Origin of the sequence: Actinoplanes sp. G11-F43, assembly GCF_050589265.1 — a bacterium.
Classification (GTDB): Bacteria; Actinomycetota; Actinomycetes; order Mycobacteriales; family Micromonosporaceae; genus Actinoplanes.
In genome coordinates, this window is record NZ_JBNZCE010000022.1 from 1 (window position 1) to 57,671 (window position 57,671).

At 71.6% G+C, this 57,671-nt stretch carries 45 protein-coding genes and 2 pseudogenes (1 of these 47 running past the window's edge); 25 read left to right on the plus strand and 22 right to left on the minus strand.

Translation table 11 applies throughout. The features are described 5' to 3' along the window. Positions 1 to 246: 246 nt before the first annotated feature. Positions 247 to 465 (minus strand): annotated as a pseudogene (locus ACQ0O7_RS25325) (GntR family transcriptional regulator); the annotation flags it as partial. Between the two features lie 124 nt (positions 466 to 589). Here ACQ0O7_RS25325 and ACQ0O7_RS25330 point away from each other — a divergent pair. Continuing rightward, positions 590 to 973, plus strand: coding sequence for a helix-turn-helix domain-containing protein (locus tag ACQ0O7_RS25330; protein ID WP_430784952.1), 384 nt, complete (start codon positions 590 to 592; stop codon positions 971 to 973). Beyond that, entirely contained in the window at positions 970 to 1,173 is a 204-nt protein-coding gene (locus ACQ0O7_RS25335) for a hypothetical protein (RefSeq protein WP_430784954.1), read from the plus strand. The genes ACQ0O7_RS25330 and ACQ0O7_RS25335 overlap by 4 nt, the downstream gene beginning before the upstream one ends. Here ACQ0O7_RS25335 and ACQ0O7_RS25340 read toward each other — a convergent pair. The 4 genes and pseudogenes from ACQ0O7_RS25340 to ACQ0O7_RS25355 form a co-directional block, all read right to left on the minus strand. Further along, positions 1,168 to 1,305 (minus strand): annotated as a pseudogene (locus ACQ0O7_RS25340) (IS5/IS1182 family transposase); the annotation flags it as partial. The gene ACQ0O7_RS25335 and the pseudogene ACQ0O7_RS25340 sit on opposite strands and share 6 nt — an antisense overlap. A 132-nt stretch (positions 1,306 to 1,437) precedes the next feature. Further along, positions 1,438 to 1,791 (minus strand): hypothetical protein, encoded by a 354-nt coding sequence (locus ACQ0O7_RS25345; RefSeq protein WP_430784956.1) that lies wholly within the window; start codon positions 1,789 to 1,791, stop codon positions 1,438 to 1,440. After that, positions 1,788 to 2,261 (minus strand): hypothetical protein, encoded by a 474-nt coding sequence (locus ACQ0O7_RS25350; protein WP_430784958.1) that lies wholly within the window; start codon positions 2,259 to 2,261, stop codon positions 1,788 to 1,790. Before ACQ0O7_RS25350 ends, ACQ0O7_RS25345 begins: the two co-directional genes overlap by 4 nt. A gap of 282 nt (positions 2,262 to 2,543) precedes the next feature. Continuing rightward, positions 2,544 to 3,791: an NYN domain-containing protein gene (locus ACQ0O7_RS25355; RefSeq protein ID WP_430784960.1), complete on the minus strand. Its 1,248-nt coding sequence runs from the start codon at positions 3,789 to 3,791 to the stop codon at positions 2,544 to 2,546. 98 nt (positions 3,792 to 3,889) lie between these two features. On the opposite strand from ACQ0O7_RS25355, the gene ACQ0O7_RS25360 reads away from it, so the two are divergent. Further along, a complete protein-coding gene (locus ACQ0O7_RS25360) occupies positions 3,890 to 4,348 on the plus strand; it encodes a hypothetical protein (RefSeq protein ID WP_430784962.1) in 459 nt (152 codons plus the stop codon). Here ACQ0O7_RS25360 and ACQ0O7_RS25365 read toward each other — a convergent pair. The 4 genes from ACQ0O7_RS25365 to ACQ0O7_RS25380 form a co-directional block, all read right to left on the minus strand. After that, on the minus strand, positions 4,335 to 6,122 hold the full coding sequence (locus ACQ0O7_RS25365; protein WP_430784964.1) for a vWA domain-containing protein: 1,788 nt from the start codon (positions 6,120 to 6,122) through the stop codon (positions 4,335 to 4,337). The genes ACQ0O7_RS25360 and ACQ0O7_RS25365 overlap by 14 nt on opposite strands. 104 nt (positions 6,123 to 6,226) lie before the next feature. Continuing rightward, positions 6,227 to 7,270 (minus strand): AAA family ATPase, encoded by a 1,044-nt coding sequence (locus ACQ0O7_RS25370; protein WP_430785100.1) that lies wholly within the window; start codon positions 7,268 to 7,270, stop codon positions 6,227 to 6,229. Positions 7,271 to 7,328: 58 nt separating this feature from the next. Continuing rightward, positions 7,329 to 9,416, minus strand: coding sequence for a sigma-70 family RNA polymerase sigma factor (locus ACQ0O7_RS25375; protein WP_430784966.1), 2,088 nt, complete (start codon positions 9,414 to 9,416; stop codon positions 7,329 to 7,331). Between the two features lie 105 nt (positions 9,417 to 9,521). After that, on the minus strand, positions 9,522 to 9,821 hold the full coding sequence (locus ACQ0O7_RS25380) for a hypothetical protein (RefSeq protein WP_430784968.1): 300 nt from the start codon (positions 9,819 to 9,821) through the stop codon (positions 9,522 to 9,524). Positions 9,822 to 9,871: 50 nt separating this feature from the next. On the opposite strand from ACQ0O7_RS25380, the gene ACQ0O7_RS25385 reads away from it, so the two are divergent. Continuing rightward, a complete protein-coding gene (locus ACQ0O7_RS25385) occupies positions 9,872 to 11,590 on the plus strand; it encodes a DNA polymerase IV (RefSeq protein ID WP_430784970.1) in 1,719 nt (572 codons plus the stop codon). A gap of 1,276 nt (positions 11,591 to 12,866) precedes the next feature. Here ACQ0O7_RS25385 and ACQ0O7_RS25390 read toward each other — a convergent pair. Further along, the gene (locus ACQ0O7_RS25390) at positions 12,867 to 13,568 is read right to left on the minus strand and encodes a hypothetical protein (RefSeq protein WP_430784972.1); all 702 of its coding nucleotides are present in this window, start codon (positions 13,566 to 13,568) and stop codon (positions 12,867 to 12,869) included. A 158-nt stretch (positions 13,569 to 13,726) separates the two neighbouring features. Between ACQ0O7_RS25390 and ctaD the strand changes: the two genes are divergently transcribed. The 3 genes from ctaD (at position 13,727) to ACQ0O7_RS25405 (ending at position 18,221) form a co-directional block, all read left to right on the plus strand. Continuing rightward, positions 13,727 to 15,475 carry an aa3-type cytochrome oxidase subunit I gene (gene ctaD, locus ACQ0O7_RS25395; protein ID WP_430784974.1) on the plus strand — a complete coding sequence of 583 codons (1,749 nt, stop codon included), beginning with the start codon at positions 13,727 to 13,729 and terminating at the stop codon, positions 15,473 to 15,475. A gap of 134 nt (positions 15,476 to 15,609) precedes the next feature. Beyond that, the gene (locus tag ACQ0O7_RS25400) at positions 15,610 to 16,992 is read left to right on the plus strand and encodes a hypothetical protein (protein WP_430784976.1); all 1,383 of its coding nucleotides are present in this window, start codon (positions 15,610 to 15,612) and stop codon (positions 16,990 to 16,992) included. 53 nt (positions 16,993 to 17,045) lie between these two features. Next, positions 17,046 to 18,221 carry a M20 family metallopeptidase gene (locus ACQ0O7_RS25405; protein ID WP_430784978.1) on the plus strand — a complete coding sequence of 392 codons (1,176 nt, stop codon included), beginning with the start codon at positions 17,046 to 17,048 and terminating at the stop codon, positions 18,219 to 18,221. Between the two features lie 312 nt (positions 18,222 to 18,533). Here the strand turns inward: ACQ0O7_RS25405 and ACQ0O7_RS25410 are convergent, their stop codons facing one another. The 6 genes from ACQ0O7_RS25410 to ACQ0O7_RS25435 form a co-directional block, all read right to left on the minus strand. Continuing rightward, positions 18,534 to 19,613 carry an NAD-dependent epimerase/dehydratase family protein gene (locus ACQ0O7_RS25410; protein WP_430784980.1) on the minus strand — a complete coding sequence of 360 codons (1,080 nt, stop codon included), beginning with the start codon at positions 19,611 to 19,613 and terminating at the stop codon, positions 18,534 to 18,536. Positions 19,614 to 19,945: 332 nt separating this feature from the next. Next, positions 19,946 to 21,403: a cytochrome P450 gene (locus tag ACQ0O7_RS25415; protein WP_430784982.1), complete on the minus strand. Its 1,458-nt coding sequence runs from the start codon at positions 21,401 to 21,403 to the stop codon at positions 19,946 to 19,948. Further along, on the minus strand, positions 21,400 to 22,173 hold the full coding sequence (locus ACQ0O7_RS25420; protein ID WP_430784984.1) for a glycosyltransferase: 774 nt from the start codon (positions 22,171 to 22,173) through the stop codon (positions 21,400 to 21,402). Before ACQ0O7_RS25420 ends, ACQ0O7_RS25415 begins: the two co-directional genes overlap by 4 nt. Further along, a complete protein-coding gene (locus ACQ0O7_RS25425; protein WP_430784986.1) occupies positions 22,170 to 23,636 on the minus strand; it encodes a class I adenylate-forming enzyme family protein in 1,467 nt (488 codons plus the stop codon). The genes ACQ0O7_RS25420 and ACQ0O7_RS25425 overlap by 4 nt, the downstream gene beginning before the upstream one ends. A gap of 10 nt (positions 23,637 to 23,646) precedes the next feature. Beyond that, a complete protein-coding gene (locus ACQ0O7_RS25430; protein ID WP_430784988.1) occupies positions 23,647 to 24,378 on the minus strand; it encodes a glycosyltransferase family 2 protein in 732 nt (243 codons plus the stop codon). After that, positions 24,375 to 25,355: a 3-oxoacyl-ACP synthase III family protein gene (locus ACQ0O7_RS25435; protein WP_430784990.1), complete on the minus strand. Its 981-nt coding sequence runs from the start codon at positions 25,353 to 25,355 to the stop codon at positions 24,375 to 24,377. Before ACQ0O7_RS25435 ends, ACQ0O7_RS25430 begins: the two co-directional genes overlap by 4 nt. A 98-nt stretch (positions 25,356 to 25,453) precedes the next feature. Between ACQ0O7_RS25435 and ACQ0O7_RS25440 the strand changes: the two genes are divergently transcribed. Next, positions 25,454 to 27,364, plus strand: a complete 1,911-nt coding sequence (locus tag ACQ0O7_RS25440; RefSeq protein WP_430784992.1) for an ATP-binding protein — start codon at positions 25,454 to 25,456, stop codon at positions 27,362 to 27,364. 467 nt (positions 27,365 to 27,831) lie between these two features. On the opposite strand, the gene ACQ0O7_RS25445 is transcribed toward ACQ0O7_RS25440, so the two are convergent. Together ACQ0O7_RS25445 and ACQ0O7_RS25450 are read right to left on the minus strand one after the other, a co-directional pair. Beyond that, positions 27,832 to 30,183, minus strand: a complete 2,352-nt coding sequence (locus ACQ0O7_RS25445) for a serine/threonine-protein kinase (RefSeq protein ID WP_430784994.1) — start codon at positions 30,181 to 30,183, stop codon at positions 27,832 to 27,834. A gap of 206 nt (positions 30,184 to 30,389) precedes the next feature. After that, entirely contained in the window at positions 30,390 to 31,943 is a 1,554-nt protein-coding gene (locus ACQ0O7_RS25450) for a CocE/NonD family hydrolase (RefSeq protein WP_430784996.1), read from the minus strand. A gap of 125 nt (positions 31,944 to 32,068) precedes the next feature. Here ACQ0O7_RS25450 and ACQ0O7_RS25455 point away from each other — a divergent pair, with 125 nt between their 5' ends. Beyond that, the gene (locus ACQ0O7_RS25455) at positions 32,069 to 32,635 is read left to right on the plus strand and encodes a TetR/AcrR family transcriptional regulator (protein ID WP_430784998.1); all 567 of its coding nucleotides are present in this window, start codon (positions 32,069 to 32,071) and stop codon (positions 32,633 to 32,635) included. Between the two features lie 46 nt (positions 32,636 to 32,681). Further along, on the plus strand, positions 32,682 to 34,253 hold the full coding sequence (locus ACQ0O7_RS25460; RefSeq protein WP_430785000.1) for a PAS domain-containing sensor histidine kinase: 1,572 nt from the start codon (positions 32,682 to 32,684) through the stop codon (positions 34,251 to 34,253). Here ACQ0O7_RS25460 and ACQ0O7_RS25465 read toward each other — a convergent pair. Then, positions 34,250 to 35,197: a DUF2278 family protein gene (locus tag ACQ0O7_RS25465; RefSeq protein WP_430785002.1), complete on the minus strand. Its 948-nt coding sequence runs from the start codon at positions 35,195 to 35,197 to the stop codon at positions 34,250 to 34,252. The two genes, ACQ0O7_RS25460 and ACQ0O7_RS25465, sit on opposite strands and share 4 nt — an antisense overlap. Positions 35,198 to 35,354: 157 nt before the next feature. On the opposite strand from ACQ0O7_RS25465, the gene ACQ0O7_RS25470 reads away from it, so the two are divergent. The 10 genes from ACQ0O7_RS25470 to ACQ0O7_RS25515 all read left to right on the plus strand — a co-directional run bounded on the left by ACQ0O7_RS25470 (position 35,355) and on the right by ACQ0O7_RS25515 (position 49,376). After that, complete coding sequence (locus tag ACQ0O7_RS25470; RefSeq protein ID WP_430785004.1) at positions 35,355 to 36,662, plus strand: hemolysin family protein; 1,308 nt, start codon at positions 35,355 to 35,357, stop codon at positions 36,660 to 36,662. Positions 36,663 to 36,684: 22 nt separating this feature from the next. Next, positions 36,685 to 37,917 carry an SLC13 family permease gene (locus ACQ0O7_RS25475; protein WP_430785006.1) on the plus strand — a complete coding sequence of 411 codons (1,233 nt, stop codon included), beginning with the start codon at positions 36,685 to 36,687 and terminating at the stop codon, positions 37,915 to 37,917. A 511-nt stretch (positions 37,918 to 38,428) separates the two neighbouring features. Further along, positions 38,429 to 39,802 carry a chromate transporter gene (locus tag ACQ0O7_RS25480; protein WP_430785008.1) on the plus strand — a complete coding sequence of 458 codons (1,374 nt, stop codon included), beginning with the start codon at positions 38,429 to 38,431 and terminating at the stop codon, positions 39,800 to 39,802. Between the two features lie 421 nt (positions 39,803 to 40,223). Beyond that, positions 40,224 to 42,086, plus strand: coding sequence for a hypothetical protein (locus tag ACQ0O7_RS25485; RefSeq protein WP_430785010.1), 1,863 nt, complete (start codon positions 40,224 to 40,226; stop codon positions 42,084 to 42,086). 72 nt (positions 42,087 to 42,158) lie between these two features. Beyond that, positions 42,159 to 44,633: a DUF4118 domain-containing protein gene (locus ACQ0O7_RS25490; protein WP_430785102.1), complete on the plus strand. Its 2,475-nt coding sequence runs from the start codon at positions 42,159 to 42,161 to the stop codon at positions 44,631 to 44,633. Further along, the gene (locus tag ACQ0O7_RS25495; RefSeq protein WP_430785012.1) at positions 44,630 to 45,298 is read left to right on the plus strand and encodes a response regulator; all 669 of its coding nucleotides are present in this window, start codon (positions 44,630 to 44,632) and stop codon (positions 45,296 to 45,298) included. Before ACQ0O7_RS25490 ends, ACQ0O7_RS25495 begins: the two co-directional genes overlap by 4 nt. Positions 45,299 to 45,327: 29 nt before the next feature. Beyond that, positions 45,328 to 46,284 carry a Ppx/GppA family phosphatase gene (locus tag ACQ0O7_RS25500; RefSeq protein ID WP_430785014.1) on the plus strand — a complete coding sequence of 319 codons (957 nt, stop codon included), beginning with the start codon at positions 45,328 to 45,330 and terminating at the stop codon, positions 46,282 to 46,284. Positions 46,285 to 46,347: 63 nt separating this feature from the next. Then, a complete protein-coding gene (locus ACQ0O7_RS25505) occupies positions 46,348 to 47,877 on the plus strand; it encodes a methyl-accepting chemotaxis protein (protein WP_430785016.1) in 1,530 nt (509 codons plus the stop codon). 90 nt (positions 47,878 to 47,967) lie between these two features. Then, on the plus strand, positions 47,968 to 49,083 hold the full coding sequence (locus ACQ0O7_RS25510) for a WD40/YVTN/BNR-like repeat-containing protein (RefSeq protein ID WP_430785018.1): 1,116 nt from the start codon (positions 47,968 to 47,970) through the stop codon (positions 49,081 to 49,083). Beyond that, complete coding sequence (locus tag ACQ0O7_RS25515; protein ID WP_430785020.1) at positions 49,080 to 49,376, plus strand: hypothetical protein; 297 nt, start codon at positions 49,080 to 49,082, stop codon at positions 49,374 to 49,376. Before ACQ0O7_RS25510 ends, ACQ0O7_RS25515 begins: the two co-directional genes overlap by 4 nt. Before the next feature lie 63 nt (positions 49,377 to 49,439). On the opposite strand, the gene ACQ0O7_RS25520 is transcribed toward ACQ0O7_RS25515, so the two are convergent. Continuing rightward, entirely contained in the window at positions 49,440 to 50,099 is a 660-nt protein-coding gene (locus ACQ0O7_RS25520) for a hypothetical protein (protein WP_430785022.1), read from the minus strand. A gap of 140 nt (positions 50,100 to 50,239) precedes the next feature. Here ACQ0O7_RS25520 and ACQ0O7_RS25525 point away from each other — a divergent pair, with 140 nt between their 5' ends. Then, entirely contained in the window at positions 50,240 to 50,809 is a 570-nt protein-coding gene (locus tag ACQ0O7_RS25525; RefSeq protein ID WP_430785024.1) for a TetR family transcriptional regulator, read from the plus strand. Here ACQ0O7_RS25525 and ACQ0O7_RS25530 read toward each other — a convergent pair. Then, on the minus strand, positions 50,772 to 51,791 hold the full coding sequence (locus tag ACQ0O7_RS25530; protein WP_430785026.1) for an SDR family NAD(P)-dependent oxidoreductase: 1,020 nt from the start codon (positions 51,789 to 51,791) through the stop codon (positions 50,772 to 50,774). The genes ACQ0O7_RS25525 and ACQ0O7_RS25530 overlap by 38 nt on opposite strands. 135 nt (positions 51,792 to 51,926) lie before the next feature. On the opposite strand from ACQ0O7_RS25530, the gene ACQ0O7_RS25535 reads away from it, so the two are divergent. Next, on the plus strand, positions 51,927 to 53,126 hold the full coding sequence (locus ACQ0O7_RS25535) for a hypothetical protein (RefSeq protein WP_430785028.1): 1,200 nt from the start codon (positions 51,927 to 51,929) through the stop codon (positions 53,124 to 53,126). A gap of 27 nt (positions 53,127 to 53,153) precedes the next feature. Then, positions 53,154 to 55,409, plus strand: coding sequence for an FdhF/YdeP family oxidoreductase (locus ACQ0O7_RS25540; protein WP_430785030.1), 2,256 nt, complete (start codon positions 53,154 to 53,156; stop codon positions 55,407 to 55,409). 56 nt (positions 55,410 to 55,465) lie between these two features. Here the strand turns inward: ACQ0O7_RS25540 and ACQ0O7_RS25545 are convergent, their stop codons facing one another. Beyond that, entirely contained in the window at positions 55,466 to 56,425 is a 960-nt protein-coding gene (locus tag ACQ0O7_RS25545) for a glycosyltransferase family 2 protein (RefSeq protein WP_430785032.1), read from the minus strand. Positions 56,426 to 56,695: 270 nt separating this feature from the next. On the opposite strand from ACQ0O7_RS25545, the gene ACQ0O7_RS25550 reads away from it, so the two are divergent. Together ACQ0O7_RS25550 and ACQ0O7_RS25555 are read left to right on the plus strand one after the other, a co-directional pair. Then, positions 56,696 to 57,145, plus strand: coding sequence for an ABC transporter permease (locus ACQ0O7_RS25550; RefSeq protein WP_430785034.1), 450 nt, complete (start codon positions 56,696 to 56,698; stop codon positions 57,143 to 57,145). Then, positions 57,142 to 57,671 carry the 5' portion of an ABC transporter ATP-binding protein gene (locus tag ACQ0O7_RS25555; RefSeq protein WP_430785036.1) on the plus strand. It continues 91 nt past the right edge of the window, so only the first 530 of its 621 coding nucleotides appear in the window; it begins with the start codon at positions 57,142 to 57,144; its stop codon lies beyond the right edge, outside the window. The genes ACQ0O7_RS25550 and ACQ0O7_RS25555 overlap by 4 nt, the downstream gene beginning before the upstream one ends.

A 57,671-nucleotide genomic window follows, 5' to 3' on the forward strand; every position in this document is an offset into this window, starting at 1 on the left:
GTGCTTGTTCGCCATCGTGCTCCAGGACTCCTGATCTACCCGGACCTCACGATCCAAGGTTCAAGTGTCCAAGATCAAGGGGGAGGGCCCGAGTGGGCTGTCTGGGCTCACATCCTGGTCGCCTTCGATGATGGCTTGCAGCAGAGTGAGTTCCGCGTGGATCTGGGCGAGTTCTGCTTGCAGTTGTTCGGTTTTGGCTTTGTCGTGCAGTGGTAGGGATTCGAGCCATTCGGCTGCCTTCGCTGCCTTGCCGACGACGCCGTAGGTCAAGCCCATGGCCTGCAGCTCGCGCAGTGCGCGTTGCGCGGTCATCGATGCGACGTCGTAGAGTTCGGCCATCTTCCGGGCGGTAGGAAGCTTGTCTTCGGGGGCGAGCTTGCCGGTGCGGATCTGGTCGACGATGTCGTCGACCACTCGCACGAAGAGTGCCCGCTTGTCGTCCGCCGAGTGCGCCGTGCGGGCCATCCCAGCCATCACGTGAAGGACAAGCTGCCCAGGCATTTTATGCGGCACTTATCAAAGCGACGTCAACCGGCGGCCAGCGTTACACTTGCTGCAGTTGGTTCACTGAGAGCAGTTGGAGTCGGTCATGAGTGATCTGTTGGTTCGTGACGCCGCCGCGCTGCACCGCGCTCTGGACAACTCCGGCGACGAGGTGAATGTGGCTCTGTCCCGCGAGACGGCTGAGCTGGTGTCCCGGCTGGTCGACGCCCGGGCTCGCGGTGAGGAGATCGTGATCTCGCCCGGCAATGCTGAGGTCACCCCGACCGAGGCTGCGGTTCTGCTGGGCATGTCACGCCCCCAGGTGCGCAAACTGATGGATCGTGGCCTGCTGGACTTCCGTAAAGTCGGCACGCACCACCGCATCCGCGTGTCGTCGATCAGAAGATTCCTGGAGTCTGAGCGGCCCCGCCGCGCCGACGCGCTGGCCGATCTCGCCGCTCTGCAGAACGAACTCGGGCTGACCGAATGACCGGTTTTTCGGACGACACGGATACGGTTCGTGTCGTCCTCGCCGATGCGAACATTTTGTACTCCCAGGTTCTGCGCGATTACCTGCTGTACGCCGCCGACCAGAAGATCATCACGATTACCTGGAGCCGGCAGATCCTGGCCGAGGTCACCGAGCCCTCCAGCGCAACATCGCGGGCTTCGACCGAACCGCAGCCGTAAGACGACCCGGTCCGGGATCCGGCGGCGGTGACATCCGAGGGGATGTGCCGGGTCGAACCCGGGTCGCTCGGGACGCAAGGCGGCGAACTGGACGAAGATCGGTTCCAACAGCGATGATGGCAGCGCAGGCACGGGACTCCATCGGTTGCAGAGCGTAGAGAACTCCGATGATCGATGGACCCGTGCCTGTTCGCTGTCCTGGGGGTGCCTACCTGTCCGGATCTTGGGCCTGTTGCCGGCCCCTCTTATACACCCTTCGAGATATCACTCGGTGGCTTTCGGGTGGGCGGTGCCCGCGTGCTTGAGCCAGCAGGTGCGCGTGTCGTGATCGACGAGGTACCAGATCCGGCCGCCCGCGGTGACCTCGTACTGCCATTGCGGCAGTGTTTTGCCGCCGTGGATATCGGTGGCGAGCTTGAATTTGAGCTGGTGGTGACGAGTGGTCGGCGGGTTCGGGCAGGGGTTGGACTCGATCGTGTCGTACGCCGTGCGGGTATTCTCCGGCGCCTGCTGGCACAACTGCTCCCATCCTTTTGCCGCGTCGTTGGTGGCGAACTTCAGCGTGTAGCCGCCGCGGTGGGGCGGCGGCGCGACACGGTCGCCGCGTTTGGGGCTCACGCGGCGTTGCCGGGACGCGGGACGGCGCCGAAGTCGCCGAGCGGCTGACTGGTCAGCGCGCGGTGCAGGTTTGGGTCGGCGTAGATTTCGGCGGTGTGGCGCCATTCGGCGAGTAGCTGCGATATCGCCGCGGTGTTGCCTATCGAAGCGGCTGCCTCAGCGGTGGCGACGAACTCCGTGGACAGCTCGGCGACCCCTTCCGGCGGCAGGAACCGCACCCATGGCAGCACGCTGGGCAGCAGCTCATGCACGATCGCGGGGTGGCGCTGCGCGACACCGGCCAGGAGGCGCGTGGTCAGGTCGATGACGTCGGCTTCGGCTTCGGCCCGGTCGGCGGACATCAGCAGCAGGTCCGCGGAGTCCCGGCGACGCAGCCGTACGGCGCGGGTATGTGCCAGCCGCTCTGCAGTCTCGGCGGGTTGGCGGAGCAGGTCGGAAAACGGCACGGACTCCACAGGGACGGTTGTCATGCTCAAACGTTACTTCAGTGGTACCGCTGATATCAACACTACTGTTGAATGAAGTGTGCTGCTCAACGGTTGGCTGAGCGCCACGTTGCGACCCCCGGTGTCATCGTGGGGTGAGCAGCGCCGCAGCAGGTCGGCTGGCACTATCGCGATGAGGGATCGGGTGCTGAGGTGGCGGCACGGCCGTCATCGTGCAGCGGTTCACGCCCGTGTCGGCCGACGCGCACGGTTGCCTGCCGGGACGCGGTGCGACGCTGTGGGTGCCGATAACTCCATCCATGCTGTTCAGGCTTTGGGGTCGGTGGCACCCAGCCAGGAGCGGACCTCGGCGGACTCCTCCTCGGTGAGGGCGATGGCCGCCGCGTCCGCCCGGTTGAGGACGTTGTCGGCGAAGGCCGCGGCGATCTCCTCGGCGTCCGGTGGGGGCTGGCGGTAGAGCGGGGCGCCGCCGAACGCCGTGCCCCGGGTGACGAAGGCGATCGCCGAGCGGCTCACGTCGACGCCCTCCTCGGCCAGCTTGTCGCGGGACCAGCGGGTCGCCTCGGTCAGGTTGAAGTGGTGCGACGCGGCGTAGTCGGCCAGGGCGCGATAGACCGGCGGCCACATCTCGCGCGGCAGGCGGGGCAGGCCGAGCGGGGAGCTGAGCCGCACCACCGGCTCCGGGGCGGGGCCGGTGGCGCCGGTGGTCTCCGGCGGGCCGTGGCGGCTGTCGTCCCAGACGAAATGATTCGAGAATTTGGCGTACGGCAACCGCAGGCTCTCCAGCGCGCGCACGAACCCGCCGAAACCGAACCAGTTCGACTCGTCGACGCCGCTGCCGAGCTGGCGGCGCAGGTCGTGGGCGAGTGAGGCCAGGTTGAGCGGGCTGGGTGCGGCCGTGAACCGCCAGGTCACCAGGTCGCGGAACTGGTCGTACGACGCCTCGGTCCGGGGTTCGTCGGGGCCGGACGGCACGGCGACCGGGGACTCGTCGCTCTCCACCGGCTCGCCCTGCACCAGTTCGAGGAGTTCCTGGCTGACGATGAGCCGGTCGGCGACCGAGGTGAAGGCGAGTGCCGCGTCAGCCGGCGACACGATGGTGGTGCGGCGGTCGGCTCTGCGGAGGCGTACCAGCAAGGGGGTCATGTCCGAGTCGCCGGAGGCGATGACGAACTCCTCGTGCGTGACCGGGTCGGCGAGCGCGTCGACGGCGTCGACCACCATCCGGATGTCCGCGGCGTTCTTGGTGTGGGTGAGCCGCGGGCAGTCGATCACTTCGAAGCCGGCGTTCACGAAGTACGGCCGGAAGCGTGAGTAGTACAGCCGCTGCTGGCCGCTCGACGGGTCGGGGTGGGGCACCCAGCCGCCGGGGTTCATGTAGCAGCGCAGGATCAGCCATCGTCGCGGACCGTCGACGGTCAGTGACGTGGTGAGCCGGGACAGCCAGGCCCCGGGCTCCTCGGCGAACTGAATCGCCACGTCCGGGTCCTGCCTGATCAACGCACTGAACACGTTGTCGAAGTCCAGGTACAGTGCGGCGCGTACACGAGCCATGACCGTGAACCTACCGTGCGTCGCACAGCGAGGGCGGCAGGCACGCTCCGAAAGAGCGTTGACTCACTGCTGACCCGGTGGGCGATCGGAGTGGTCTCGTGCAGCTGTCCCAGGTGCTCGACGTGGTGGAAGCCCTGCTCAGGGCCGCCGCGCACCCGGAGATCGAGGCGGTGGAACGCTACGGGACGGCACCGGCCGGGATCCGGGTGCGGCTGGTGGACGGGGCTGTGACGTACCTCTGGGGTGCGATCTGGCCCGGTGAGGCCGACCTGCCGACGCCGGACCGCCTGCCGCCACCGGCGGGGCGCCGCCCGGACCGGCTCGCGGTGCTGACGGTGATGCTGCTGGACGCCGCGCGCCCGGCGGAGTTCCGGAGCTGGACCCTGGTCGCGCTGACCGATCTCGGTCCGGAGGGGGAGCGCGGCAAGGTCCCGCGGGGTGTCCGGATCGTCGCCGCGGACGGGACGTCGCAGCTGCTGCGGGTGACCGCGGCGGGCGGCCCGGAGCGTGCCCCCGGTGCGGAACCGTGGCCGGAGTGGAGAGTCAGCGCAGGCTGAACACCTCGCCCCGGGGGGTGAACGGCAGGCGCGCGCCGCGCGGCATCAGGAACGCGTGGGCCCGCCGGATCCGCAGCACGTCGATCCAGCCGTCGGTGATGACCAGAATCGGACCGGACGGCGGGAAGTCCTCGGCGCGTTCCAGCAGGTCGATGGCCGGCTGCAGAATGGTGCCGCCCCGGCCGCGCACCCGGACCCGGCCGGCGATGTCACTGACCGGCAGATATCCGGCGTCGTACGGGGCGGCGTCGCAGAACACCACCCGGGCGGCCGGCACGTCCCGTGCGGTGGCGTACGACACGATCGCGCCGAGCGCCTTGCCCATCAGCTCGTGGTTCATCGAGCCGGAGGTGTCCACCACCACGCCGAACGTGCTGCGCGGGACGGCCTCCTCCGGACGGTACCGGCCAGGGCGCGGGATGTCCGGGGTGGCCGACTGGCGGCGGGACGGGCGGGCGTACGACCGGACCGGCTCGGTCATCGGCACGTGCTCGTCGAACCAGCGGGCCAGCCGGACATCCCACGGCAGCGGTGGTTGTTCGAGGACCCGGATCTCGGCGACCAGCCCGGACGGCAGCAGGCCGCGACCGCTGCTCTGGTGGTAGGCGTACCCGGTGAGCAGCGCCCGCCGGCAGTACTCGTCCAGGTCCATGCCGCCGCCGCGCCGCCCGGACCAGGGCAGCGGCTCGCCCAGCATGTCCCCGGCGCCCTGACCACGCAGGGTGGACAGTTTGCGCATCCGGCGCAGGTCACCGGCGATCCGGTCGTAGACCTGCTCGGCCGACGAACCGGCCAGCTCCGGGTCGTACAGCGTGCCGTCCGGGAGGGTGCCGACGCCCATCTCGACCAGCCAGCCGTTGATCACGTAATCACAGGCGACGTTCCACAGGTACGGGTCGCGGGCCCCGCCCCGGTCCGCGTGCCGCAGCGCGACATGCAGCATCTCGTGGGCCAGCACGAACCGCCACTCGTCCTCGGACAGCGACCGCCACGGGTTCACGTAGATCTCGCCGGCCTCGGCCGACACCGCCGCGATCGCGATCTCCCAGGACCGGGCCAGCGGGCCGTCAGCGACCAGGGTGAAGCCGGCGGCCAGCCCGCCGAGCAGCGGGTACGACCCGATGAACCAGCTCATCGCCAGGTCCCACGGCTGCCGGGGTGGCGTCTTGCCGTCCACCGACTCGCGGGCGCCGCCGGCCACCTCGACCCCGGCGACCGCGGCCGCCGACAGGCCCAGCGCGAACCGGTCCGGCCAGGCCGGCTCCTGCCCGGCCCGGAACCGGACCGGTGTGAGATCCAGATCGGGTGCGGCGGCCAGCTCGGCCGGCACGCCCTGCCGTCGCCAGCGGGCCGCCAGCTCGTCCTCCTCGGCGGCCGGCAGCAGGTCGGGCAGCGGATCCGGCTCGCGGCCCAGCTTCACCGCCCGCTGGAAACGGGTCACCGCCAGACAGGCCGCCGCCAGGTACGCCGGGTCCGGCCCACCCTCCGGCTCCAGGTGCCCGAAACCCAGGTGCAGCAGGGCGTGCGCGAGCACCCAGCGCCACTCGTCCCTGTCCAGCTTGCGGTGGCGGCTCACCGTGATCCGGCCGTCGACGGTCACCCGGCACAGTGCGGGCAGCGGCCGGGCCACGATCTCGGCGGTCGCGTGCGGACGCTGCCAGTCGTGCTGGGTCATCGCCAGGAACAGCGGATGCCCGGACAGCGCCCGCCACGCCTCCTGGAAGGCGAGCGTGTTCGGGTCGGTGATCTCCTTCTGCCGCTGTCTGCGCGTCATGATCGCTCCCGCCCGTCCACTTCGGCTCCGCACATGTCAGGCTTGCCCGTCCACTTCGGCTCCGCACATGTCAGGCCTGCCCGTCCACTTCGGCTTCGCGCATGTCAGGCCCGTGCGGCTACGAGGCGGGGCAGGTCGCGGCTCACCTCGACGAGGAACCAGGCGGGCAGCACCGGATTGCCCTGGGCGTCCGGGGCGATCACCAGGCGCCCGCACTCCAGCGACAGCTCGGCCAGGTCCACCAGCATCGCCTTGGCCCGGTGCGCGAACTGGCGCAACGACGCCGAGGCCTGCGTCTTGCCGGCCGGCAGCTCCCGGGTCAGCCGGGCCCGGAACGCCTCGGCGAGGAAATAGAGCAGATCCCGGTCCTCCGGGCGGGACGGCCACCCGGCGTCACCACGGACGATGGCGTCCAGCCCGTACCGGTGCCGGACGATCTTGACGTAGCCGCCGAAGGCGGTCGCGTGCGCCGGACCCAGCGTGCCCGCGGCCAGCAGCGCCAGCGTCTCCTCACCGATGTCGTCGCCGAACGAGTGCAGCGCGTCGGAGAGCATGTGCCAGCTGCGCGGGGTGGAGAACGCCTCCTCCACCTTCGGCGGCGCCGACCACAGATGATCCGGGCGCTCGGTCAGATAGCCGATCACCCATCGATGCACACCATTGCGCTCGGCCCATTCCCGCCAATCGTTCCAAGACGCCCGCAGGTGTACGTGTATCAAACGGTTCACCAGCGCCGAGGCCATCGGACGGGCCAGTGCGTTGTCACTGGACCGGTTGCCGGCGCCGATCACGATCGAACCGGCGGGTAATTCGTACGCCCCGATCCGGCGGTCCAGGATCAGCGAATAGAACGCCTTCTGCACCTCGGGACTCGACGAGTTCAGCTCGTCCAGGAAAAGACAATACGGCTCGTCGCGGGCGATCGACTCGGGTGGTGCGAAGCGGCTCCGCCCGTCTCGCAGCTCCGGCACCCCGATCAGATCCTCCGGGGCGAGCTGGGTGCCGACCAGGGTCACACACTCCAGCCCGAGCGAGGCCGCGAAGTCCCGGACCAGCGAACTCTTGCCGATGCCCGGCGCGCCCCACAGGAACACCGGCCGCACGACCGCCACGTGGAGCAGCAGGTCGGGCAGCTGGGCGGGAGTCACGGTGATCGCTGAGTGCACGCCCACAGTGTGGCTTTCCGGCTCCCGCCGATCGAACGATTTATCGGCCCGACATCGACGCGCCCATCCCGTTGCGGGTCTGCAGGAAAGCCGTGCCGGGAAGGCCGCCGGCCGCCGGGCGCGGGCCCTCGGCCTCCGCCGGATCGGTCGACCGCAGGGTGGCGCCGGGCTCCTGCCAGCTGTTGTTGTTCGCCTTCGCGCCCGCCTCCGCCGACAGGCTCTGCTCGCCGCCGCCGTTGCCGTCCGCCACATTGTTGCGCAGCACCGCCGGCGTCGTGGACAGCAGGAAACCCCAGCCATTGTTCTGGTACGCGGTGTTGTTGCCCAGTTCGATCGGGGCCGTGTTGCCTTCGTCGATGAAACCGTTGGCGCCGTTGTTCCAGGCCGCGTTGTGCCGTACCGAGTGCGCGCCGGGCACCGCCGGATCGCCGCCACCCAGGGCGAAACCGTTCGACCCGTTGCGGAACGACCAGTTGTATTCGACAGCCACCCGGCTGCCGAACTGCCCCAGATCGATGCCGTCCAGCCGGTTGCCCCAGGCCCGGTTGCCGCGCACCAGATTGCCGTCACCATTGCCGAACTGCACCGACAGACCGGACCCCTGGTTGTCGTGGAAATCGCTGTCGCGCACCTGATTGCCGGAGGTGCCCTGGTCACGCAACATCAGCCCGACACCGGCGCCGTCGTGGATCCGCAGCCGCTGGAACACGTTGCCCACACAGGACAGGCAGGTCCAGGAGGCGCCGCGGGCACCGGTCATCTCCAGATCCTGAACCGTCCAATGGGAGGCCCGCTGAGTTATCGCCCATTCACCCGCCGGAATGTCCCGGGCGTCGATGACGGCTTTCTCCTCGGCATAGGAGCTGATCGTTATCCGTTTCTCCGCCGTTCCACTCGTGGTGATCGCGATCGGGGCGGCCGGGCGGTAGGTGCCGCCCCGCAGCGCGATGGTCTGGCCCGGCTCGACCACGGCGACGGCCTTCCCGATCGAGGCGTACGGGCGGGACCGGCTGCCGTCGCCGTCGTCCGAGCCGTTCGGGGCCACGAAGATCTCCGCTCCGGTCGCCTCCCTCGTGGGCGATCCGGCGGCGCTCGGGCTCGATGACACCACAGGTGGTGACGGCGCCGTCGCCGGGGCCGTCACCGTGGGCGGTCGCTGCGCGGCCGGCTCATCCGGCTCCGCTGACCCGGTCCACACCGCCAGCGTCAGGCCCCCGCCCGCCACGACCGCCGCGGTCAGCGAGCCCGCCAGCACCTTGTGCTGGACCAGGTGCGAGGTCAGTGAGGTGGTCGCGGCCAGCACCGGCGGGGCCACCCCGCTCGGCACCGCCGCCTGGATCCCGGCCCACAGCGCGACCGGCACCGGCAGTGCCGCCACCCCCAGCAGCAGCCGCTCCGGCGAGACCATCCCGGCCTGGTAGACGTGGCACTTCGGACAGTCGCGGACGTGCCGGGACAGCCGTTTGCGCCACACCGAATCGACGGTCCCGTCCCAGAACCGGATCGTGCCCGACAACTCCGGGCAGATCGGCTTGGCCCGCAGCGCCCGTACCACCCCACGGGAGAGTTCCAGCTGCGCCTTCATCCGCTGGACCCGTACCGCCGCGTGTTTCGGTTTCAGCTCCAGGGCGGCGGCCAGCTCGGCCCGGGACAACTCGCCGCGGGCCTCCTGCCACCACAGGCCGAGCAGCTCCCGGTCGGCGTCCTCCAGCCAGCGCGCCGCCTCGGCCAGCTCCCGGCGCTGCTCGGAGACGACCAGCTCGGCGGTGGTCCGCTCGGCGAAGTCACCGTCCGGGTCCGGCACGTCCATCGGCTCCGGGAGATGCCGCGACACGGTCCGCTTGCGGCTGCGCAGATACATCTGGACCCGCCGGTACGCGATCGCCACCAGCCACGACCGGAACCGCTCCGGGTCACGCAGGCCGCCGAGCCCGTTGATCGCCGCCAGCATGGTGTCCTGCACCAGGTCGTCGACGTCCGGATGGCCGGGCAGCGCGCGGCCGATGACGTTGTAGATCAGCGGGAGGTGACCGGTGAACAGCTGATCCCGCGCGCCGGTGCTGCCCCGCTGGGCGTCCCGGACCAGCTCCGCGACATCACCGGCGACCGCGGCCCGACTGTCCGTCACCGTACCGCCTCCCCGCCGCGGCATCCGGCCCTCAGAGATCGAGCCGTATCGTTACATAGTGTTTCGGGGCTGTAAAGCGGCGTCTGGTACCGCTCCCACGGCAGGTCAGCCGCCGACCACCGTGATCCCGTTCAGCGCGACCAGGAGCAGCAGAAGCGGCACACCGCTGAGGTAGCCCCGCCGGTCACCGCGGCGCAGTCGCGCCCCACTGAGCAGCAGGCCGACACCGACCAGCGCTATGACGGCCACCACGACCAACCCGGCTATCAGCGACACGACATGGGCGTCCGGCTCCTCGACGATCATGCGCACGAACAGGTAGAGGTAGAGCACCGCACCAGCGAAAGGCCACACGCTGAGCACCGACAGCGCCAGGCCGGCCGCCCGGTGAAGACGTTCAGACATGGTCCGGGACCCTACCGGGAATGTCGTACCCGGCGCATAGGCTGCGGATCGTGAGGGGGGAAGCCAGCATTCTGCACGTCGACCTGGACGCGATGTTCGCCGCCGTCGAGCAGCGGGACAAACCCTCGCTGCGCGGCAAGCCGGTGATCGTCGGCGGGGTCGCCGGTCGCGGCGTGGTGTCCACCGCGTCCTACGAGGCGCGGGCGTTCGGCGCGCACTCGGCGATGCCGATGGCCCAGGCCCGCCGCCGCTGCCCGCCCAACACCGCCTACCTGTCACCGAGGTTTCCCGCCTACCAGCGCACCAGCGCCGTCGTGATGGAGTTACTGGCCACGGTGTCCCCGCTGGTCGAGCAGGTCTCCATCGACGAGGCCTACATCGACCTCGCCGCCACCGACCACGACCTCAGCGTCGCCGGCGTCACCGCCCTGGCCCGCCGGCTCAAAGCGCGGATCGCCGCCGCCACCGGCGGTGTCACCGGCTCGATCGGCGCCGCCTCCAGCAAACTCCTCGCCAAGATCGGTTCCGACCTGCACAAACCCGACGGCCTGACAATCGTCGCCCCCGGCGACGAGCTGCTGGTGCTGCACCCACTGCCGGTGCGCCGCCTCGGCGGTGTCGGCCCCGCCACCGAGCAACGGCTGCACCGCTCCGGCGTGCGCACCGTCGGCGACCTGGCCGCCAAACCCCTGGAGGACCTGGTCGACTGGTTCGGCACCGCCCACGGCCACGGCCTGTTCCGGCTGGCCCGCGCCGACGACTCCCGCCCGGTGGTCAGCGAACGGGAGGCCAAGTCGGTGTCCGCCGAGGAGACCTTCGACATCGACGTGACCGACCCCACCCGCCTGATCCGCGAGCTGGACCTGCTGTCCGCCCGGGTCGCGGCCCGCCTCCGCCGCTCCGGCATGACCGGCCGCACCGTGAACATCAAGGTCCGCCACCCCGACTTCACCACGATGACCAGGGCACTGACCCGCGACCAGCCCACCGACGACGGCACCCTGATCGCCGAGATGGCCCGCCGCCTGCTCGCCGAGGTCCCCACCCTGGGCGGCATCCGCCTGCTGGGCGTCGGCGTCTCCACGCTGTACGACTTCGCCCAGGACGACCTGTTCTCCGCCGCCGGCGAGGACCCGCCGGACCTCACGTTTCCACCCGACGACCTCCCGAGCCCGACCGCCCTACCTCTCCCAGGGTCGACCGCCCCATCTCTCCCAGGGGCGACCGTGCCCCCTCTGCCGGGGTCGGCCGTGCCGTCTCTGCCCGGGGCGGTGGGGCAGCCTCTGCCGGGGGCGGCCGCGCCGCCTCTGCCCGGGGCGATGGGGCAGCCTCTGCCGGGGTCGGCCGCGCCGCCTTTGCCGGGGGCGGCCGCGCCGCCTCTGCCCGGGTCGGCAGGGCTACCTCGCCCGGATCCGGCCGTGCTTCCTCTCCCGGAGACGGCGCTGGTCGTCGAGCCGGTCCCGGCGCGGGCGGCCCCCTCACCGGCTTCCGTCACCGTGCCACCGGCCGCATCCGCCGTGGTCCCGGTGTGGCGGCCGGGCCAGGACGTACGGCACGACGATTTCGGTAGCGGCTGGGTGCACGGCAGCGGAATCGGCCGGGTCACGGTCCGCTTCGAGGGCCCGCTGACCCCGATCGGCAGGGTCCGCACCTTCTTCGTCGACGACCCCCGCCTCCACCCGGCCGACCCGCCCGACTGGACGATCCCGGCCCAGGCGGATTCCGACGCCGCCGGCCCCCGATCGCCGTTCGAGGGCCGCCGACCCTGATCACTCATGGCTGCCCGACCCGAAGCGATCAGCGAGGCGGTGCGTCCCACGCGTGCGATGTCGGGGGGAAGTGCAGCAGGCGAATCTCGGTCGAGTCGCCTGCGGCCCACGCATGCGATGCCGGGGGGAAGTGCAGCAGGCGAATCTCGGTCGAGTCGCCTGCGGCCCACGCATGCGATGCCGGTGGAGGAGGCGCAGCGGGCGACCTCGGTCCAGGCGCGTGGGCCCGCGTATGCGATCCCGTGCGAGTACTTCCCTTGGCAGATCTTGGAGAATTTTCCACCTTTTCGAGCCCTCTTCTTGGCCGCTGAGCCACTCGCCGTCAATTCCCCGCGCGAGTGTCCGCTCCCACCCCCAAAAACCGGGCGATCTTGGAGGATTTACCACCGTTTTCGGTGGTAAATCCTCCAAGATCGCAGCTGGGCGGGTAGCCCACGCAAGTTATTGACCGCGAGTGATCAGTCGACTGAGAACAAAGGGCTCTTTGCGGTGGAAAATCCTCCAGATCGCGGCCAAGCAGTCGTCCCGGCGAGGGGTTGACCGGAACGCGGCACGGAACCGCAACGTTCTGTCTGGCTTGGTGGGGAAGGGCCGCGTCCTTCTGAAGGTAGAACGTTCTGTCTGGCTCGGTGGAGGGAGGGCCGCCTTTCTGGAGATGGACCGTTCTGTCTGGTTTTGGTGGAGGAGGGGCGGCGTCTTTCTGGAGGTAGAACGTTCTGTCTGGCTCGGTGGAGGGAGGGCCGCCTTTCTGGAAATGGACCGTTCTGTCTGGCTTGGTGGAGGAGGGGCGCCTTCCTGGAGGTAGAACGTTCTGTCTGGTCCAGCGAGTGCGAACCGGCAGCAGCCTGCCGCCTGCCAGTTGCCGCTGCCAGTTGCCGTCTGCCAGTTCCGCCTGCCGCCTGCCGCCTGCCGCCTGCCGCCTGCCGCCTGCCGCCTGCCGGCTGTTGGCAGGCGGCTGTTGGCGGGCGGCTGTTGGCAGGCGGCTGTGGGCTGTCGGTAGATAGAACGTTCGTTCTAGGGCAGGGAGTAAACGGCTGGCTGCTGTAGAACCGGCGGAACGGGGCTACGGGCTGGGGGCTACGGCTTGGGGCTACGGCGCGGGACCACGGGCTTGGGGCTACGGCGCGGGGCTACGGGCTGGGGGCTACGGCTTGGGCTACGGCGCGGGACCACGGGCTTGGGGGCTACGGCGCGGGACTACGGCTTGGGACTACGGGCTTGGGGCTATGGCGCGGGGCTACGGCTTGGGACTGCGGCGTGAGATTACGGCTTGGGGCTACGGCTCGGCGACGGTGAGCCAGTCGGCGGAGGTGGGGCGGTAGCCGAAGCGGTGGTTGAGGCCGTGGACTATCGCCGGGACGTGGGCGGCCCCGTACACGATGGCGATTTCGATGTTCTCGGTGTTGCGTTCCTCGTGCAGTCGGTAGAGGGCGGCCAACAGCATCGCGTCCCGGCTGCCCCGGATCGTGTGGTCGAGGCCGGTGTACCGGTCGGCGGCCTGTTCCTGGCGCAGTGACGGCAGGTCGTTCATCTCCAGGTCGGGGGCCCAGATGGTGCGCCTGCCGCCGAACAGCCGGGTCAGCGTGAAGGCGGGCAGCATCAGCCAGGTGAGCAGGCGTTCCTTGAGTGGGGCGCGCCGCCACGTGCCACCGAACTCGGCGCCGGTGGTGTCGGGGTGCACGAGTTCGGCGTCCAGGGTGCCGTAGTCGATGTCCTGTTCGACCAGTTTTCCGGCGCGGCGGTTGAAGCGGAGCACCGAGTACGTCAGGGTCAGCGCCCGCAGCGCCGGCCCGCCGCCGTCGACGCCTTCGACGACGATGATGTCGGCGGTGCGCAGGCGTGCGGTCACCTCGGCGTAGAACCGGGGTTCGGCCATGTGCACCATCGGGTAGACGACGAAGGACATGGGTGTGCCGCGGCGCCGTAGCCGGACCACTGACGACCGTACGCCCATGTCGGTGATTTCAATGATCTGCATGCGGTTCCCCCAACCGTGCAGTGGAACCGTCAGGGTGGCAGCAGTCTTCAATACCGCAGGCAAGGTTTCCGGCCGGGTTGTGCGGATGGTGCACGACCCCGGAGCCGGACTGCGAATTCGGGCGGATGGCGGTACGAACTGTCCAGGGAGGAGTTTCGATGACTGCTGTCACCCCTCGCCCCGTGCAGTCGCGGCCGTGGCCGGTGCGGCGTCAGGTCAGAGGTTCCTGGCTGGCCCGGACGATCCGCACCACGGACGCGAAACAGATCGGGATCATGTATCTGGCGACCGCCTTCGCGTGGTTCGTGATCGGTGGCCTGATGGCGCTGCTGATGCGGGCCGAGTTGGGCCGGCCGGGCATGCAGATGTTCTCGCCGGAGCAGTACAACCAGTTGTTCACCATGCACGGCACGATCATGCTGTTGTTCTTCGCGACGCCTATCGTGTTCGCGTTCGCCAATTTTGTGGTGCCGATTCAGATCGGTGCGCCGGATGTGGCGTTTCCGCGGCTGAACGCGTTCGCGTACTGGCTGTATTTCTTCGGGGGCCTGATCGCCTTCGGCGGGTTCCTGGTGCCGGGCGGGGCGGCGGATTTCGGCTGGACCGCCTACACGCCGTTGAGCACGGCCCAGCATTCTCCGGGTGTCGGCGGCAACATGTGGGTGGTCGGGCTGGCGATCTCGGGGGTCGGCACGATTCTCGGCGCGGTCAACATGATCACCACGGTGGTGTGCCTGCGGGCGCCGGGGATGACCATGTTCCGGATGCCGATCATGACCTGGAACATCCTGCTGACCAGCGTACTGGTGGTGCTGGTCTTCCCGTTCCTGGCGGCCGCCCTGTTCGCGCTGGCCGCCGACCGGGTGCTCGATGCGCAGGTCTTCAACGTGGAGACCGGTGGGCCGATGTTGTGGCAGCACCTGTTCTGGTTCTTCGGTCATCCCGAGGTGTACATCATCGCGCTGCCGTTCTTCGGGATCATCACCGAGGTGGTTCCGGTGTTCAGCCGTAAACCGGTCTTCGGGTACAAGACGCTGGTCGCGGCCACCATTCTGATCACCATGTTGTCGATGAGTGTATGGGCGCACCACATGTTCGCCACCGGCCAGGTGCTGTTGCCGTTCTTCAGTCTGCTCAGCTATCTGATCGCGATTCCGACCGGGATGAAGTTCTTCGTCTGGATCGGCACGATGTGGCGGGGGCAGCTGACTTTCGAGACGCCGATGCTGTTCGCGGTCGGGTTCATGGTGACGTTCCTGCTGGGTGGGCTGACCGGGGTGCTGCTGGCGTCGCCGCCTGTCGACTTCCACGTGCACGACAGCTATTTCGTGGTGGCGCACTTCCACTACGTCCTGTTCGGCACGATCGTGTTCGCGGTGTTCTCGGGCATCTATTTCTGGTTTCCGAAGATGTTCGGCCGGATGCTCGACGAGCGTCTGGGCCGGGTGCATTTCTGGTTGACGTTCGTCGGGTTCCACGCCACTTTCCTGGTGCAGCACTGGCTGGGCAACGAAGGCATGCCCCGCCGGTACGCCGACTATCTGGAGGCCGACGGCTTCACTTTCCTGAACATGTTCTCCACGGTCGGCTCGTTCGTGCTCGGGGCGGCCACGCTGCCGTTCCTCTACAACGTGTGGAGGTCGTACCGGGTGGGTGCGGTGGTGACCGCCGACGACCCGTGGGGGCACGGGAACTCGCTGGAGTGGGCGACGTCGAGTCCGCCGCCGCTGCGCAACTTCGACCGGATGCCCCGGATCCGGTCCGAGCGGCCGGCGTTCGATCACAGGTTCCCGCAGCTGGCGGCCGGTTCGCAGTCGGCGGCGGGTCCGCCGGAGGGTGGTGCGCGGCCGCTGTCCGAGGAATCCAGTGGGGGTGCCAGCTATCCGGAGGACACTTCCGATCGTTGACGGTACGAGGTTAACGCGCCAACTGTCGGCTTTGCCCGTAGACGCTCATGGCGAACGAGATCCGAGGTCCCCGTAGCCGATAAAGCAGACGTTGCGATGAAAGGTCGGACATTCCCCCCGCCGGAAGGGACCTCATGCCGACCGCTCTCCACGCCCTGCTGGCCGCAGCGCTCACCATCCCCGCCCTGCCCGCGACACCGGCCGCCGCCGCGCGACCGGACTGCCTGTTCGGGAACTTCACGGCCCGCTCCCAAGCCGACCTCGCCAAGGTCACGGTGCTGGATCCGGGCCCGCTCACCCGGGGACTGCCGGCCCTCGCCGACGTCCGGATCGCATCGGCCAAGGGCACCGCGGACAGCACGGCCCGGCCGGCGAAGACGATCGCCAGTGGCCTGCACGCCGACGCCCGGATCCTCGGCCTGCCCGCCGGCGGCGCCGGAGCCCGGCACGCCGCACCCGGCCGCAGCGAACCGTCCGAGAAGGAACTCGTCACCTTCCAGGCCGCCGGACTCGCCACCGCCCGCGTCGGTAAGTCGACCGCCCACGCCACCTGGGACGACGGCTACCACTGCGGCCGGCCCGGACCGCTCACCCGGTCGGCGACCATGCTCGGCGGCCTGTCCGTCCTGGACGGCAGCGGCGACTACCCGGCCATCCGCACCGGCACCAAACGGACCAGCCTGCTCAAGATCGGGCCGGTCGGTTCGGCACAGAGCGCCACCGACCTGGTCGACCTCGGGCGGGGCCGGACCGGCGTACGGGCCGGTGCCGGTGTCGCCCTCAGCGACCTGTCCCTGTTCGCCGGCACCCCGCAGCAGATCTCGATCCGCGTCGTCAGCCAGCCCACCCTGGAGGCGATCTCCGGCGGCGCCCGCCCCAAGGTCACCTACCGGCCGGCGGTGCTCGAGGTGAACGCCGCCGGAAAACCCACCCACGTGCTCAAGGACTCCGGCGCCACCGTCTCGCTCGGCCTGCTCGGCGGCGTCGACCCGGCCCGCCCGTCCGCCCTCGAAGCACGGATCTCACTCGGCGAGGTCAAGCAGAACGTCGACGGCCGGCAGGTACGCGCCGAGGCGGCCACCGTCCGCGTCGAGGTCAAACTCGGCATGACCCACCTGCTCGACGTCGCCCTCGGTCATCTGAGCGTGGCGGCGTGCGCCCCGGCTCAGGTCAAGCACGCCGGTGACAGTGAGACGCCGCGTCCGCGCACCGGCGGTTCGTCCCCGGCCCCGAGCCCCACCCCGGCCGACCACCTGGTGGACGACCCGTCGCCCGAGCCCTCCCCGGCCGCCTCGTCCCCGATCGTCCCGTCCCCGTCCTCCTCGCCTTCGGCTTCGGAGGCCAGCGACTCGCCCGCGGTCGTCCCGGCCCCGGCACCTTCCGGCGGTACGGGTGGAGGAGTGCTCGCCCTCACCGGCTCGGACGTGACAGTGGTCGGGTTCGCCGGCGCCGGACTGGTCGCGGCCGGCCTGATCTCGCTGTTGCTGACCCGCCGTCGCCGCCCCGCCGGGAACTGAACCACCCGTCGGCACCCGGCGTGATCACACCGGGTGCCGACTAGTATCGCGGTATGTCACTGGCGACCGACACCGACGCCGTCGTGGACGAATGGCAGGCCCGGCTGATCGGTCTCAGTCACCGGCTGCACGCGGAGCCCGAGGTGGCGTTCGCCGAGCACGCCTCCGCGGCGAAACTGGCGGCACTGCTGCGCGAGGCCGGATTCACCGTCGAGACCGGAGTCGCCGGGCTGCCGACCGCGCTGACCGGGACGTACGGCGACGGTGATCTGACCATCGGTCTGTGCGCCGAATACGACGCGCTGCCCGGCATCGGCCACGGCTGCGGGCACAACCTGATCTGCGCCTCCTCGGCCGGTGCCGCGATCGCGCTGCGGTCCGCCGCCGACCGGCACGGCTTCCGGATCAAAGTGCTCGGCACCCCTGCCGAGGAGAGCGGCGGCGGCAAACAGCTGATGCTGGAACGCGGCGCGTTCGACGACGTGACGGTGGCGATGATGGCCCACCCCGGGCCGGCCGCCGACCGGGCCGGCGCCGGCGACAGCACCCAGGCGTGCACCCGGTTCGAGGTGACGTTCCGCGGCAAACCGGCGCACGCGGCCGGCGCGCCCTGGGACGGGGTGAACGCCGCCGACGCCGCCGTGGTCGCCCAGGTCGCGATCGGCCTGCTCCGCCAGCAGACCCTCCCGCACCACCGGATCGCCGGCTTCGTCCGCTCCGGCGGCGACAAGACCAACATCATTCCCGAGAAGACGATCCTTGAGTACGAGGTACGCACCCCCGGCTCCACCGAACTCACCGAACTCCGCCGCCGTGTGTGGGCCTGCTTCGAGGCGGGCGCACTGGCCACCGGGGCGACCGTCGAGTTCCGCCGCACCGAACCCGACTATCTCGACCTGCGCAACGACGACTGGCTGATCGAGACGTACGCCGGCCATCTGCAGGCCTTCGGCCGTTCCGCACTGCCCCTGCCCGGCGGCCTGACCACCGCCTCCACCGACATGGGCAACATCAGTCACGTGATCCCGTCGATCCACCCGATGATCGGCCTTCGTGGGGTGGTGGCGATGCCGCACACTCACGAGTTCGCAGCTCAGGCGATCACCCCGGCCGCCGACGAGGCGATGCTGCACGCCGCGAAACTGTTGGCCCGAACCGCCGTGGACCTGGCCACCGACCCGTCCCGCCGAGCCTTCTACACAGCCCACCATCGCAACCGCTCCCACTGACCCCACCCCCACGCACGTGCCGTCTTGCGGCGCGGATCGCACCCCAACTGTCCACGTTGCCGTCCCGCCCTGCTCACGTGGCCCTTTGCGGTGCGGTTTGCGCCGCAGCTGTCCACGTTGCCGTCCCGCCCCGCTCGTGTGGCCCTTTGTGGTGTGGATTGCGCCGCTGGTGTCCACGTTGTTGGGGTGCGTCGTTCGTGTGGCCCTTTGTGGTGCGGTTTGCGCCGCTGGTGTCCACGTTGTTGGGGTGCGTCGTTCGTGTGGCCCTTTGTGGTGCGGTTGCGCCGCAGCTGTCCACGTTGCCGTTGCTGGTCAGGGGGCGGGGCTGGGGAGGAAGTCGTGCAGGGTTCGGTGTGGAGTCCAGCCCTGGGAACGGGCGCGGGAGATGTCGAGGACTACGCCGGTCGTCAGTTGTTCTAGCGCGTACCTGGTCAGGATCGGTGGCCGCCGGGTCAACCTCGCCGCGCCCACCGCCAACCCCGACACCGCGCTGACCAGGGGGATCGGTATGTGGAGCACGGGGACGCCGCAGACCGCGGCCACCACCTCGTCACGCCGGTAGGGGATGGCGTCGGCGATGTTGTAGGCGCCCGCCGGCCACCCGTGTGCGGCCAGGCACGCGTCGGCGAGGTTCTCGACCGCGGTCAGGCTCAGTGCTATGTCCGGGCCGGGGAGCAGGGCGCGGCCGGCACGCACCACCCGCTTCAGGCGAGGCAGCAGATGCGGGTCGCCGGGTCCGTAGACGGCTCGCGGTCTGAGGATCACCGCACCCGCCTGTCGCGCGAGGCGTTCCCCGGCGGCTTTGGTCCGGCCGTAGGCGGTCATCCCGGCAAGCGGGTGGTCCTCGGTGATCGGTTTCGGACTCGGCCGTGCGCCTGGCTCCATGGTGGTCCGGCTTGGCCGTGCGCCTGGCCCCATCGTGGTCCGGCTTGGCCGTGCGCCTGGCCCCACGGTGGTCCGGCTCGGCCGTGCGCCTGGCCCCACGTTGGTCCGGCTCGGCCGCGTGTTGGCGGACCCGGTCGGCGGTGTCGGCGGTGTGGTGGCGGTCCCCGGTGCCGGGAACGGCGGGGCGTAGACGCTGGCGCTGCTCACCCAGACCAGCGGGCGGTCTCCGGCGGCATCCAGCAGCCGGGCGGTGCCGTCCACATTGACCGCGTGGAAGGTGGCCTCGGAAGCCCGGCCGGGTGGTGGGTCGCCGACGGCCGCGGCGAGGTGCAGGACGATGTCGGTGCCGGTCAGATCGGGTTCGGTGCGGGTGGCGTCCCAATACCGGTGTTCTCCCACCGGGCCGGGACGCCGTCCGAGGCAGACGACCTCGGCCCCGGCGGCCGCGGCGGCCCGGGCGACCACGCCGCCGCAGAATCCGCTCGCCCCGGTCACCGCGATCCTCATCGGCCGGCCGCCTCACGGTGGATTCCGCTCGGCCCGGTCATTGCGATCCTCGCCGGGTGGCCGCGTCGCCGGGGGATATGGGCGGGTCGGTCGCTGTGGTCCTCATGGGAGGGCCTCCTCGGAAGTGATCCTCATCGCCGGTCACGACGGTGACGGTGGTGGTGGTTCATGGCGGTGACGGTTGTGGTGGCTCATCGGCGGTGACGGTTGCGGTGACCCATCGGCGGTCACGACGGAGGCGGATGTGGTCGCCCATCGGCGGTTACGGCGGAGGCGGATGTGGTGGCCCATCAGCGGTCACGACGGAGGCGGATGTGGTGGCCCATCGGCGGTCACGGCGGAGGCGGTTGCGGTGATTCATCGGGAGCCGGGCGTTCGGGGCGGGCCGGAGTGAGGATCAGGCTGGACCAGCCGGGTAGGGCGGCGTTCCGGTCGGCCACGGCGTGCCGCACCGTCGGCCGGTATGGCGCGAGCGCTGCCAGGACGTCGGTCAGCTGGGCTCGGGCCAGCCGGGCGCCGGGGCAGGCGTGCGATCCGGCGCCGAACACCAGCTGGGACACCCTCGGCGGGGCCGGATCGTCCGGATCCGGGTCCCGGTGGTGGGCTCCGACCGCGTGCCGGGCGATCAGAATCAGTCGATCACCGGCGCGGACCGGGCGGCCATCGACGGTGCCCCCGGCCGCGGCCACCCGGGGGAGCAGTGGGGTGGGTGCGGTGACGCGCAGCAACTCGGCGGTCAGTGCATCCGGGGCGGTCTCCACGTACTCCCAGAGGTTCGCGTCCGCACACCAGGCCGCGGCGCGCGGCACTCCGGCGACCGTCGTATTGATCGCGGCCACCGCCATCATCGCCGCGAGCCCGCTGTCCCCGTAAGCCGTGGTCGAGGGGTGCGGACCGGCGGACGCGTTCGAGGCGGCGGAAGCGTGGGGACAGGTCGACTGAGATGAAATAACGGAAATATCCGAACCGGTCGAATGATGCGGCGCGGTAGAGGGGCGTGCACGAGCCGGGTGGTGTGGAGAGCCGGACGGCCCGGGATCGGCCCGGGGCTGTGTCACCAGGGCGTTCAACCGATCGGCGGCGGACCGCGCCGCCCGCCGGTGCCGGGGGAGGACCAGGCCCGGGACGTGTTCGCGGGCCGCGGTGGCCGCCGCCGTCCGGGCCGCCGTGGCCAGTTCGTGCGGGTCGATGTCGAGGTGCAGGAGAGCGGCCGTGGTGGCGCCGGCGAGTTCGGCGATCACGTCCACCAGGTCGATCGGCCGGCCGGCGGCGAGTGGCGCCAGCCTGCGGTCGAGGACTTCGCGCCAGACCGGGCGCAGTCGTTCGACGCCGGCGGCACCGAGGGAGTCGGCGACCTCACGGCGCCGGCCCCGATGTTCGTCGCCGTCCTGGTCGAAGAGCAGGTCACCGCCGGTCAGCCGGCCGGCGGCCCCGCCGGTGGTGCCTTCGGCGGTGCGGTCCAGCGGCACCCGGGTGAGCCCGTCGGTGAACGCTTCCGGCGAGGACACGATGACCGTTCCGCCGAGGCGTACCGACGGCTGGTTCCGGGTGGCGGCGAGCAGCGCGAACAGCAACGGATGACTACGCAGATAGACCAGCCGGTCCCGGCGGCGGGCGAGGAACGAGGCGTCCGGGCGGGGAGAAGAGGCGGGGAAGAAGGAGGCCGCGCGGAGGAAGCGGGAAGGGGAGGCCGCGCGGAGGAAGCGGGAAGGGGAGGCCGCGCGGAGGAAGCGGGAAGGGGAGGCCGCTCGGGAGAAGCGGGGAGACGAGGGCGGGCGGAAGAAGCTCACCGGACGTGCACCTCCCGGGAGGTGGGCGGACGCCAGCGCCGATCCCAGTACCAGAGCAGGGTGCGCCGCGCCCCCCACGCCCGGAGCCGCCGCAGGCTGGCCTGGACGACCAGGTCTTCGGCGCGGACGATGCGGTCGGTGACCCGGCGGGCCCGGTTGAGCATGGTCACGTCCTCGGATCCGTCTTCGAGTGCTTCCCGGACGGTGCCGCCGCAGCGCTGGTACAGGTCGGCGGTGACGGCCAGGTTGTGCCCGTGGACGAGGACGTAGGGGGTGCGGTATTCGGGCCGCCGATGCGCCGCCCGATAGCGGCCGTAGGTCGCGGCCAGCCGGACGACGGCCGGGAAGACATGGCGTTCGGCCCAGGTGGGCTGTTCGTCGCGGCGTGGTTCGCTGCGACCGCAGACCAGATCGACACCACGATTGAGGTACGCCCGGAGCACGGCGATCCAGTCGGGGGCGGGCAGGCAGTCCGCGTCGGTGCGGGCCAGGATGGTGGCTCCGGCGCCGATCGCGTACCGGAATCCGGTGTCCGCGGCGGTTCCCGCTCCGGGGGTGGCCTCGGTGACGACGTCGACCGGGAAGGGCGCGGTGGCCGCGAACCGGCGCACCACCTCGACGGTGCCGTCGGTGGACGCGTTGTCCACGACGATCAGCCGGAAGTCCCGATCGGTCTGCGCGGCCAGAGCGTCCAGTGTGGCCCCGATGGTGGCGGCCTCGTTGTACGCGGGCACGATCACGGCGAGGCCGTTCACGGCGAGGCCGGTCACGACCGTACCGCCGATCGGTTTCGCTGCCGGGGAATGCGGGAGGCGAGCGCCGACGCCGCGGCCCGGTCGGGTTTGCGGGATCGGCCGGCGAGCGGGACCGGGGCGAACACCACCCGGTCGGGGCGGGCCGAGCCCATCCGCCGCAGCGGTTCCCGCAGTGCCGCCCGCACCGCCTCCCGGTCCGCGCCGGGTCCGGTTTCGATCACCGCGACCACCTGTTCGTCACCGTCGCCGGCGGGCACGCCCACCAGGACGGCGAGGGTGACGCCGGGAACGTGCAGGCCCGGCTCGTACAGGCCGGGATAGATGTTCTCGGCCTTGCGCAGGATCATGTCCTTGCAGCGGCCGGCGAGGACCACCCGACGGTCGCGCAGTTCGGCCCGGTCTCCGGTGGCGACCCATTCGTGCGGGTCGGCGCCGAGGTACCGGTCGCAGACTCCGGCGCCGGCGAGCAGGAGCTGGCCGGTGTCGTCGAGCCGGGCGCGTACCCCGGGGAGCAGTTCGCCAGCCAGGTCACCGGCACCGTCGAAGGTGGACTTGTCGCGGGATTCGACGGCGGCGGCCGGGAAGACCTCGGTGAGCGCGTAGACCCCCCAGGCCTCGTCGGCGCCGGCCGCCCGCACCCGCTGGAGCAGTGGGGCGGAGACCGGCGCGGATCCGCTGTAGACCCGCCCGGTGAACGGCACCCCACCGGCCAGCGCCTCCCGGATCTGCGGCGGCGTCAGATAGGTGGCCTGCGGTTTCAGGGCGGTCACCTGCCGGGCGAGGGCGCGCGGGCGGCGGGCCGGCGCGGCCACCGGGGCACCGGACGCCAGCGCCGGGACCATCACGAAGAACGTGCCACCCAGCACCGGTACGCCGGGGACCGGCCGGACCAGCCCGGCCACCGACCGCAGCCCGGTGTCCAGTCCGGCGCGGGTGTGCACGACGGCCCGGGGGCTGCTGGTGGTGCCGGAGGTGAAGATGACGACGGCGTCCCCGTCCCCGTCGAAGGCCGCCGGCACCGGGCCGCCGGGCAGCGGGAGAGCGGGCGCGTTGCCGGGCAGGCGCGGGCCGATCGTGACGGTCGGGCCCAGCCGGGTGAGGTCGGGCAGGGCCAGCCCGGCGCGGCGGGCCAGCGGCGCGGCCCAGCCGGCCACCGCCTGCGCGGCCGTGTCGGCGACGATCAGGGCGGGCCGGGCCACCGCGAGCCGGGCGGTGAGCACGTCCGGCCCGGCGGTCGGGTCGAGCAGGGCCACCCGGACGCCGAGCCGGTACGCGGCGAGCACCATCGCCAGCGCGCGCGGCCCGGGACGGATCGCCAGGCCCAGGGTGTCGCCGGGGCGCAGGCCGCGGGCGTGCAGGGCGGTCGTGTACCGGTCCCGCAGCCCGGCCAGCTCACCACGGCTGATCGTGCGCCGGCCGCGGATCAGGGCAGGGGTGTCGTCACCGGTCCGCAGGCCGGAGCTCAACTCGTCGAGCAACGCGCGCCTCTCATCGGGGGTCGGGGGTCAGGCCGTCGCTACCGCGGTCCAGGTACCAGCGGGCGGTCCGCAGCACCCCGTAGGCGCGCAGCCGCCGGGTCGAGTTCTCCACCACCATCGTCCGGCAGTGCACGATGGACGAGGTGGTGCGGCGGACCCGGTTGAGGAAGAGCCGATCGGTCGGCGACGGTCGCCGGGGCATGCCGCCGCACGTCTGGTACAGGTCGGCGGTCACCGCCATGTTGTTGCCCGCGTGCATCCGGTACGGGGCCAGGTAGCCGTCGTCGCGATGCGCCGGGCGTACCCTCCCGAAAGCCGCCGCGAGCCCCACCAGCAGCGCGAAGAACGCCCGCCCGGCCGGTCCGTGCTCGTCGTGCCGGGCGGTGATCCGGCCGCAGGCCAGTCCGGCGCCGGCGGTGAGGGTGGCCCGGGCGGCGGCCACCCAGCCGGGCCGGGGCAGGCAGTCGGCGTCGGTCCGGGCGAGCAGGGTGGCGCCGGCCGCGATCGCGTGCCGGAACCCGGTGTCCACCGCGCAGCCGACCCCCTTCTCCTCCTCGACCAGCAGGTGTACGGGGAACGGGGCGCGGAATCCGGTCACCACCGCGGCCGTCTCGTCGGTGGAGCCGTTGTCGACCACGAGCAGGGTGAAGTCGGTGTCGGTCTGGTCGCGCAGGGCGTCCAGGGTCTGGCCGATCCGGCCGGCCTCGTTGTAGGCGGGCACGATCACCCACAGCGCGGTCACGACTTCTCCCAGACCATGGTCATCATGCTGACGCCGCCACCGAGACCGACGAAGAGGACCCGGTCTCCGGCATTCAAACGGCCATATGCCCGGTCCAGTTGGATGCCCAGGGTGGCACTCGCCATGTTGCCCAGCTCCGGCACCGTCACTTCCAGGCGATCCCGGGGCACCCCGGTCACCTCGACGAACCGCTCCAGATACGGCAACGTCACCTGATGGACCAGGATCCGCGCGTAGTCGGTGAACTCGAACCCGGTCCGCGCCCGCACCCGGTCCAGAATGCTCGCCCCGATCTTCTCGAACACCCCGCGCAGCTTGTGCCCGTCCCCGACGAAGTAGCTGTGCTCGTCCCCGCGCGGATGCCGCGACCCGCCACCCGGGATCCCGCCGACCGTCCAGTGCTCGGAGAACGTCTCGGTGTCCACGTCCAGGATCCCGCCCCGCGCCACCGGCTCCACCACCACCGCCGCGCCCGCGTCCCCGAAGGTGAACCCGGCGAACGACTGTCGCGCCTCCGCCATGCTCGCCACCGACGGGCGCATCACCCGGCTCGGTGTCTCCCCGGTGACCACCAGGGCCCGCCGCGCCCGCCCGGCCACGATCATCGAAGAGGCCAGGTCGATGCCGTTCACGAAGCTGTTGCAGGCGTTCGTGACATCCAGCGCGTGTGCCCGGCTGCCCAGCGCGTGCTGCAGGATGTGCGCGGTCGCCGGCTCGACCATGTCCCGGCTGGCCGAGGCGAACAGCAGCAGATCCACATCCAGCGGATCCAGGTCGGCGGTGCGCAGCGCGGCCCGGGCGGCGTGCAGGCCGAGCGTCGACGCGTACTCCCCGTCGGCCGCCACCCGCCGCCTGTCGATCCCGGTCAGCCGGGCCAGCAGTCCACGCGGCAGTCTCCCGATCCCGTCCTGGAGCTCGGCCGTGCTGACCTCCCGCTCCGGTAGATAGGTGCCCACCCCGGTGATACCGACCCGCACATCGTTCCCTTCCGCAGATCACGTCGTGCGACAGTAACCCCGGCCGGCCCGTGCGGAGAGCGGCCGAACAGCTGATCGAGCCTCAGCAGGACGGCGATGTGTCCGATAGGACGACCGTGCCGGAACAGCTCTTCCTGCTGGGGAACCTGGGCACCATGATCACGTACGCGGCGATCACGGTGGCCGTGGCGGTGCCGGTCGCCCGCGCCGGGCAACTGCGCAGCAACCGCCTCGCCGTCGCCACCGCACTGATCTTCGCCACCGCCGCCGTCGGCCACGGACTGCAGACCTGGCTGGCCCTGACCCACCCCGGCATCCTCGGCCGGGCCGTGGAGACCGGCTGGGTGTGGGCGCTCGCCTGGTGGAACCTGGTCACCGGGCTGGCCGGCGCCTACTACTGGTCGGTGCGGCACAACAGCCGCACCGCACCCGGCCTGATCTACGCCGACCCGCACCGGCAGCAGGTGCTCGACGAGGCCGACACCCACCGCGCCACCCTCCACGCCGTGGTCGAACACACCGACGACGCGATCATCGGCGTCGACCTGAACGGCACCGTCACCGCCTGGAACGGGGGCGCCGAACGCCTCTTCGGCTGGACCGCGGCCGAGGTGATCGGGCAACCCGACCCGATCGGCACCGACGACCAGCGCCGCGTCATCGAACGGATCGCCCTCGGCGAGCGCGGGGTGTCGTACGAGGACCGCCGCTGGGCCAAGGACGGCAGCCCGGTCGACCTGTCGATGACGGTGGCCGCCATCCGGGACCGGTCCGGCCGGCTCACCGGGCTGTCCGCGGTCGCCCGGGACGTGACCGCGGTCAAGGAGGCCGCCGAACGGCAGAAGGTGGTCGAGGAACGCACCCACCAGGCGCAGCGGATGGAAAGCCTCGGCCAGCTCGCCGGCGGGGTGGCCCACGACTTCAACAACATCCTCGCCATCATCGTCAACTACACCGACTTCGCCGCCGAGGAGGCGGCCGGCCAGAAAGCCCTGGAAGCCGACCTGAAACACGTGCGCATCGCCGCCGACCGGGCCATCAACCTGACCCGGCAGCTGCTCACCTTCACCCGCGGCGACACCATCCAGCCGCAGGACGTCGACCTGAACGCGGCCGTCGCCGAAGTGCACGCCATGCTCGCCCGCACCATCGGCGAACACATCAACCTGATCGAGGTCCCGTCGGCGACCCCGCCGGTCGTGCACGCCGACCCCGGCCAGATCCAGCAGGTGCTGCTCAACCTGGCGATCAACGCCCGGGACGCGATGCCGGACGGCGGCACCCTGGTCCTCGAAGCCGACCTGGCCGACCTGGACGGCGGCGAACTCGACATGCAGCCGCCACTACCCGCCGGAACGTACGCCCGCCTGCTCGTCAGCGACACCGGCGAGGGCATGACGCCGGACGTGGTGGCCCGGATCTTCGAGCCGTTCTACACCACCAAACCGCGCGGCCAGGGCACCGGGCTCGGCCTGGCCACCGTCTACGGCATCGTCGCCGAGGCCGGCGGCAGCCTCAACGTCTACTCCGAACCCGGTGTCGGCACCACGTTCCGGATCTACCTGCCGCTGGTCACCGCACCGTCCGGAGCGCTGCCCGCGGCGCTGCGCCAGGACGCCGCACCGCACGGCGACGGCCGCACCATCCTGGTCGTCGAGGACGAGCCGGCGCTGGCCAGCGTGGTCAGCCGGATCCTCACCAACGGCGGCTACCACGTGCTGACCGCGACCGGCGGCACCGAGGCGATGGCCCTGTTCACCCAGCACGACTGCGACGTACTCCTGACCGACGTGATCATGCCCGGCATGTCCGGCCGCCGCCTGGCCGACCTGCTGCACGCGGCCCGCCCCACCCTCCCGGTCCTGTTCATGTCCGGCTACAGCAACGGCCTGCTGGGCACCACCAACGTCTTGGACGGCGACATAGCCTTCATCGAGAAGCCCTTCACCGCCAACGAGCTCCTCCACAAGATCGCCGCCCTGCTCCCGACCAAACTGAAAACCCCTTGATCGCCGTACGCCCCCGCAAACGCCCACCCCCAGCCCGGCACCCACCCCAGTTCCGCCTTACGCCGCGTTCCGCCCCGTTCCGCGGCACGCGCTCGTCGTCGGTCCCTTGTGTGCCGCCCTGTGGTGCGTTTCGCCCCGTTTCGCGGCACGCGCTCGTCGTCGGTTGCTTGTGTGCCGTCTTGTGGTGCGTTTCGCCCCGTTTCGCGGCACGCGGTTGTCGTCGGTCCCGTGTGTGCCGTCTTGTGGTGCGTTTCGGGCCGTTTCGCGGCACGCGGTTGTCGTCGGTCCCGTGTGTGCCGTCTTGTGGTGCGTTTCGGGCCGTTTCGTGGCACGCGGTTGTCGGTGGCTGCTTGTGTGCCGCTTTACGGCGCGTTTCGGACCGTTTCGTGGCACGCGGTTGTGGGGCGGTTTCGGTGTGGTGCTTTGTGGTGCGGTGCGCGCCGCATGTCGGCACGCCGGCCGGACGGTCACGGGCCCGGTGTGAAGGAGGCCAGGACCACGGTGAAGCGATTCAGTTCGGTGGGCCAGGCCTCCCGGGTGGCGCGCCATTCCAGGACGTAGCTGCGGGTGGCCGTACCGATGATCCGTTGCAGTGCCTGCATGCCGGTGCCGTCGGAGTCCTGGAAGGTGTACTCCCAGACCGCCTCGGACGGCTGCGGAAGCGCCTGGATCCGGACACGCTGGTAGTCCGGCAGGGCGGAGGCCCGTTCGGCCGCGGCCAGGGTGGCGACCACATCGGACGGTGGCGCGGCCAGCGGGGTGATGCCCATCGCGGCGCGGTCCCGGCGGGCGGTGAAGGTCAGCCCGCCGGTCGGTGGGGTGCCGCGCCGCCAGCCGTCCGGAACCGCCACCCGGTATCCGAGCGGATCCGCCCACCAGCTGAATCCGTCCGGCAACGGGGCCGGCGGTGTCGGCCCGGCTCCTGGCCCGTCCGAGATCGGCGGCAGCTCCGGCAGCGGCCCTGGTGAGGAGGCGGATCCCGGCTCGGCCGCTGATCCGGTCCCCTCAGCGGATCCTGGCGCGGCTTCCTCGGCGAACCCCGGCGCGGTCCCTGTCCCGGTCCCCTCAGCGGATCCTGTCCCGGCCCCACCAGCTGGCCCCGGCCCGGCCCCACCAGCTGGCCCTGGTGCGGCCCCACCAGCTGGCCCCGGCCCGGCCCCACCAGCTGGCCCTGGTGCGGCCTCATCAGCGGGCCCCGGCCCGGCCCGTCCAGGCGCGCCGGATGCTCCGGGCCCGTCACCGGACACCGACACTCCGGGCGCCGAGCTGGAGGCGGGAATGTCCGGGCCGGTGCTGGAGGCGGGGGGTGCTCCGCTCGTACCGGATCGGGTCATGCCCTCGGCGGTCGCGGCCACCGCTGAGAGCCCGGCGGCGACCGCGACCGCCGCGATCACGGCGGGAATCCGCCGCCGCCGTGCGGCCGGCGCCCGGCCGCTCCGGCCCGAGCGTTTCTTTTCGCTCCGGCTCCCATCCGATCGTTTCCCGGCGACCTTGCTGTCGTCCGATCCGTTCCGGTCCGGGCCGCCGGTAAGACCGTCGGTGGGGCCGTCGGTAAGACCGCTGGTAAGACCGCCGGTAAGACCGCCGGTGGGGCCGTCGGTAAGACCGCTGGCGGGGCCGCCGGCGGGGCCGTTGGTAAGGCCGTCGGTAAGACCACCGGTGGAGCCGCCGGTAAGGCCGTCGGTGGGGAAGGCGTCGTCGGTGCGGAGCCGGCTGTCGCCAGGCGGAGCGGCGGCGGTGAAGGTGCGGCCGGCATCGGCGGCGGGTGATTGGTCACCGCCCGCGGGTGTGCTGGGAAGGCCCGGAGCCGTGGGTGCACGGCCCGGGTCCGGTGATCCGGTGGCGGCCGGATGGTGGCGGCCCGGCGCGGGGTGGGGCGTGTCGGCGGCGGGCGGGCGGCGGTGTGGCGTGCGGAACGGGAAGCGGGGTGCGCGACGGCGGTGGCCGGGGGTGACGATGTCGTGCAGGCGGGCCTCCACCTCGGCGGCCGGCATCCGGTCGCCGGGATGGCGGCGGAGCAGGGCGGTCAGCACCGGGGTCAGGGGCCCGGCCCGGCGGGGCGGTGTGGGGTGCGGGTCGGCCAGGGCGCGCAGGATCTGGGAGGTGGTGGCGCGCGGGAACGGTGTCCGGCCCTCGACCGCGTGGTAGAGGGTGGCGCCGAACGACCACATGTCGCTGGCCTCGGTGGACGTGTGGTCGAAGATGCGCTCGGGTGCGATCCATTTCGGGGAGCCGAGGATGATGCCGGCGTCGGTCAGGGTGCCCACGCCGGTGGGGGTGACGGCGGGGCCGAAGTCGGTGAGGACGGCGCGGCCGTCGGCGGTGATCAGCACGTTGCCGGGTTTGACGTCGAGGTGCAGGATGCCGGACCGCCACGCGGCGCGCAGACCGGAGAGGACGGCCAGTCCGAGGGCGGCGGCGCGGGCCACCGGGAGCGGCCCGGACTCGTCGACGACCTGCTGGAGGGTGCGGGACGGCAGATGCTCCATGACGAGCCACGGGCCGTCCCAGGACGGGATGACCGTGTGGGTGCGGATGACGTGCGGGTGCCTGATGCTCGCGGCGGCGGTGGCCTCGGGCAGCGCCCACCGGCGGACCAGCTCGTGCTGGGCGGGGGTGAGGCCGGGCGGAATGGTGCAGTGTTTCAGCACGACGAACGCGGGCCGGGCCTCCTGACGGATCTCGCCGGACGGGCCGTAGGTGGTGCCGACCCGGCCGGCGCTCTCGTCGGTGGCCAGCCAGATGCGGCTCATGCCGCTGCTGGTGAGGGGGCGGGTCAGACGGTATCGCCCGGCGACGACCTCTCCCACCGCAGCCATGCCGTCACCCCTGGTTCAAAATGTGTTAACGCAGCTCAAACGCACCCACGACGCTACCCGGAACGCGCGAGCGCGCATCGAGCGACGTGACTCTCAGGAGTCGTCTGATTATCCACTGTGACCAGCGGGTCTGCTGTCGCCCATGCGCCACGCGGGTGCGTGCGATTGGCGTTTCACCACATTCTGAACGTTGGGACGAACCGGATTTACCGCAACGGCACGTCCACGTAGGACCCACCCCCGATGGTGATCGAGTCGCCGGGCGCGTTCTCGTCGTAGTAGAGCGGGTCCACGGTGTCCACCACCAGCGTCAGCGAGTGCCCGGCAGGCAGGTCGTAGGCGGTGGCCGGCAGCTTCAGGTCCAGGGCGCGGGCGCCGCCGCCGAGCCAGGTGGCCGGGGCGTGCGTGATCAGCTTGGCGTTACCGGCCGCGTCCAGGTCGTAGAGGTAGGCGACCACGGTGCCGGTGGACTCGGTGCCGGACAGCTCCAGGTGCACGGTGGGGATGCCGCGGATCCGCTGGACGGCCGACGGCCGCTCGGCCGCCCACACCCCGGCCCGCCCGCGGTCCACGAACGGCAGCCAGACGCTCGGCTGCTGCCCGGTGATCGCCGCCGCGCCGTTGGTGATCAGTACCGCCCCGCCGCTGGCCACGGTGTCCCTGTCGGTCGGCAGCGTCTTGGTCCAGCCGGAGCTGACCGCGCCGCCGAGCAGCCCGGTGCCGTCCAGGCCACGGATCCGGCCGAGGCCGTACCGGCGGGTGGTGCTGCTCTGCGCCGACCAGGTGGGATAGCTCTCGGCGGCGGCGTTGAGCGGCTTCAGGCGGATCGGGTCCGCGGCGGCCGGGCCGGCGGCCAGGTGCTGGTCGAGCCAGGAGTAGAGGCTGGTCCACACCTCGTTGGGCAGCCCGAGCACACCGGTCAGCTCGGCGATGGCGTGGTCGCCGGGGCGCAGTTCCAGCCGCTTCGGGGTGGTCAGCTTGCCGTAGAAGTCGACGAGCTGGTTCGGCGGGAAGAACGTGTCCCCCCAGCCGTTGGCGATCAGCACGGCCGGGTTGTTGCTGTTGATCCGGTCCAGGTAGGTGGCGGCCGAGCGGACCTTCGCCCAGCTCATCACCCCGGCGATGTCCCGGCCGGCGTTGAAGTCGGCCATCTTGGCGGTCAGCTCCGCGCTCGGCTTGCCGACCAGTTTCGCGGCCAGTTCCAGCAGCCCGGCCGACTGGCGATGCCGGGTGGAGTCGGCGTACAGCGAGTAGACCAGGTCGGTCCAGCCGCTGAGCACCCCGACCACCCGGATCCGGCGGTCGTTGGCCGAGCCGAGCAGGGCGATCCCGGCCCCGTACGAGATGCCCGCGGCCCCGATCCGGGCCGGGTCGGCCGCCGTGTTCGCGATCGTCCAGTCGACGACCCGGGTCAGGTCGGCCATGTCTCTGGGCCCGGCGGTGTCGATCTGCCCGCCGGACAGCCACCAGCCGCGTGGGGTGTAGGAGACCACCACGTACCCGCGCCCGGCCAGGATCCGGGCCTGGGCCAGGTATTCCAGGTCGTTGAGTCCCCAGCTGGACGGCAGGATCACCGCGGGGTGGCGGCCGGCGGCGGACGGGGCGATCACGTTGGCCTTGAGGACGGTGCCGCCGTCGCCGGTGATGTCGACGGCCCGGAATCCGGTGGTGGCCACCGCGGCGTGCGCGGGTGCGGTGGTGAGCAGGGTCGCCATCAGGGTGAAGGCGGCGAGCAGGGCGGACAGGCGGCGCAGAGCCATCAACACTCCTCGATCGAGGGGAGCGAACGTGGCGGCAGCCTAGGAAGCCGTTCCGAGAATTTGAATATGGTGACATTCTCGTTACCGACAAGTAACGTGACCCGTCGGTAGCAAAGGGGGTACAGGTGCTCTACGGAACCCCGACCGCGCGTCGGCGGGACGCCCAGCGCAACCGCGCGGCCATCCTGGCGGCCGCCAGCGAGGTCCTGGCCCGGGACGAGACGGTCGCCCTGATGCCGGAGATCGCCCGCCGGGCCGGCGTCGGCCAGGCCACCCTCTACCGGCACTTCCCCGACCGGCACGCGCTCACCACCGCGGTGATCACCTACCAGCTCGGCATCCTGGAGACCCGGGTGGTCACCCACTCCGCGAACCCGGCAGGGTTCCGCGACCTGCTGCGCGAGGTGCTGCACTCGCAGATCGAGCTGCGCGGCCTGGTCCGGCTGGCCCGCCGCTTCGACATCGCGCTGCAGGAGCGGTACCGCCGCCGGGTGGTCACCGCCTTCGCCGGGCCGCTGCGCCGGGCCATCGAGCACGGCCATGTCCGCGCCGACCTGGTCCCCGAGGACCTCGCCCTGCTCTTCACCATGGTCCAGGGGGTGGCCGAGGCCACCGACGACCTGCGGGCCGCCCGCGCCGCCGCCGACCGCTCCGTCGACCTGGTGCTGGAGGGTGTGTTCCGGCCCGCATGAGTTGACCTCAGATCCCCCCGCGCCGTGCCGATCAACGTGCCTGTCGGTGTGTGGGATCCGAGAGAACGGCGGTGAGGGCGCGGTGCGTCTCGACGAGATCAGCGCGATCGGTGTACGCGGCGGGAACCGGCCCGCCCGGGTGAAGGCCCTGGAGGCCAGCGAGACCCAGGCCGCGCTGCTCCGGCTGATCCCCGCCGCGGTCATCGTGCGCCGCCTGGACGGCACCGTGCTGTGGTGGAACGACGGCGCCCAGGACCTGTACGGCTGGTCCGCCGACGCCGCCCTGGGCCGCCGCACCCACCGGCTGCTGAACACCGTCTTCGAGGACGGTTCGTCGCTCACCCAGCAGGCCGGCCTGGAGTCCACCGGCCGATGGGAGGGCCGGCTGCGGCACCTCACCGCGACCGGCCGGACGGTGACCGTGCTCAGCCGCCAGGTGGTGCACCGGCCGCCCGGCGGCACCTCCGGCGACGTCGAGGTGCTGGAGGTCAACACCGACGTGACGGCGGTACGCGCCGCCGAGGAGTCCCTGGTCCGCAACGAGCAGCGGTTCCGGGCGCAGTTCACCCAGTCGGCCGTCGGGCAGGCGATCCGGGCCCTGGACGGCCGGCTGCTCGCGGTGAACAAGGCCTTCGCCCGGATCATCGGCCGGCACACCGACGAGCTGGTCGGGCGCGGGGTGGAGACCGATCTGATCCACCCGGCCGACGTCCCGCGGGTGCACCACGAGATCGCCGGGCTGTTCGCCGGGGACGCCGCGTTCTACACCCACGAGGTCCGGCTCCGGCACGCCGACGGGCACTGGGTCGACATCGAGGCCACCGTCTCCCTGGTCCGTGACTCCGAGGGCCGCCCCGAGCACCTGATCGTGGTGGCCACCGACATCTCCCAGCGCCGCCTCGCCGAACACGCCCGCGATCAGGCGTCCGCCGCCCTCGCCGAGCGCAACATCGCCCTGGAGGAGGCGAACCGGCTCAAGCTCGACATCATCGGGATGCTCGGCCACGAGATCAGCAACCCGCTCGCGGCCATCCTCGGCCACAGCACCCTGCTGGCCGAGGACGTGCCGGCCGACTCCCCGGCCGCGCTCGCGGTCTCCGTGATCGCCCGGCAGGCCCAGCGGCTCGACGAGATCGTCGGTGAGGTGCTGTCGATGGTCAGCATCGACGCCGGGAACCTGAACGCCGTCCGGGAGCCGGTGCCGCTGCGGGCCGCGCTGACCCGGGGGGTGGAGAGCGCCGGCGGTGAGCCCCGGGTGCCGGTGCACGGGCCGGACGCCACCGTGCTGTTCCATCCCGGTCATCTGCAGCAGATGGTGGTCAACCTGCTGTCCAACGCGGCCAAATACGCCGGCGGGGCCACCGCGATCCGGGTGGAGACGGCCGGCGGCCGGGTGCTGATCCGGGTGGAGGACCGTGGCCCCGGCGTACCGGAGGAATTCCGCCCTCGCCTCTTCGACCGGCTCACCCGGGCCGAACGGGACGCCGGTTCGGTCCGCGGCACCGGTCTGGGCCTCTACATCGTGCGCAGCCTGGCCCGGGCCAACCACGGCGAGGTCCGGCACCAGCCGCACCCGGACGGCGGCTCGATCTTCACCATCGAATGTGAAACGGCTTAGAAGACGACCGTCCAGCCCGCCCGGCGGCCCTGCTCGGCGGTGTACGCCACCCCGTCGACCTTGAGCCCCCGCGCGTCCAGCAGGGTGATCGTCCCGCCACCCGCGGCCAGCCGGGCCGGCACCCGCTCGGCGGTCCCGGCCGCCAGCCGCCCGGTCAGCGGCTGCCGGTCACCGGCCCGGTCGACCAGTGACCAGCCGGCCAGATCGATCTCGCCGGGGGACGGGTTCAACAGGGTGACGGTCTCACCGGCCAGTGCCGCCACGATCCGTACCCGCTGATCGGGCTCGGACACCCCGGACAGCCGGTGCCCGGTGATGTCATCGGTGTGCCAGGCCCGCGACGCCGAGGCCAGGAAGACCGCCACCCACTCGCCGGCGGCCGGGAAGTGCAGCAGCAGCGCCCCGTCCTGCCACACCCCGTCGTCGCCGGCGAACCCGGCGTTGTCACCCTGATTCATGTGCACGTCACGGATGCCGGAGGCGGGCCGGAAACCGAAGACCCGGTCGGCCCGGGGCTCCGGGCCCCACGCCTCGCCGAAGACGAACGCCCGCGCGTCCAGGTCACCGAGCGCGCGCCGGACGTAGTGGTCGAGGAAGTCGCCGAGATCGTTGTCCGGGCCGGGCGCGGCCGCCGGCGCCGGGCGCATCGACCGGCGGTCGAACAGGTTGCCGCGGATGTAGTCGACGGCCGTCCCGCCGGGCCGGCTGTCCAGCTCGGTGAACCCGTCCGGCAGCGCCGCCACCCGGTCCAGGATCGGATGCCGGAAGTCGTGCACACCGAGATAGAGCAGCTCCGGCGGGCTCTGCGGGGAACGCACCCCGACCGCCACCCGGTGATCCGTGCCGGCCGCCCGCAGATGGATCTGGTAATGCGGGGTGTCGGCGGTCCCGACGCGGCGGTCGACGACGGCGGCGCGCAGAACCCCGTATCTCTTCAGCGGCATGGACCGGATTCGACACCCGGCCCCATCCGGTGTCAATCGACGTCACCGGACCGCGTGCAATTCACGACCGCGCCACGACGCATAGATCCGGATCTTCCCGGGGAAGTTGTCGGCGACGTTCGGTAGCCTGAAGCCTCGTCTCTGCGTGAAGGAGTTGATGTCCGCCGTGGGCGGATATGGCTGGCAAGTAGTCCTGGTGCTGGTGCTGGTGCTGCTCAACGCGGCGTTCTCGGGCAGTGAGATGGCGCTCATCTCGCTGCGGGAGAGCCAGTTGCAGCGTCTCGAGCGGCAGTCGCGCACCGGACGGACCCTCGCCAAGCTGGCGCGGGACCCGAACCGGTTCCTGGCCACCATTCAGATCGGTATCACCCTGGCGGGTTTCCTCGCCTCGGCGGCGGCGGCGACCTCGCTCGCCCAGCCGCTGATCGACCCCTTGAGCGGATTCCTCGGTGGCGCCGCCGAGCCGGTGGCGATCTTCCTGATCACCCTGATCCTGACGTTCTTCACCCTGGTCGTCGGCGAGCTGGCGCCGAAACGGATCGCGATGCAGCGGGCCGAGGGCTGGGCGATGCTGGTGGCCCGGCCGCTCGATGTGCTGGCCACCCTGTCGCGGCCGGTGATCTGGCTGCTCGGCAAGTCCACCGACGGCGTGGTCCGGCTGGCCGGAGGTGACCCGTCGGCCGGCCGTGAGGAGGTCTCCACCGAGGAGATCCGCGACATGGTCGCCGCCCAGCAGGACTTCACCGCCGAACAGCGCGAGATCATCTCCGGCGCGTTCGAGATCGCCGACCGGATCCTGCGCGAGATCCTCGTACCCCGGCGGGACGTCCTGATCCTGCCCGCCGATCTGACCTCGGCCGAGGCGCTGTCCCGGCTGGTCAAGGGCGGCCACTCGCGGGCCCCGGTGACCGGGCCGATGGGCCTGGACGACGTGCTCGGCGTCGTCCACCTGCGCGACCTGGTCAACGCCGACGGCATGGTCCGCGACCACATGTTCGAGCCGCTGTTCCTGCCGGAGACCCTCAAGGTGTCCGACGCGATGCGCCAGCTGCGGTCCCAGCGCCAGCAGTTCGCGCTGGTGGTCGACGAGCGGGGCGCGATCGACGGCATCGTCACGATGGAGGATCTGGTCGAGGAGGTGGTCGGCGAGATCTACGACGAGACCGACCGGGACGTCCAGTCGGTGATCCGCGAGGACGACGGCGCGATGCTGCTGCCCGGCACCTTCCCGATCCACGACCTGCCGGACATCGGCGTCGACATCGAGGAGATCGACGCCGGCGACTACACCACGGTGGCCGGCCTGGTGCTGGCCCGGCTCGGCCACATCCCGACCGTCACCGGCGAGACCGTCACCATCGACGGGCACACCGCCGAGGTGGTCGAGATCACCGGCCGGGCGATCACCCAGCTCCGGCTGCGCCCGATCCCCGCCGACCCCGACGACGAACAGGGCGAGGACTGACCGGCGGGCTTAGGCTGCGCCGGTGTCCATGATCTTGGCGTTGGCACTGCTCATCGCAGTGCTCGGTTTCGCGGTGGCCCGGCCGCGTGGTCTCCCGGAGGCCACCGCGGCCGTGCCCGCCGCGCTCGCCGCCGTCGCCTTCGGCCTGGTCAGCGTGACCGGCGCGCTGACCGAGGTGCGGGAGCTGGCCCCGACCGTCGCGTTCCTCGCCGCGATCCTGGTGCTGGCGCACACCGCGGAGAAACACGGCGTCTTCGAATACGTGGGTGCCCTGGTGGCCCGCTCCGGCCGGGGCCGCCCACGGCGCCTGCTCGGCGCGGTGTTCGCCGCCGCGGCGATGACCACCGCGGTCCTCAGCCTGGACGCGACGGTGGTCCTGCTGACCCCGGTGGTGTTCGCGGTCGCCGCCCGGGCCGGTGTCGGCCACCGCCCGCACGCCTACGCCTGCAACCACCTGGCCAACTCGGCGTCCCTGCTGCTGCCGGTCTCCAACCTGACGAACCTGCTGGCCTTCGCCGCCAGCGGCCTGACCTTCGCCGGATTCGCCGCGCTGATGGCCGCGCCGTGGCTGGCGGTGATCGCCGTCGAATACCTGATCTTCCAGTTCTTCTTCGCCCGCGACCTGGCCACCCCCGCCACCGCCGACCCCGGGCAGCCCGGCCCGCCACCCCGCTACGCCCTGTCGGTGCTGGCGGTGACCCTGATCGGTTTCGCCGCCCTCCAGCCGCTCGGCGTCGAACCGGCCTGGGTGGCGGCAGCCGGCGCGGTCGGCCTGGCGGTGCCCCTGCTGCGCGCCCGGACCATCCGCCCCCGCGATCTGGTCATCGAGGCCAATCCGGCCTTCTGCGCCTTCGTCCTGGCGCTGGGCGTGGTGGTGCTGGCGGTCCGCGACAACGGCCTGGGCGCCTGGATCGACGCCTGGATCCCGGATCACACCGACCTGCTGGGGCTGCTCGGGGCGGCGGCGCTGGCCGCCGTACTGGCGAACGTCCTGAACAACCTGCCGGCCACCCTGGTCCTGCTGCCCGCGGTCGCCGACAAACCGGCCCTGCTGCTGGCGGTCCTGATCGGCGTCAACGTGGGCCCCAACCTGACCTACGCCGGTTCGCTGGCCACCCTGCTGTGGAGGCGCATCCTGCACGCCCGCGACGCGGCCCCCCGAACCGCCGAATTCCTCCGCCTGGGCGCCGCGACGGTCCCGTTGAGCCTGGTGGCAGGAGTGACGGCGCTGTGGGCAGGGCTCCATCTAACATAAATCCCGATTTAGTACGATCCAATACTCCTGCCAAAATCGACCCGCCCTCATGAGTCCCCGCAAGCCGGGCCGCCCTCCAGGCCGCCCGGCGACCGCCGGGCGAATGCGCCCCCCACCGCTCCCGAGCACTCCCCAGCGACAGGTGTAACTCCACACCCCCCACCCCGCCCTCCGTGGCCACTATCCGCGCGAATCGGACCGGTGTGCGGCACGCGGTCGGGGTGTGGCTCCTTGTGGTGCGGATCGGACCGGTGTGCGGCACGCGGTCGGGGTGTGGCTCCTTGTGGTGCGGATCGAACCGCAACGCGGCACGCAGTCGGGAGCGTGGCCCCTTGTGGTGCGAATCGGACCGGTGTGCGGCACGCGGTCGGGGGTGTGGCTCCTTGTGGTGCGAATCGGACCGGTGTGCGGCACGCGGTTGGGGGTGTGGCTTTTTCTGGCTTGGAGCGGGGTGGAAGTCGGTGCGGTGGGTTGGTGGGGTGTTCATCTGCGGGGGCTAGCGTGCCGGAACGTGGTGGACGGTGGGCGGGTTCGGGAAGTCGCGCTGGTGTTTCTGCGGCTCGGGGTGGTCGCGTTCGGTGGACCGGCCGCGCACACCGCGATGATGCGGGACGAGGTGGTGCGGCGGCGCGGCTGGATCAGTGACGAACGGTTCGCCGACCTGATGGGTGCCACCAACCTGATCCCCGGCCCGAACTCCACCGAACTCGCCATCCACCTCGGCCACGAGCGCGCCCGATGGCGAGGGCTGGTGACGGCCGGTGTGTGCTTCATCCTGCCCGCGGCCGTGATCGTCACCGCGCTGGCCTGGGCGTACGTCCGGTTCGGTCAGACCCCGGCGGTGTCCGGCCTGCTCTACGGCATCGTCCCCGCGGTGGTCGCGATCATCGCCCACGCACTGTTCGCGCTGCTGAAGGCCGTGCTCAAGACGGTGTGGCTGATCCTGCTGGCGGCCGCCGCCCTGACCGCCTACCTGCTCGGCGTCAACGAACTGCTGATCCTCGCGGCGGGCGCGGCACTCCCGGCCGCGATCCGGCTGGCACGCGGAGGAGCGCGAGAAACCGGAGGGCCGGGCGCAGAGGCGGGCCGGGGCGAGCGCGGTCCGGGTGAGCGGGCGGGCCGGGGCGGGGAGGCGCGGGGCGAGCGGGGTCCGGGTGAGAGCGCGGGCGGGGGTGAGCGGGAGTCCGGTGAGAGCGCGGGCGGGGGTGAGCGGGAGTCCGGTGAGAGCGCGGGCGGGGGTGAGCGGGAGCCGGGTGAGAGCGCGGGCCGGGGCGAGGGGGAGCCGGGTGAGCGGGGGAGGCGGCGATGGTGGGCGGGCCGGGGGTCGCTGCCGGTTCTGGCGTTTCCGGTTGTCGACGGGGGTGAGCTCGGGCAGCTGTTCCTCACCATGGTGAAGATCGGGTCGGTGCTCTACGGGAGCGGGTATGTGCTGCTGGCGTTCCTGCGCGGCGACTTCGTGGACCGGCTGCACTGGATCACCGAGCAGCAGCTGTATGACGCCGTGTCGATCGGGCAGGTCACGCCGGGGCCGGTGTTCACCACCGCGACGTTCATCGGGTATCTCGTCGCCGGGCTGCCGGGGGCGTTCCTAGCGACGGTGGGTGTGTTCCTGCCGTCGTTCCTGTTCGTGGGGCTGCTGGCCCGGCTCACCGACCGGCTCCGGGCCTCGCCGTGGACCTCGGTGCTGCTCGACGGGGTCAACGCCACCGCGCTGGCCCTGATGGCGGGGGTGTCCGGCCAGCTGGCCCGGAGTGCCGTGGTGGATCCGCTGACCGCGGCGATCACCGTGGTCACCCTGCTGCTGATGTGGCGTACCAGGTGGAACAGCGCGTGGTTCATCGCCGCCGGGGCACTGATCGGTCTCGGTCACGTGCTGATCGGATAGCCGGGAGCGTCACGCGCCGGGACGACACTGGTGCCGGGACGGGCACTTGTACGATGCCCCGATGGCTCGTGAGGGTGACTATCAGTGTCCTACCGATGCGGTGGCGCCGGATCGGGAGCCGGTACCGCCGGTCAGGGGGATCGTTCCTGCTGGGGGCGGTTCAGCGACGGGGGAGAGCGCCGCTGTCGATGGGGTTCCGGAGGGTGGCGGCGACCCGGACATCGACGTTTATCTCACTGAGAGTGACGAATCCGAGGGGCGTGAGCGTTCGGTCCCGCCCGGCGGGGACGGCCCGACGGCGGCGACCCGTCTGCCGAGCGGATCCGGCGACGTCGCACCGGAGGAAGCGCCAGGAGACGCGCCGAAAAGCGCACCGGACAGCCCGCCGGGAACGGCAAAGGCGGCGGAGGCACCGGACGCGGTGGCACCGGACGCGGTGGCACCGGACGGGGAGGCACCGGACGCGGCGGCGGCGGAGGCGGTGGACGCGGAGGCGGCGGAGGCGGTGGACGCGGAGGCGGCGGGTGGGTTCGAGGCCCGGCCGGACCTGCTGCTGTGGCTGCACCGCGGCCTCACCCTGACCGCGATCATGGGCCTGGCCGTGAACACCCGGACCTTCTGGACCACGCACGCGCTGGCCCGCCCGGCCCTGGCCCTGACCGTCACCGCCGCCTACCTGGCGATGCTGGCGGCCGCGATCCTGGCGCTGTGCGTGTCGCGGCAGCGGTCGCTGGCCCGGGTGGATGTGGGTGTGCTGGGCACCGCGATCGTGATCAAGGTGGTGGCCGCCTGGAACGGCGTCTCCGGGGTCAAGGAGATGACCATCGACGAGGGCCTGTTGATGGACCGGGCGGCCCGCGGCCTGGCCGAGGGGATCAACCCGTACACCTCGGTCTGGGACGACATCCTGCCCAGCCTGCCGACCCAGTTGATGGACGGCCGGGTGGTGCACGACTTCGGCTATCCGCCGCTGGGTGTCCAGATGGGCGCGGGTGTGCAGCTGCTGTTCCCGTCGATCACCGGGGTGGTGCTGCTGTCCTGGCTGGGGCTGCTGGCGACGGCGCTGATCCTGTTCTTCGCGGCGCCGCGCCCGTTGCGGCCGGTGGCGACGCTGGGGGTGCTGGGCCTGGGGACGCTGACGAACTACGCGGACAACGCGTACCCGTCGCTGATGGCCCTGCCGTTGCTGTGCCTGGCGTTGTGGCGGTGGCCGTCGACCGGCCGGGGTGGCCGGCTGGGCTGGGCCGGGTCGGGCCGGGCGGTGGCGCTGGGGCTGGCCTGTTCGATCCATCAGCTGGGCTGGTTCCTGGCGTTGTTCCTGGTGGCCGGGCTGATCATGCTGCGGCTGGGTGAGCTGCCGCTGGGCCGGGCGTTCTGGCTGATGATGCGGTACGGCGGCACCGCGCTGGGCGTGTTCTTCCTGGTGAATCTGCAGTTCATCATCGACTCCCCGGCGGATTGGGCGACCGGCATCTTCGAGCCGCTGTTGCAGCACGCGGTTCCGCACGGGCAGGGCCTGATGGGGGTCACCGCCTACCTGGTGGGTGGCAGTGGCGCGCTGGACTCGTACGGGCTGGCGACCGAGGCGCTGCTGGTGGCCCTGTTGATCACGTTCGCCGGCTATCTGCGGTATCTGGGGCCGGCGGTCGCGGTGCTGCCGTGGGTGATCTTCATGGTGTCGACCCGTTCGCAGGACGGGTACTGGCTGCTCACCATGCCGTTGTGGATCGTCGCGCTGGCCACCACGTCGCGTGCGGACTTCGCGGGCGCGTACCGGACGCGGTGGCGGCTGCCCCGGCCGCTGGCGGCGGTGGCGACGGTGGTGGTGTTCCTGCCGGCCGCGGCGGCGCTGGTGGTGGCGGTGACGACGCCGCAGCCGCTGACCATGCGGGTGGCGAACGCGGTGGTGCCGGGGCACCGGCTGACCGAGTTGCGGGTGGAGGTCACCAACGGTTCGGGCCAGCCGGTGATCCCGTCGTTCAGCCTGGCGGCCGGGGTGACGATCGCCGACTACTGGCTGATCAAGACCGGTCCGCTGGAGCTGCCGGCACACACCACGGCGTTCTACACGCTGTCTCCGCCGGTGAAGCGGACCGGCGATCCGGTCACGCCGACGATCTGGGTGGACTCGATCCGGCCGGCGAATCCGGAGCCGGTGGTGGTCTGGCGGGTGCCGGTGGACGGGCCGGTGTATCTGCGGGCGGTCTCCGATCACCCGCAGACGCTGAGCAGTGTGCTGGTGGTGCCGGACTGGCCCGAGGAGCACGAGCCGGACCAGCAGTGACGCAGCGCACCCCGTCAAGATCTCGTCAACGCGCTTGCCGGGGGCGTACCGGAAAAGGTTGAGTTGTTCGGTGTGAAGGGGGAGCTGCGGATCTACCTGGGTGCCGCCCCGGGTGTGGGCAAGACGTACGCCATGCTCGAGGAGGCGCATCGTCGTGCCGCCCGGGGTACCGACGTCGTCGTCGCGCTGGTGGAGACGCACGGCCGCAAGCACACCGCGGCGATGATCGGCGATCTGGAGACGGTGCCGCGCCGGGAGATGACCTACCGGGGCGGCGCGTTCACCGAGATGGATCTGGACGCGGTGCTGGCCCGCCGTCCCGAGGTGGCGGTGGTCGACGAGCTGGCGCACACCAACGTGCCGGGCAGCCGCAACGCCAAGCGCTGGGCCGACGTGCGGGAGCTGCTGGACGCCGGGATCGACGTGCTGACCACGGTGAACGTGCAGCACCTGGAGTCGCTCAACGACGTGGTCGCCCAGATCACCGGGGTGGAGCAGCGGGAGACCGTGCCGGACGCGGTGGTCCGCGCCGCCGGGCAGGTCGAGCTGGTCGACATGACCCCGGAGGCGCTGCGCCGGCGGATGGCGCACGGCAACGTCTACCCGCCGGAGAAGATCGACGCGGCGCTGGGCAACTGGTTCCGGGCCGGCAACCTGACCGCGCTGCGCGAGCTGGCCCTGCTGTGGCTGGCCGACCGGGTCGAGGAGGAGCTGGGGCGGTACCGCGCCGACCACGGCATCGACTCCACCTGGGAGACCCGGGAGCGGGTGGTGGTGGCGCTGGCCGGCGGGGCGGAGGGGGAGACCCTGATCCGCCGGGCGTCCCGGATCGCCGCCCGGGGCAGGGGCGCCGACCTGCTGGCCGTGCACGTGACCCGCAGTGACGGCCTGGCCGGGGCCGATCCGGCGGTGCTGGCCCGGCAGCGGGTGCTGGTGGAGAGCCTGGGCGGGACGTACCACCAGGTGTCCGGGGCGGACGTGCCGCGGGCGCTGCTGGAGTTCGCCCGCGGGGTGAACGCCACCCAGATCGTGCTCGGCGTCTCCAGCCGGGGCCGGTTCCAGCAGCTGTTCAGCGCCGGCGTGGGGGTGACCACCACGATCCTGTCCGGCAGCATCGACGTGCACCTGGTCACCCACGAGCGGGCCGGGCGGGCCGGCCGCCGGGACCGGATGGCGCCCGCGCTGTCCCGGCGGCGGCGGGTGGCCGGGTTCCTGGTGGCGCTGGCCGGGCTGCCGCTGCTGACCGGTGTCCTTCTGGTGGTGCCGGAGCCGACGCTGGTCAGCGAGATCCTGCTGTTCCTGGTGATGGTGGTCGGGGTGGCGCTGATCGGCGGGCTGTGGCCGGCGCTGCTGGTGGCGGTCACCGGGTCACTGCTGCTGAACTGGTTCTTCACCCCGCCGTACGGTGGCTTCTTCATCGCCCAGGGCGAGAACCTGCTGGCGCTGGGCATCTTCGTGGTGGTCGCGATGGCGGTCAGCTGGGTGGTGGACAAGGCCGCCCGGACCACCCGGCAGGCGGCCGAGGCGTCCGCCGAGGCGCAGACCCTGGCCGCCGTCGCCGGTGGGGTGCTGCGCGGGCAGCGGCCGCTGGCCGCCCTGCTGGACCGGCTGCGGGAGACGTTCGGGCTGGACGCGGTGGCGCTGACCGAGGGCGGGGTCACGGTGGCCGAGGTGGGCCGGGCCGGGCTGCGGGCCGCCGACGCCGACGTCACGGTGACCGCCGACGGTGACCTGACGATGCTGCTCGCCGGGCGGACCCTGGAGGCCTCGGACCGCCGGGTGGTGGAGGCGTTCGCCGCCCAGGCCGCGGTCGCGCTGCGGCAGGAGCGGCTGAGCGCGGAGGCGGCCACCGCGCGGCCGCTGGCCGAGGCGAACCGGATGCGCACCGCGCTGCTCGCCGCGGTCAGCCACGACCTGCGGACCCCGCTGGCGTCGGCCAAGGCCGCGGTGGCCAGCCTGAGCAGCCCGGACGTGCAGTTCGACGACGAGGACCGGGTGGAGTTGCTGGCCACCGCGGACGAGTCGCTGGACAAGCTGGACCGGCTGGTGGCGAACCTGCTGGACATGAGCCGGCTGCAGACCGGCGCGCTGGGCGTGACGGCGATCGACATGGGTGCGGAGGACGCCGTACCGATGGCTCTGGACGATCTCGGGCCGGAGGCCCGGCAGGTGGCGGTCCGGGTGCCGGACGACCTGCCGCTGCTGCGCGCCGACCCGGGCCTGCTGGAGCGGGTGCTGGTCAACCTGATCGGCAACGCGCTTCGCTACAGTCCGCCGGACCGTCCGCCGATGGTGACCGGCAGCAGTCACGGCGACGTGGTGGAGCTGCGGGTGATCGATCACGGCCCGGGGATCCCGGCGGACCGGTGGGAGGATGTGTTCCTGCCGTTCCAGCGGCTCGGCGACCGCGACAACCACACCGGAGTGGGGCTGGGCCTGGCGCTGTCCCGTGGCCTCACCGAGGCGATGGGCGGCACCCTCACCCCTGACGAGACCCCCGGAGGCGGCCTCACCATGATCCTCGCGCTTCCCGCGGCCACGGCATGACGCGGATCCTCGTCGTCGACGACGACGCCCAGATCACCCGGGCCCTGCGGATCAACCTCAAGGCCCGGGGATACGACGTGGACACCGCCCCGGACGGTGCCGGAGCCCTGCGCGCCGCCGCCCACACCCATCCTGACCTGGTCGTCCTCGATCTGGGCCTGCCGGACATGGAGGGCAGCGAGGTGATCGCCGGGCTGCGTGGGTGGACCGCGGTGCCGATCATCGTGCTGTCCGGGCGGGCGGACAGCGCGGACAAGGTGGCCGCCCTGGACGCGGGCGCCGACGACTACGTGACCAAGCCGTTCGGGGTGGACGAGTTGCTGGCCCGGATCCGGGCGGTGACCCGGCGGGGGCGGCCCGCCGAGGAGGAGAGCCCGGTCGTCATGATCGGATCGTACGAGGTGGACCTCTCCGAGCATTCGATCAGCGGTGGGGTCCGGCTCACCCCGACCGAGTGGCAGCTGCTGGAGCACCTGCTGCGCCACCCGGGCAAGCTGATCACCCAGAAGGAGCTGTTGCACGACGTGTGGGGGCCGCAGTACCAGACCGAGACGAACTATCTACGTCAGTACATGGCCCGGTTGCGCCGCAAGCTGGAGGCCGATCCGGCCCGGCCCCGGCACCTGCTGACCGAGCCCGGCATGGGCTACCGGTTCCGCCCATGATCCCGGAGATCGGGGGTATCCGGCGCCCCATGCGCCTGGGAGTGCTCGACGTGGGATCCAACACGGTCAACCTGGTGGTCGCCGAGTCCGACTCCGGGCTGCCGCTGCCGGTGCACGCCTGGGAGCAGCGGCCCCGGCTGGCCCACCGGCTGCCGGCCGACGGCACGATCGGCCCGGCCGCCCTGGACCGGATGATCGCCTCGGTGCGGGCGGCGGCGGCCGAGGCGCACCGGGTGGGTGTGAACCGGATGTTCGCCTACACCACGGCGGTGGTCCGGGACGCCCCGAACCGCGAGGCGGTCCTGGCCGAGGTCCATCAGGCCACCGGGGTACGCCTGGGCACCATCACCGGGATCGAGGACGCCCGTCTCACCTTCCTGGCCGCGCGGCGCTGGCTGGGCTGGCAGGCCGGCCCGATGCTGATGGTCGACATCGGCGGCGGCTGCCTGGAGGTGGCGTTCGGCCGGGACCGGCTGCCCGAGTCGGCGATGTCGCTGCCGCTGGGCGCGGGGCGGCTGACCCGGGAGTTCCTGGAGGGTGATCCGCCGTCCCCGCGGGCGGTGCGCAGGTTGCGCCGGCACGTGCGGGAGCGGTTCGCCGAGGTGGCCGGGCGGACCTCCTGGGAGGAGCCGCACACGTCGGTGGCCGCGTCCAAGACGTTCCAGCAGCTGGCCCGGCTGACCGGGGCGCCGCCGCAGCGGCTCGGCCCGTTCGTGCCCCGGGAGATCGAGGCGGGTGCGCTGCGGCCGTGGATCAAGCGGCTGGCGGTGATGCCCAGCCCGAAACGGGCCCGGCTCAAGGGGGTCTCCCCGCACCGGGCCCGGCAGATCCTGGCCGGGGCGATCGTGGCGTACGAGGTGATGCGCCGGCTGGGCATCCCCTCGCTGCGGATCTGCCCGTGGGGGCTGCGGGAGGGCATTCTGCTGCGGGAGCTGGAGTCCCGGCAGCCGCCGCTGGCCGATGCCGCCTGGGTGCCTTGGGAATAACCGCCGCAACACCTCTCGAATGGGATGAAGATGGGAGGGAGCTGAGGCGTCAGGAGGCGAAGCGTGCGGTTGTTCGGTTCCCGGGCGGAGAGCCCGGAGGCGGCGCGCCCGATCCCACGGGACGTGGAGGCGCTGGAGGAGCTGGTGCACCGGCTGGACGGAGCCTCCGACGAGGACAGCGCGTGGCGGATCACGGTGGAGAGCACGGTCCGGTTCTACAACTTCGGGTACGGCGCGATCTGGGTCCCGGACAGCGCCGGCCGGTTGCAGGTGCTGCACGAGAGTGGCCCCCTGGTGCCGCAGGTCCAGGCGGCCGGCCGCAACGATCCGGGTGAGCTGGTGAACCGGGCGCTGCGGACCCGGTCGGCGGTCTTCGACGACAACGCCGACGTGGCCACCGGCTGCCGGCGCTGGCAGGCCGCGGCCAAGGCCGGGATGGTGGCCGCGGCGGTGCTGCCGGTGGTCAAGGGCACCGAGGTGTCCGGCGTCTTCGAGTACTACGCGCCGGTGCCGTTCTACGCCGACGAGGCGCGCAAGGAGAAGTTCGCGGCCATCGTCCGGATGGGTGACCGGGCCCGCAAGAGTGCGATCGCCGCCGCCGAGCTGCGCCAGGTGGCCAACGACCGGGAGGCGGTGACCACCGTGGTCACCCGGCTGGGTCAGGCCTCGGACAGCCAGACCTCGATCAAGGCGGCGCTGGACGCGGTGCGGACCGCGTTCGGCTGGGCGTACGGCTCGTTCTGGGCCATCGACGGCGAGCTGAACGTGCTGAAGTTCCAGCTGGAGTCGGGCTCGGCCGGTGACGAGTTCCGCCGGGTCACGCTGGCCGCCACGTTCGCCGAGGGGGTGGGCCTGTCCGGCCGCGCCTGGCGGGCCCGGGACCTGGTCTTCGTCCGGGACCTGGCCGAACTGACCGATTGTGTACGCGCACCGGCGGCCCAGCGTGCCGGGGTCCGTTCCGGGGTCTGCTTCCCGATCATGAGCGGGGACCGGATCGTCGGCACGATGGACTTCTTCACCACCGAGTACATCGATCTGTCCGAGTCCCGGGCGGCCGCCCTGCGTAACGTGCAGCAGCTGGTGTCGCAGCGCCTGGACGTGGTGCGGGGCACCGAGCGGGCGGCCGCGAACGCCCGGGATCTGCTGGACACCGTGGACCGGTTGCGTAACGCCAGCCAGGACGCGACCTCGGTGGCCGAGCAGGCGGTGGCGCGGGCGTCGGCGATGACCGCGGAGGTGGCGGCGCTGGGTCAGGCGTCCACCGCGATCGGCGACGTCATCAAGATCATTTCCTCGATCGCCGAGCAGACCAACCTGCTCGCACTGAACGCCACCATCGAGGCGGCCCGCGCCGGTGAGTCCGGCAAGGGCTTCGCGGTGGTCGCCGGTGAGGTCAAGGAGCTGGCCCGGGAGACCGCCGAGGCCACCCAGAAGGTCGCCGACCAGATCGCCGGCATCCAGGCCAGCGCGGAGACCGTCGCCAACGGCATCCACACCACCAGCGAGACGATCGGGAAGATGGACGCGGTGCAGGCCCGGATGAACGACGTGCTGGCCGAGCAGGCCGAGATGGCCCGCGCGCTGCAGGGCTGACCTCTTCCGGTCGAACATCCGTCCTAGAGCCCCTGTGGTGACGTGGCGCACAGCATCATGCGTCCATAACATCTCGGAGGGGAGTGGCACATGAGCGGTGTTCGATTGCTGGTCGGCACCCGGAAGGGCCTGTTCGTCCTGACCTCGGACGAGAGGCGGGCGGACTGGACGGTGGACGGCCCGCATTTCGCCGGCTGGGAGATCTACCACGCCAACGGCTCGCCGGCCGACCCGGACCGGATCTGGGTGTCGCAGTCCGGCGGCTGGTTCGGCCAGCTGATCCAGCGCTCCGACGACGGGGGCGCGAGCTGGGCGCAGGTGGACCACGACTTCGCCTACACCGGGGAGGTCGGCGACCATCTCTGGTACGACGGCACCCCGCGCCCGTGGGAGTTCAAACGGATCTGGCATCTGGAGCCGTCCCGCACCGACCCGGACACGGTCTACGCCGGTGGTGAGGACGCGGCCCTCTGGAAGAGCACCGACGGCGGGCAGAAGTGGGTGGAGCTGACCGGGTTGCGCACCCACGTGTCGGCCCCGAAGTGGCAGCCCGGCGCGGGCGGCCTCTGCCTGCACACCATCCTGCTCGACCCGGTGGACCCGGACCGGATCTTCGTGGCGATCTCGGCGGCCGGGGTGTTCCGCAGCGACGACGGCGGGGTCACCTGGCAGCCGGTCAACCGCGGTCTGCGGAGCGAGGGCATCCCGGACCCGGACGCCGACGTCGGCCACTGCGTGCACCGGCTGGCCATGCACCCGTCCCGGCCGGACACCCTCTTCATGCAGAAGCACTGGGACGTGATGCGCTCCGACAACGCCGGGGCCGACTGGCACGAGATCAGCGGGAACCTGCCCACCGACTTCGGGTTCCCGATCGCGGTGCACGCGCACGAGCCGGAGACGATCTACGTCGTGCCGGTCACCAGCGACCACCTGCACTACGTGATGGACGGCAGGTTGCGCGTCTATCGCAGCCGTACCGGCGGGAACGAGTGGGAGGCGCTCACCACCGGGCTGCCGCAGGAGCACTGCTACGTCAACGTGCTGCGCGACGCGATGGCGGTGGACACCCTGGCCGAGTGCGGGATCTACTTCGGCACCAGCGCCGGGCAGGTCTACGGTTCGGCGGACAGCGGGGACACCTGGTCGGCGCTGGTCACCGATCTGCCGCCGGTGCTGTCGGTGGAAGTCCAGGTGCTGCCGTGATCCGGGTGATCCTGCCGCCGCACCTGCGCACCCTGGCGAAGGTGACCGGGGAGGTCGAGGTGGAGGTGCCGGGCGAGGTCACCCAGCGGCACGTTCTGGACGCGGTGGAGAAGCGGTTCCCGATGCTGCTCGGCACGATGCGGGACCGCGACACCGGGGCGCGGCGCCCGCTGGTCCGGTTCTTCGCCTGCGAGGAGGATCTCTCCAACGAGTCGCCGGACGCGCCGCTGCCGGACCGGGTGGCCGCCGGCGCGGAGCCGTTCATGGTGGTCGGGGCGATGGCCGGCGGCTGATCCCCCGGGTGGCCTCGACGTGCGGAGGCGGCCGGGCCGGGGCCCGGCCGCCGATCCGGACGGTCAGAAGCAGGGGCCGCAGGGGCCGCCACCGAACGGGAACACCGGGCCGCCGACCAGCGGGCGGATCGGCAGAACCGGGCGGACCGGGACCACCGGGCGGGCGACCGGGACGGGCACCGGGACGATGGTGGTGGGTCCGGGCACGATGGTGGCCGGCGCGGGCACGAACGGCGCGGGCGCGACCGGCTCCGGCGCGACGGGCTCGGGCGTGTCCGCCGGCTCCTCGGCGGTGATCGTCACCTGGTCCTTGTGCTTCTTGTTCTTCTTCTTGTCCGACTTGGTCTTGACCGGCTTGGCCGGCTTCTCGGCGGCGGCCGGCTCGCCGACCGGCTCCGGCTCCGGCTCCGGGTCGGCCATCGGCGGCGCGGCGTCCACCGGCTGCTGGACCACCGGGACCGGCTGGTTGATGTAGACGGGCCGTTCGATGACCAGCGCGTACGGCTGGGACACCCGCTGCGGCCAGTAGTCGCAGTCGTAGTCGTCGTCCCACAGCACCAGCGACGAGGCGTACGAGGAACAGCCGCCCAGGCTGTCGTAGTAGCCGAGCACCCGGCCGGGCGGGATCCACTCCGGGCCGGCGAGCGCGGGCGCGGCGCCGAACGTCGCTCCGATGACCAGCCCTGCGCAGGCGGTGATGAAGCCCTGCGTGGTTTTTCGCATGTCAGACCTTTCGGTATTTAAGCCGTGTCCCGGATAGCTGAGCACGGCGCCCGGAAGGTGGGGCGAGGTTCGCCAGAATTGCCCGGTCCGGGGCCCTCGCGATTCGGGAATGGCCCGAACGGCCCCCTACGATCGGGTGCATGGCTAGGCGTACGGGTGAGGCCACCCGCGAGGAGATTCGTACCGCGGCGGCCCGTCTGTTCCGGGAGCGTGGTTTCGCACGTACCTCGGTTCGCGACATCGCCGCCCAGGCGGTGACGAACCCGGCACTGGTCATCCGTCACTTCGGCACCAAGGAGCTGCTGTTCCTCGACACGATGACGTTCACCATCGATGACGAGCCGCTGCTGGACGTGCCGCTGGACCGGTTCGGCCGGCGGTTCGTCGAGGTGCTGCTGGCCGGTGACGACATCCGCGGGGTCTATCTGGCGCTGCTGCGCGGCAGCAACGAGCCGGGGATCCGGGACCGGCTGCGCGACATCCACGAGCGCGCCTTCGTCGGGCCGGTGCGGGCCCGGCTGACCGGCCCGGACGCCGAGGTGCGGGCCGCGCTGGCGGCCGCGGTGGTCGGCGGTCTGCTCTACGCCCTGTGGGTGGTGGAGGACGAGAGCCTGCTGACCGCCGACCGCGAGGATCTGATCGACCGTTACGGGACGCTGCTCCAGCAGGCCCTCACTGGACCGACCAGCCACCGTCCGACGGCAGGATGACCCCGTTCAGGTTCACGCCGTCGTCGCTGAGCAGGAAGGTGATCGAGGCGGCCAGGTGCTCGGCCATCGCCACCTGTGGGATGAGCCGCAGGTGCGGGCCGGTCCGGTCGCGCCCGAACTCGGACTGGTTCACCGGCGCCATCCCGGTGGCCACCCCGCCGGGCGCCACCGCGTTGGTCCGGATGCCCCGGGGCCCGTACATGAAAGCGGTGTTCTTCGTCATGCCGATCACCGCGTGCTTGGAGGCGGTGTAGGCGATCCCGGCCGCGTTGCCGCGCAGCGCCGCCTCGGAGGCCACGTTGACGATCGCGCCCCGGCCGGCCGCCAGCATCGCCGGGACCACCGCGCGGGTGAGCCGGAAGACCCCGTCGACGTTCACCGCGAACAGCTTCTCCCAGACCGCGTCGGACGTCTCGTGGACCGGGCTGAAGTCGTCGACCACGCCGGCCACGTTGGCCAGCCCGTCGATCCGGTCCCCGGCCGCGGCCACGATCCGCTCGACGTCCTCGGGCCGGGTGATGTCGGCGGCCACCGCGACGAACGAGCCGCCCAGGTCGGCCGCGGTCTTGTCCAGCTTGTCGGCGGTGATGTCGACGCCGATCACCCGGCCGCCCTCGCGGACGATCCGGGAGGCGGTGGCCCGGCCGATGCCGGAGGCCGCCCCGGTGACGATCACCGTTCGGCCGGCGAACCGGCCCGGGGTGATCTGCTCGGTCCACGCGCCGCTGTCGGTGTCGTCCGGCAGGACCCCGCCGTTGACCGCCAGGACCAGCTCGTCGACCACCGACTGGGGCATCCGGCCCTGGCTCAGCTCGACCATCTGCTGCAACGGCAGGCTCCGGATCGGGGCCAGCGTCGAGGGGTCGGTGCCGGCCGCGGCGAGCAGCTGTCCCAGGGCCGCACCGCCCTCCGGGTGGTCCAGCCACGCACCGATCGTGCTGTTCGCGGTCAGCGCCTTCGCCATCTTCAGGGGTCCCTTCACGTGGATGATCAAGTCGAAGTCAACTTAGTTTACTTCGGTGATCCGGCGCCATCGGCCGCTTCGGTTCATCCCGGCGGGCGACCGGGGACCGAAGAGGCCTCCGTACCCGGGGCGGAGGTCCGTTAAGGTCCACCAATGGGTTTGCTGGACAGGTTCGGTTCGCCGCGCCGCAGGTTCGCTCAGCTCGCTCTCCGGGTCGCCCGGCACACCCCGGGCGTCGAACGGGCGGTCTACCGGGCGGACGACTTCGCCATCGCGATCCACCGGACCGGCGCCGACGGCCCGGCCCACCTCTACCTCTCCAACGTCTTCCGGGAGACCGCCGACGCCACCACCGCCGAGCGCCGCGAACGCCTGGAACGACTGATCCGGCTGATGTCACCGATGCCCGAGGAGGACTGGGCGACGGTCCGCGGCAAACTGCGCCCGGTGCTGCGGCCGGTCACCTTCGGCGCGGCCGGCCCGGCCGGGATGCGCCCGCCGCTGTCCCGCCCGGCCATGCCGTACCTGCGGGAACTGGTGGTGATCGACACCCCGGACGCGATGGCCTACGTGCTGCCGGACCGGATCGAGGACTGGGGCGTCGAGGTCGCCGAGGTGTTCGCGGTGGCCCGGGAGAACCTCTCGGCGATCGCCCGGCGGCACCTGGAACGGCCGTGGCGGGACGGCCCGGTGGTCAGCCTGCTCGACGACGGCGACGGCTACTACACCTCGCTGCTGCTGGAGCCGGGCTGGCTGGCCGAGGTCGGCGAACGGATGGGCGGGCCGGTGCTGGCGTTCGCCCCGGACAACAACACGCTGCTGCTCACCTCACTGCCGGACCAGGGCGCCGACCAGCTGTACGCCGCGGTCGAGCGGGTCTTCGGCGAGGCCGTCCGCTATCTGTCCCCGGTCGGGTACGTGGCCGGGCCGGACGGCCGGGCGGTGCCCTACACCCCACCGCCCGGTCACCCGCACCACGTGCCGGTCCGCCGGGCCGCCGCGGTGCTCGCCCTCACCGAGTACTCCAACCAGACCGACTGGCTCAGCGACCAGTACACGAAGGCCGGTGTCGAGGTGCACGTCGGCAACCTGGTCGCCATCGAGCCGCCCGGCGGCGGGCCGGCCGAGACCATCGCCACCTGGACCGAGGGGGTGAGCACCCTGCTGCCCCGGGCGGACACCGTCGCCTTCGCCCGTACCGGCGGCGGTGTCGATTTCAGGGTCCCCTGGAGCGTCGCCGAGCAGCACGCCGGCCTCGAACCGGAACCGCTGCTCGCGCCGGTCCGCTACCGGGTCGACGCCTGGCCACCGGCCCCCGTGCTGGCCGGTTTGCGGGAGCATGCACTGGATTGATCCGGGTACCGGAGGGAGGATGGACCAATGACATCCTTCGACGAGGAAGACGCCCGTCTGTCGGTGGGACCTCCGGCCGACCACGCGGCGGGGCTTCAGGCCGTCCGGCTCAGCCTCACCAACGCCGTGCGGAAGATGGGTGTCCGCAAGACCGTCCGCAACCTGCGCACTCTCAACCAGCACGACGGCGTCGACTGCATGAGCTGCGCCTGGCCCGACCCGCAGGGCCACCGGCACACCGCCGAGTTCTGTGAGAACGGGGCGAAGGCGGTCTCCTGGGAGGGCCAGCGCGACACCGTCGGCCCGGAGTTCTTCGCCGCGCACCCGATCGCCGACCTGGCCACCCGCACCGACCACTGGCTGGAGAAACAGGGCCGGCTCACGCACCCGATGGTGCGCCGCGAGGGTGGCACCCACTACGAGCCGATCTCCTGGGACGACGCGTTCGCGCTGGCCGGCGAGTTCCTGCGGGAGCTGGACAGCCCCCATCAGGCGGCGTTCTACACGTCCGGCCGGGCCAGCAACGAGGCCGCGTTCGTCTACCAGCTGCTGGCCCGCGCACTGGGCACCAACAACCTGCCGGACTGTTCGAACCTCTGCCACGAGTCGACCGGTTCGGCGCTGATGCGCACCATCGGCGTCGGCAAGGGCTCGGTCACCCTGGAGGACCTGCACAAGGCCGACCTGATCGTGGTCTCCGGGCAGAACCCGGGCACCAACCACCCGCGCATGCTCACCGCCCTGGAGATCGCGAAACGCGACGGCGCCAAGATCCTGGCGATCAACCCGCTGGCCGAGGCCGGGCTGGCCCGCTTCGACAACCCGCAGAACGTGCGCGGCCTGACCGGGCACGGCACCGTGCTGGCCGACCGGCTGCTGCGGGTGCGCCTCAACGGCGACATGGCCCTCTGGCAGGCGCTCGGCCACCTGCTGCTGGAGCGGGGGGTGGCCGACAAGGAGTTCATCGGCGCCTCCACCGTCGGGTTCGAGGCCTGGGCCGAGCACGTGTCCCGGGTCGACCGCGCGCAGGTGCTGGCCGCCACCGGCCTGGAGTGGGCCGAGATCGAGGCCGCCGCCGACATGCTGGCCTCCGCCGAGCGGGTGGTGCACTGCTGGGCGATGGGCATCACCCAGCACCGCAACGCGGTCGCCACGATCAAGGAGTTCGTCAACGTCGCCCTGCTCCAGGGCATGATCGGCAAGCCGGGCGCCGGCCTCTGCCCGGTCCGCGGGCACTCCAACGTGCAGGGCGACCGGAGCATGGGCATCTGGGAGAAGCCGACCCCGATCTTCCTGGACCGGCTGCGCGACGAGTTCGGGTTCGAGCCGCCCCGGGAGTTCGGGCACGACGCCGTCGACACGGTCAAGGCGTTCCGCGACGGCCACGCCAGTGTGTTCGTCGCGCTCGGCGGCAACTTCGTGGCCGCCATGCCGGACACCGAGGTGACCGCGGCGGCGATGCGGAGCGCGGCGCTGACCGTGCAGATCTCCACCAAACTCAACCGCAGTCACGTGGAGGCCGGGCGGACCGCGCTGATCCTGCCCACCCTGGGCCGCACCGAGCAGGACCTGACCGGCGGCCGGGTGCAGCGGATCACCGTGGAGGACTCGATGTCCGCGGTGCACGCCTCCCGGGGCCGGTCCGAGCCGGCCGGGCCGCTGTTGCGCTCCGAGGTGGACATCGTCTGCGGCATCGCGGCGGCCGCGCTCGGCGACCGGCACGACATCCCGTGGACGGCGTTCGCCGGCGACTACGAGGAGATCCGGGAGCGGATCGGCCGGGTGGTGCCGGGCTGTGACGACTACCCGGCGAAGATCCGCGACGGCGGGTTCACCATGCCGCACCCGCCCCGCGACTCGCGGACCTTCCCGACCGCCGAGGGCAAGGCGGTCTTCACGGTCAGCCCGCTGGAGGTGATGACGATCCCGCCGGGCCGGCTGATCCTGCAGAGTCTGCGCAGCCACGACCAGTTCAACACCACGGTGTACGGGCTGGACGACCGCTACCGGGGCATCAAGCAGGGCCGCCGGGTGGTCTTCATCAGCCCGGCCGACCTGGCCGAGCTGGGCTTCGACGACGGTGAGGTGGTCGACCTGGTCTCCGAGTGGGACGACGGCGTCGATCGGCGGGCCGAGCGGTTCCGGCTGGTCTCCTACGACACCCCGAAGGGCTGTGTGGCCGCCTACTACCCGGAGACGAACCCGCTGGTCCCGCTCGACTCGCAGGCCGAGGAGAGCGGAACCCCCACCTCCAAGTGGGTGCAGATCCGCCTGGAACGCTAGGTTCCGTGTGGTGATCCGCAGCTCGATGCGAGCCGCGGATCACCACGCGAACCCGGCTAGGCGTCGGTGCCGGGGGCGGAGCTCTCCAGCAGGGCCGCGAGGGTCTCGACGCCTCCACCCCAGGCGGCGGCGAACACGGCCGCCACCACGGTCGCCGCGCGCAGAGCATGGAACATGCCCCGGCCACTGCCGGCGTCGGCCAGGTTGCGCAGGACGGCGCGGGGCAGCGTACGCCGCAGGTAGTCCTTCTCCGCCCCCAGCTCCTGGTCCTTCGGCATCAGCCCGGCCATCTGCACCTTGCCGCGCCCCTCGGCGTAGCAGCGGCGGATCAGGAAGGCGAACGTCGACCGGTCGACCGGGACCTCGTGGTCGATGGTGGCGTGCGGCACGTACACCCAGCGACCGCCGGCCGTCGCGCTCATCCGCAGGCAGAGTTCGGTGTCCTCGGGCCGGTTCTGGTCGCCGAGCTTGCCGAACCCGGTGCGGAACCCGTCCACGGCCAGGAACGCGTCCCGCCGGACGATCATGTTGGCCGACCACACGTTGCGGATCGGGGCGGTGCTGGTCGGCATGCCGGTGTAGGAGACGCCGACGGTCCAGAGCAGCTCGTCCGGCAGCCAGGTGGGGCGGGTGCCGGCCCAGGCCGGGACGATGCCGCCGCCGGTGCCGACCACCGCCGGGTCGGTGAACGGCGTCATCTGCGTGGCCAGCCAGGCCGGGCTGGCCACGGTGTCGTCGTCGAGGAAGGCGATGAACGGGGTCCGGGTGTGGAAGGCGCCGGTGTTGCGGTTGCCGGAGGCGCCGCGGGCGTACGCGTTCTCCAGCACCGTCACACCGGGGAACTCCGTTCTCACCCGGGTGGCCATCGCCGGGTTGTGGTCGACCACGACCACCACCTCGGCGGCCGGGTGGGTCTGGGCGTGGGCGGAGGCGATGGTCCGGGTGAGGGAGGCCCAGCGCTTCTCGCTGTGTGTCGGGATGACGATGCTGACGTCGAAGGGTGCGATGGGCTGCAAGCCTCTGCTCCTGGCAAGCGGTTCGGGTGGGGTGCCCAAGAGACTGACCCAGGTTCCTGTGTCTGACCTGTGGTTTCGGCGTCGCCCGGAGGTCGGCTCTGTGAGCCGGGTCGCTCCGGAACCGGAGTAACCGCCGGTAACGGGGAGGAGCGGGCACAGTTCACCGAGACTCCGGGGACACCACCACGGCCGCCGGCCTGACCAAGGTCCAGGTCGCCCTGGACTGGACCCCCGACACCGACCACACCGGGTTGTACGTCGCCCGGGACCGTGCCGGTCATCGCGATCGCCCCGCTGCTGGTGGTGTGGCTCGGGTTCGGGCTCGCTCCGGAACTCGTGGTGATCATCCTGGTCTGCTTCTTCCCGGTCGCGGTCGCCACCCTGGACGGGCTCCGGCGCAGCGACCCGCTGATCGCCGACTACCTGCTGATGACCGGCGCCGGCCGGCGGCAGCTGTTCACCAAACTCCAGTGGCCGCACGCCCTGCCGACGATGTACTCCGGCCTGAAGATCGCCGCCACGTACAGCGTCTTCGGTGCGGTGATCTCCGAGTGGCTGGGTGCCGAGAAGGGCATCGGCCAGTACATGATGATCCAGAAGTCGGCGTTCCGCGCGGACCGGATGTTCGTGGCCATCGGGATCGTCATCACCCTGGCCCTGCTCATCTTCGAGCATCGTCGTCCTACTGGAGAAACTGACCGTGAAGGGCCGCCGTCGTGACTGAGATCCCCGCGTCCATCACGCATTCCGCGCTCTCCGTTTCCGGCCTCAGCCACTCCTTCGGCGACCTGTCCGTCATCTCGGACATCTCGTTGTCGGTGGCGGCGGGCGAGTTCGTCTCCATCGTCGGACCGTCCGGCGGCGGCAAGAGCACCCTCTTCCACCTGATCGGCGGCCTGCTAACCCCGACCGCCGGCGCCATCGAGGTCGACGGCCGCCCGGCCCGCCGCGGCTACATGCCGCAGCAGCCGGCCCTGATGCCGTGGCGGACCATCGAGAAGAACGTGGTCCTCGCCCAGGAGATCCGTGGCCGGGAGGCCCGTGCTCAGGACGAACCGTTCAGCGCCCTGGACGCGATGACCCGTATCGAGATGCACCGCTGGCTGCTGGACATCTGGGAGGCGAACCGGCGCGCGGTCCTGTTCGTCACCCACAACATCGAGGAGGCGCTGCTGCTCTCCGACACCGTCTACGTCTTCTCCCGGCGCCCCGCCACCATCCTGGAGAAGGTCACCATCCCGTTCGA

Excerpts from the sequence above, each read along its gene's own strand:
- ACQ0O7_RS25380 (WP_430784968.1), bottom strand. The coding sequence starts at position 9,821 with ATGTCTGAACGTCTTCACCGGGCGGCCGGCCTGGCGCTGTCGGTGCTC.
- ACQ0O7_RS25405 (WP_430784978.1), top strand. The coding sequence starts at position 17,046 with ATGTCACTGGCGACCGACACCGACGCCGTCGTGGACGAATGGCAGGCC.
- ACQ0O7_RS25365 (WP_430784964.1), bottom strand. The coding sequence starts at position 6,122 with ATGACGCGCAGACAGCGGCAGAAGGAGATCACCGACCCGAACACGCTC.
- ctaD (WP_430784974.1), top strand. The coding sequence starts at position 13,727 with ATGACTGCTGTCACCCCTCGCCCCGTGCAGTCGCGGCCGTGGCCGGTG.
- ACQ0O7_RS25500 (WP_430785014.1), top strand. The coding sequence starts at position 45,328 with ATGCGCCTGGGAGTGCTCGACGTGGGATCCAACACGGTCAACCTGGTG.
- ACQ0O7_RS25465 (WP_430785002.1), bottom strand. The coding sequence starts at position 35,197 with ATGCCGCTGAAGAGATACGGGGTTCTGCGCGCCGCCGTCGTCGACCGC.
- ACQ0O7_RS25390 (WP_430784972.1), bottom strand. The coding sequence starts at position 13,568 with ATGCAGATCATTGAAATCACCGACATGGGCGTACGGTCGTCAGTGGTC.
- ACQ0O7_RS25525 (WP_430785024.1), top strand. The coding sequence starts at position 50,240 with ATGGCTAGGCGTACGGGTGAGGCCACCCGCGAGGAGATTCGTACCGCG.
- ACQ0O7_RS25355 (WP_430784960.1), bottom strand. The coding sequence starts at position 3,791 with ATGGCTCGTGTACGCGCCGCACTGTACCTGGACTTCGACAACGTGTTC.
- ACQ0O7_RS25495 (WP_430785012.1), top strand. The coding sequence starts at position 44,630 with ATGACGCGGATCCTCGTCGTCGACGACGACGCCCAGATCACCCGGGCC.
- ACQ0O7_RS25535 (WP_430785028.1), top strand. The coding sequence starts at position 51,927 with ATGGGTTTGCTGGACAGGTTCGGTTCGCCGCGCCGCAGGTTCGCTCAG.
- ACQ0O7_RS25470 (WP_430785004.1), top strand. The coding sequence starts at position 35,355 with ATGTCCGCCGTGGGCGGATATGGCTGGCAAGTAGTCCTGGTGCTGGTG.
- ACQ0O7_RS25350 (WP_430784958.1), bottom strand. The coding sequence starts at position 2,261 with ATGACAACCGTCCCTGTGGAGTCCGTGCCGTTTTCCGACCTGCTCCGC.
- ACQ0O7_RS25330 (WP_430784952.1), top strand. The coding sequence starts at position 590 with ATGAGTGATCTGTTGGTTCGTGACGCCGCCGCGCTGCACCGCGCTCTG.
- ACQ0O7_RS25510 (WP_430785018.1), top strand. The coding sequence starts at position 47,968 with ATGAGCGGTGTTCGATTGCTGGTCGGCACCCGGAAGGGCCTGTTCGTC.
- ACQ0O7_RS25450 (WP_430784996.1), bottom strand. The coding sequence starts at position 31,943 with ATGGCTCTGCGCCGCCTGTCCGCCCTGCTCGCCGCCTTCACCCTGATG.
- ACQ0O7_RS25540 (WP_430785030.1), top strand. The coding sequence starts at position 53,154 with ATGACATCCTTCGACGAGGAAGACGCCCGTCTGTCGGTGGGACCTCCG.
- ACQ0O7_RS25520 (WP_430785022.1), bottom strand. The coding sequence starts at position 50,099 with ATGCGAAAAACCACGCAGGGCTTCATCACCGCCTGCGCAGGGCTGGTC.
- ACQ0O7_RS25410 (WP_430784980.1), bottom strand. The coding sequence starts at position 19,613 with ATGAGGATCGCGGTGACCGGGGCGAGCGGATTCTGCGGCGGCGTGGTC.
- ACQ0O7_RS25445 (WP_430784994.1), bottom strand. The coding sequence starts at position 30,183 with ATGGCTGCGGTGGGAGAGGTCGTCGCCGGGCGATACCGTCTGACCCGC.
- ACQ0O7_RS25400 (WP_430784976.1), top strand. The coding sequence starts at position 15,610 with ATGCCGACCGCTCTCCACGCCCTGCTGGCCGCAGCGCTCACCATCCCC.
- ACQ0O7_RS25335 (WP_430784954.1), top strand. The coding sequence starts at position 970 with ATGACCGGTTTTTCGGACGACACGGATACGGTTCGTGTCGTCCTCGCC.